The organism is Aeromonas popoffii, from assembly GCF_037818705.1.
Classification (GTDB): Bacteria; Pseudomonadota; Gammaproteobacteria; order Enterobacterales; family Aeromonadaceae; genus Aeromonas; species Aeromonas popoffii.
On record NZ_CP149129.1, the window covers coordinates 4281530 to 4337630 of the forward strand.

60 protein-coding genes (2 of these 60 cut by a window edge) are annotated in these 56101 nt (G+C 57.1%); 13 read left to right on the forward strand and 47 right to left on the reverse strand.

Annotated features, from left to right (window positions below):
- The 3 genes from WJM78_RS19850 to WJM78_RS19860 all read right to left on the reverse strand — a co-directional run.
- Positions 1-64: the 5' portion of a transglycosylase SLT domain-containing protein gene (locus WJM78_RS19850; RefSeq protein WP_339015937.1), read on the reverse strand. It extends 530 nt beyond the left edge of the window; the window shows 64 of its 594 coding nt (coding positions 1-64); it begins with the start codon at positions 62-64; its stop codon lies off the left edge, out of view.
- Positions 65-125: 61 nt separating this feature from the next.
- Complete coding sequence (glnB, locus tag WJM78_RS19855) at positions 126-464, reverse strand: nitrogen regulatory protein P-II (RefSeq protein WP_005308848.1); 339 nt, start codon at positions 462-464, stop codon at positions 126-128.
- Positions 465-473: 9 nt separating this feature from the next.
- Positions 474-2096, reverse strand: a complete 1623-nt coding sequence (locus tag WJM78_RS19860; RefSeq protein ID WP_339011280.1) for an NAD+ synthase — start codon at positions 2094-2096, stop codon at positions 474-476.
- Positions 2097-2217: 121 nt separating this feature from the next.
- Between WJM78_RS19860 and WJM78_RS19865 the strand changes: the two genes are divergently transcribed.
- Complete coding sequence (locus WJM78_RS19865; protein ID WP_339011283.1) at positions 2218-2739, forward strand: GspH/FimT family pseudopilin; 522 nt, start codon at positions 2218-2220, stop codon at positions 2737-2739.
- Between the two features lie 3 nt (positions 2740-2742).
- On the opposite strand, the gene WJM78_RS19870 is transcribed toward WJM78_RS19865, so the two are convergent.
- The 12 genes from WJM78_RS19870 to murJ form a co-directional block, all read right to left on the reverse strand.
- Complete coding sequence (locus WJM78_RS19870; RefSeq protein WP_339011286.1) at positions 2743-3021, reverse strand: TapY2 family type IVa secretion system protein; 279 nt, start codon at positions 3019-3021, stop codon at positions 2743-2745.
- Positions 3021-6623: a pilus assembly protein gene (locus tag WJM78_RS19875; RefSeq protein WP_339011288.1), complete on the reverse strand. Its 3603-nt coding sequence runs from the start codon at positions 6621-6623 to the stop codon at positions 3021-3023. The genes WJM78_RS19870 and WJM78_RS19875 overlap by 1 nt, the downstream gene beginning before the upstream one ends.
- A 12-nt stretch (positions 6624-6635) precedes the next feature.
- Positions 6636-7070, reverse strand: coding sequence for a pilus assembly PilX family protein (locus tag WJM78_RS19880; protein ID WP_084204706.1), 435 nt, complete (start codon positions 7068-7070; stop codon positions 6636-6638).
- Positions 7067-8059, reverse strand: coding sequence for a PilW family protein (locus WJM78_RS19885; RefSeq protein WP_339011291.1), 993 nt, complete (start codon positions 8057-8059; stop codon positions 7067-7069). The genes WJM78_RS19880 and WJM78_RS19885 overlap by 4 nt, the downstream gene beginning before the upstream one ends.
- Entirely contained in the window at positions 8056-8628 is a 573-nt protein-coding gene (gene pilV, locus WJM78_RS19890) for a type IV pilus modification protein PilV (protein WP_339011294.1), read from the reverse strand. The genes WJM78_RS19885 and pilV overlap by 4 nt, the downstream gene beginning before the upstream one ends.
- A 3-nt stretch (positions 8629-8631) precedes the next feature.
- A complete protein-coding gene (gene tppA, locus WJM78_RS19895; RefSeq protein ID WP_042038838.1) occupies positions 8632-9039 on the reverse strand; it encodes a type IVa pilus pseudopilin TppA in 408 nt (135 codons plus the stop codon).
- Positions 9040-9464: 425 nt separating this feature from the next.
- The gene (gene ispH / locus WJM78_RS19900; RefSeq protein WP_339011298.1) at positions 9465-10400 is read right to left on the reverse strand and encodes a 4-hydroxy-3-methylbut-2-enyl diphosphate reductase; all 936 of its coding nucleotides are present in this window, start codon (positions 10398-10400) and stop codon (positions 9465-9467) included.
- A 79-nt stretch (positions 10401-10479) separates the two neighbouring features.
- The gene (gene fkpB, locus WJM78_RS19905; RefSeq protein ID WP_058394943.1) at positions 10480-10932 is read right to left on the reverse strand and encodes an FKBP-type peptidyl-prolyl cis-trans isomerase; all 453 of its coding nucleotides are present in this window, start codon (positions 10930-10932) and stop codon (positions 10480-10482) included.
- Positions 10929-11429: a signal peptidase II gene (lspA, locus tag WJM78_RS19910; protein WP_058394942.1), complete on the reverse strand. Its 501-nt coding sequence runs from the start codon at positions 11427-11429 to the stop codon at positions 10929-10931. Before lspA ends, fkpB begins: the two co-directional genes overlap by 4 nt.
- Positions 11429-14290 carry an isoleucine--tRNA ligase gene (gene ileS, locus WJM78_RS19915; protein WP_339011304.1) on the reverse strand — a complete coding sequence of 954 codons (2862 nt, stop codon included), beginning with the start codon at positions 14288-14290 and terminating at the stop codon, positions 11429-11431. The genes lspA and ileS overlap by 1 nt, the downstream gene beginning before the upstream one ends.
- Positions 14290-15264: a bifunctional riboflavin kinase/FAD synthetase gene (gene ribF / locus WJM78_RS19920; protein ID WP_339015939.1), complete on the reverse strand. Its 975-nt coding sequence runs from the start codon at positions 15262-15264 to the stop codon at positions 14290-14292. The genes ileS and ribF overlap by 1 nt, the downstream gene beginning before the upstream one ends.
- Positions 15265-15435: 171 nt before the next feature.
- Positions 15436-16995 carry a murein biosynthesis integral membrane protein MurJ gene (gene murJ, locus WJM78_RS19925; RefSeq protein WP_287146917.1) on the reverse strand — a complete coding sequence of 520 codons (1560 nt, stop codon included), beginning with the start codon at positions 16993-16995 and terminating at the stop codon, positions 15436-15438.
- Positions 16996-17186: 191 nt separating this feature from the next.
- Between murJ and rpsT the strand changes: the two genes are divergently transcribed.
- Complete coding sequence (gene rpsT / locus WJM78_RS19930) at positions 17187-17450, forward strand: 30S ribosomal protein S20 (protein WP_005892298.1); 264 nt, start codon at positions 17187-17189, stop codon at positions 17448-17450.
- Between the two features lie 48 nt (positions 17451-17498).
- Here the strand turns inward: rpsT and WJM78_RS19935 are convergent, their stop codons facing one another.
- From WJM78_RS19935 to rppH, 8 genes are all read right to left on the reverse strand, one after another.
- Positions 17499-17801 (reverse strand): ArsR/SmtB family transcription factor, encoded by a 303-nt coding sequence (locus tag WJM78_RS19935; protein ID WP_042038827.1) that lies wholly within the window; start codon positions 17799-17801, stop codon positions 17499-17501.
- 49 nt (positions 17802-17850) lie between these two features.
- Complete coding sequence (gene nhaR / locus WJM78_RS19940; protein ID WP_212513412.1) at positions 17851-18783, reverse strand: transcriptional activator NhaR; 933 nt, start codon at positions 18781-18783, stop codon at positions 17851-17853.
- Positions 18770-19150, reverse strand: coding sequence for a hypothetical protein (locus WJM78_RS19945; RefSeq protein WP_339015941.1), 381 nt, complete (start codon positions 19148-19150; stop codon positions 18770-18772). The genes nhaR and WJM78_RS19945 overlap by 14 nt, the downstream gene beginning before the upstream one ends.
- Before the next feature lie 20 nt (positions 19151-19170).
- Positions 19171-20361 (reverse strand): Na+/H+ antiporter NhaA, encoded by a 1191-nt coding sequence (gene nhaA, locus WJM78_RS19950; RefSeq protein ID WP_042038819.1) that lies wholly within the window; start codon positions 20359-20361, stop codon positions 19171-19173.
- A gap of 226 nt (positions 20362-20587) precedes the next feature.
- Positions 20588-21382 carry a thymidylate synthase gene (thyA, locus tag WJM78_RS19955; protein WP_042038818.1) on the reverse strand — a complete coding sequence of 265 codons (795 nt, stop codon included), beginning with the start codon at positions 21380-21382 and terminating at the stop codon, positions 20588-20590.
- A 91-nt stretch (positions 21383-21473) separates the two neighbouring features.
- On the reverse strand, positions 21474-22301 hold the full coding sequence (lgt, locus tag WJM78_RS19960; RefSeq protein ID WP_275929531.1) for a prolipoprotein diacylglyceryl transferase: 828 nt from the start codon (positions 22299-22301) through the stop codon (positions 21474-21476).
- Between the two features lie 67 nt (positions 22302-22368).
- A complete protein-coding gene (gene ptsP, locus WJM78_RS19965; protein ID WP_042038816.1) occupies positions 22369-24648 on the reverse strand; it encodes a phosphoenolpyruvate--protein phosphotransferase in 2280 nt (759 codons plus the stop codon).
- Positions 24649-24661: 13 nt separating this feature from the next.
- Positions 24662-25189: an RNA pyrophosphohydrolase gene (rppH, locus tag WJM78_RS19970; protein WP_108536555.1), complete on the reverse strand. Its 528-nt coding sequence runs from the start codon at positions 25187-25189 to the stop codon at positions 24662-24664.
- A 370-nt stretch (positions 25190-25559) separates the two neighbouring features.
- Here rppH and WJM78_RS19975 point away from each other — a divergent pair, with 370 nt between their 5' ends.
- The 3 genes from WJM78_RS19975 to WJM78_RS19985 all read left to right on the forward strand — a co-directional run bounded on the left by WJM78_RS19975 (position 25560) and on the right by WJM78_RS19985 (position 27002).
- Entirely contained in the window at positions 25560-25808 is a 249-nt protein-coding gene (locus tag WJM78_RS19975; RefSeq protein ID WP_339011316.1) for a hypothetical protein, read from the forward strand.
- 113 nt (positions 25809-25921) lie between these two features.
- Positions 25922-26596: a DNA mismatch repair endonuclease MutH gene (gene mutH / locus WJM78_RS19980; protein WP_042038813.1), complete on the forward strand. Its 675-nt coding sequence runs from the start codon at positions 25922-25924 to the stop codon at positions 26594-26596.
- Between the two features lie 82 nt (positions 26597-26678).
- Positions 26679-27002 carry an isoamylase early set domain-containing protein gene (locus WJM78_RS19985; protein ID WP_042038811.1) on the forward strand — a complete coding sequence of 108 codons (324 nt, stop codon included), beginning with the start codon at positions 26679-26681 and terminating at the stop codon, positions 27000-27002.
- Between the two features lie 129 nt (positions 27003-27131).
- Here the strand turns inward: WJM78_RS19985 and rplS are convergent, their stop codons facing one another.
- From rplS to ffh, 5 genes are all read right to left on the reverse strand, one after another.
- Entirely contained in the window at positions 27132-27479 is a 348-nt protein-coding gene (gene rplS / locus WJM78_RS19990; RefSeq protein ID WP_005313505.1) for a 50S ribosomal protein L19, read from the reverse strand.
- A 32-nt stretch (positions 27480-27511) separates the two neighbouring features.
- A complete protein-coding gene (gene trmD, locus WJM78_RS19995; protein WP_005340400.1) occupies positions 27512-28261 on the reverse strand; it encodes a tRNA (guanosine(37)-N1)-methyltransferase TrmD in 750 nt (249 codons plus the stop codon).
- A 34-nt stretch (positions 28262-28295) separates the two neighbouring features.
- Entirely contained in the window at positions 28296-28817 is a 522-nt protein-coding gene (rimM, locus tag WJM78_RS20000; RefSeq protein WP_042038809.1) for a ribosome maturation factor RimM, read from the reverse strand.
- A gap of 24 nt (positions 28818-28841) precedes the next feature.
- Positions 28842-29090, reverse strand: a complete 249-nt coding sequence (rpsP, locus tag WJM78_RS20005; RefSeq protein ID WP_021141082.1) for a 30S ribosomal protein S16 — start codon at positions 29088-29090, stop codon at positions 28842-28844.
- 182 nt (positions 29091-29272) lie between these two features.
- Complete coding sequence (ffh, locus tag WJM78_RS20010; protein WP_042038808.1) at positions 29273-30649, reverse strand: signal recognition particle protein; 1377 nt, start codon at positions 30647-30649, stop codon at positions 29273-29275.
- 202 nt (positions 30650-30851) lie between these two features.
- Between ffh and WJM78_RS20015 the strand changes: the two genes are divergently transcribed.
- The gene (locus WJM78_RS20015) at positions 30852-31643 is read left to right on the forward strand and encodes a cytochrome C assembly family protein (RefSeq protein WP_042038807.1); all 792 of its coding nucleotides are present in this window, start codon (positions 30852-30854) and stop codon (positions 31641-31643) included.
- A gap of 43 nt (positions 31644-31686) precedes the next feature.
- Positions 31687-32967 carry an HlyC/CorC family transporter gene (locus WJM78_RS20020; RefSeq protein WP_108536166.1) on the forward strand — a complete coding sequence of 427 codons (1281 nt, stop codon included), beginning with the start codon at positions 31687-31689 and terminating at the stop codon, positions 32965-32967.
- Positions 32968-32997: 30 nt separating this feature from the next.
- On the opposite strand, the gene WJM78_RS20025 is transcribed toward WJM78_RS20020, so the two are convergent.
- Complete coding sequence (locus WJM78_RS20025) at positions 32998-33465, reverse strand: Rrf2 family transcriptional regulator (RefSeq protein ID WP_042038804.1); 468 nt, start codon at positions 33463-33465, stop codon at positions 32998-33000.
- A 111-nt stretch (positions 33466-33576) separates the two neighbouring features.
- Here WJM78_RS20025 and hmpA point away from each other — a divergent pair, with 111 nt between their 5' ends.
- The gene (gene hmpA, locus WJM78_RS20030) at positions 33577-34770 is read left to right on the forward strand and encodes an NO-inducible flavohemoprotein (protein WP_339011330.1); all 1194 of its coding nucleotides are present in this window, start codon (positions 33577-33579) and stop codon (positions 34768-34770) included.
- Positions 34771-34871: 101 nt separating this feature from the next.
- On the opposite strand, the gene WJM78_RS20035 is transcribed toward hmpA, so the two are convergent.
- From WJM78_RS20035 to WJM78_RS20060, 6 genes are all read right to left on the reverse strand, one after another.
- Positions 34872-35471, reverse strand: a complete 600-nt coding sequence (locus WJM78_RS20035) for a flagellar protein MotX (RefSeq protein WP_339015943.1) — start codon at positions 35469-35471, stop codon at positions 34872-34874.
- A gap of 611 nt (positions 35472-36082) precedes the next feature.
- On the reverse strand, positions 36083-37018 hold the full coding sequence (gene mdh, locus WJM78_RS20040; RefSeq protein ID WP_042038801.1) for a malate dehydrogenase: 936 nt from the start codon (positions 37016-37018) through the stop codon (positions 36083-36085).
- A gap of 221 nt (positions 37019-37239) precedes the next feature.
- Positions 37240-37902, reverse strand: a complete 663-nt coding sequence (gene artM / locus WJM78_RS20045; protein WP_339011331.1) for an arginine ABC transporter permease ArtM — start codon at positions 37900-37902, stop codon at positions 37240-37242.
- A 3-nt stretch (positions 37903-37905) separates the two neighbouring features.
- The gene (gene artQ, locus WJM78_RS20050; protein WP_042038799.1) at positions 37906-38556 is read right to left on the reverse strand and encodes an arginine ABC transporter permease ArtQ; all 651 of its coding nucleotides are present in this window, start codon (positions 38554-38556) and stop codon (positions 37906-37908) included.
- A gap of 3 nt (positions 38557-38559) precedes the next feature.
- The gene (locus WJM78_RS20055; RefSeq protein WP_042038798.1) at positions 38560-39297 is read right to left on the reverse strand and encodes a transporter substrate-binding domain-containing protein; all 738 of its coding nucleotides are present in this window, start codon (positions 39295-39297) and stop codon (positions 38560-38562) included.
- A gap of 25 nt (positions 39298-39322) precedes the next feature.
- Positions 39323-40063: an ATP-binding cassette domain-containing protein gene (locus WJM78_RS20060; RefSeq protein ID WP_339011336.1), complete on the reverse strand. Its 741-nt coding sequence runs from the start codon at positions 40061-40063 to the stop codon at positions 39323-39325.
- Between the two features lie 201 nt (positions 40064-40264).
- On the opposite strand from WJM78_RS20060, the gene argR reads away from it, so the two are divergent.
- Entirely contained in the window at positions 40265-40735 is a 471-nt protein-coding gene (gene argR, locus WJM78_RS20065) for a transcriptional regulator ArgR (RefSeq protein WP_005308670.1), read from the forward strand.
- Positions 40736-40823: 88 nt separating this feature from the next.
- On the opposite strand, the gene WJM78_RS20070 is transcribed toward argR, so the two are convergent.
- The 5 genes from WJM78_RS20070 to glnK form a co-directional block, all read right to left on the reverse strand.
- Complete coding sequence (locus WJM78_RS20070; protein ID WP_339011340.1) at positions 40824-41729, reverse strand: Dyp-type peroxidase; 906 nt, start codon at positions 41727-41729, stop codon at positions 40824-40826.
- Between the two features lie 102 nt (positions 41730-41831).
- Positions 41832-42866: an ABC transporter ATP-binding protein gene (locus tag WJM78_RS20075; RefSeq protein WP_339011344.1), complete on the reverse strand. Its 1035-nt coding sequence runs from the start codon at positions 42864-42866 to the stop codon at positions 41832-41834.
- Between the two features lie 74 nt (positions 42867-42940).
- Positions 42941-44566 carry an iron ABC transporter permease gene (locus WJM78_RS20080; protein WP_339011346.1) on the reverse strand — a complete coding sequence of 542 codons (1626 nt, stop codon included), beginning with the start codon at positions 44564-44566 and terminating at the stop codon, positions 42941-42943.
- 39 nt (positions 44567-44605) lie between these two features.
- Complete coding sequence (locus WJM78_RS20085; protein ID WP_042038792.1) at positions 44606-45613, reverse strand: Fe(3+) ABC transporter substrate-binding protein; 1008 nt, start codon at positions 45611-45613, stop codon at positions 44606-44608.
- Positions 45614-45864: 251 nt separating this feature from the next.
- On the reverse strand, positions 45865-46203 hold the full coding sequence (gene glnK, locus WJM78_RS20090; RefSeq protein WP_042038791.1) for a P-II family nitrogen regulator: 339 nt from the start codon (positions 46201-46203) through the stop codon (positions 45865-45867).
- Between the two features lie 201 nt (positions 46204-46404).
- On the opposite strand from glnK, the gene arfB reads away from it, so the two are divergent.
- Both arfB and WJM78_RS20100 read left to right on the forward strand, forming a co-directional pair.
- Positions 46405-46821 (forward strand): alternative ribosome rescue aminoacyl-tRNA hydrolase ArfB, encoded by a 417-nt coding sequence (arfB, locus tag WJM78_RS20095; RefSeq protein WP_042038790.1) that lies wholly within the window; start codon positions 46405-46407, stop codon positions 46819-46821.
- Between the two features lie 43 nt (positions 46822-46864).
- On the forward strand, positions 46865-47383 hold the full coding sequence (locus WJM78_RS20100) for a methylated-DNA--[protein]-cysteine S-methyltransferase (RefSeq protein WP_339011354.1): 519 nt from the start codon (positions 46865-46867) through the stop codon (positions 47381-47383).
- A gap of 443 nt (positions 47384-47826) precedes the next feature.
- Here the strand turns inward: WJM78_RS20100 and WJM78_RS20105 are convergent, their stop codons facing one another.
- From WJM78_RS20105 to WJM78_RS20135, 7 genes are all read right to left on the reverse strand, one after another.
- A complete protein-coding gene (locus WJM78_RS20105; RefSeq protein WP_287146591.1) occupies positions 47827-49023 on the reverse strand; it encodes a NupC/NupG family nucleoside CNT transporter in 1197 nt (398 codons plus the stop codon).
- Between the two features lie 182 nt (positions 49024-49205).
- Complete coding sequence (locus tag WJM78_RS20110; RefSeq protein ID WP_042038929.1) at positions 49206-50141, reverse strand: LysR family transcriptional regulator; 936 nt, start codon at positions 50139-50141, stop codon at positions 49206-49208.
- 82 nt (positions 50142-50223) lie between these two features.
- On the reverse strand, positions 50224-50757 hold the full coding sequence (locus WJM78_RS20115; RefSeq protein ID WP_212513418.1) for a glutathione peroxidase: 534 nt from the start codon (positions 50755-50757) through the stop codon (positions 50224-50226).
- A 67-nt stretch (positions 50758-50824) separates the two neighbouring features.
- Entirely contained in the window at positions 50825-51388 is a 564-nt protein-coding gene (locus WJM78_RS20120) for an NnrU family protein (RefSeq protein ID WP_339011361.1), read from the reverse strand.
- A 212-nt stretch (positions 51389-51600) separates the two neighbouring features.
- Positions 51601-52734 (reverse strand): glycerate kinase, encoded by a 1134-nt coding sequence (locus WJM78_RS20125; RefSeq protein WP_339011364.1) that lies wholly within the window; start codon positions 52732-52734, stop codon positions 51601-51603.
- A 9-nt stretch (positions 52735-52743) separates the two neighbouring features.
- Complete coding sequence (locus WJM78_RS20130; RefSeq protein ID WP_042038780.1) at positions 52744-54006, reverse strand: GntP family permease; 1263 nt, start codon at positions 54004-54006, stop codon at positions 52744-52746.
- A gap of 119 nt (positions 54007-54125) precedes the next feature.
- Positions 54126-55241, reverse strand: coding sequence for a sugar diacid recognition domain-containing protein (locus WJM78_RS20135; protein ID WP_042038778.1), 1116 nt, complete (start codon positions 55239-55241; stop codon positions 54126-54128).
- Between the two features lie 208 nt (positions 55242-55449).
- On the opposite strand from WJM78_RS20135, the gene WJM78_RS20140 reads away from it, so the two are divergent.
- On the forward strand, positions 55450-55824 hold the full coding sequence (locus WJM78_RS20140; protein ID WP_042038777.1) for a YacL family protein: 375 nt from the start codon (positions 55450-55452) through the stop codon (positions 55822-55824).
- Positions 55825-55874: 50 nt separating this feature from the next.
- A protein-coding gene (locus tag WJM78_RS20145; RefSeq protein ID WP_042038776.1) for a hypothetical protein crosses the window boundary here: on the forward strand, positions 55875-56101 show its 5' portion. 73 nt of this gene lie beyond the right edge of the window; the window shows 227 of its 300 coding nt (coding positions 1-227); the start codon lies at positions 55875-55877; its stop codon lies beyond the right edge, outside the window.

A 56101-nucleotide genomic window follows, 5' to 3' on the forward strand; every position in this document is an offset into this window, starting at 1 on the left:
CCGGCGGCCGGGTACTGCAGGCGGTCAGGCTAATCAACAGGCCAGCTGCCACGAAGAGGCGCATCCATGACATCTGAAGGCTTGTATCTTCGTTCTCTTGATCGTTACGAGGCACATGCATCACATCAAATCGCGTCTTCGTTCTCTTCGCCGGTACGAATACGAATGACCCGTTCAACCTCGCAGACGAAGATTTTGCCATCACCAATTTTGCCGGTGCGGGCTGTGTTCTGGATGGCTTCCAGACAGGCATCGAGATCCTCGTCCTGCACCACCAGCTCCACCTTCACTTTCGGCAGGAAGTCGACCATATATTCGGCGCCACGATAGAGTTCGGTGTGCCCCTTCTGGCGGCCGAAGCCTTTGACTTCGGATACTGTCATGCCGTTGATGCCGATCTCGGCCAGGGCCTCGCGCACATCGTCCAGCTTGAACGGTTTGATGATGGCTTCAATCTTCTTCATGGTGACTCCTTACCAGTTCTGTTTGCCAAACCCGGATGTGATGGGGTAACGGCGATCCTTACCAAAGTTGCGGGCCGTGATACGGGGCCCGACGGCGGCCTGACGGCGCTTGTATTCGTTGAGATCCACCAGCCGGATCACCTTGCGCACCACAGCCTCCTCGAAGCCTTCGGCCACCAGATCGGCGACCGACGCATCCTCTTCCACGTAACGCTTGAGGATGGCATCCAGGATGTCATAGGGGGGAAGGCTGTCTTGATCCACTTGGTCTGGCGCAAGTTCTGCCGAAGGGGGACGATCGATGACCCGCTGCGGGATCACATAATCGACCGAGTTGCGATATTCGCACAATTTGAAGACCAGCGTCTTGGGTACATCTTTCAGCACGTCGAAACCGCCCGCCATGTCACCGTACAGAGTGGCATAACCGACCGCCATTTCGCTCTTGTTGCCGGTAGTCAGCACGATACGACGACGCTTGTTGGAGAGCGCCATCAAGAGCACACCGCGGCAGCGCGCCTGCAGGTTCTCTTCGGTAGTATCGCGGGCAGTACCTTCAAACAGCGGCGCCAGCTGGGTCATAAAGCCTTCGAACATGGGCTCGATGGAGATGATGTTGAACTCCACCCCCATTCGCTCGGCCTGCTCTTTGGCATCTTCCACACTCATCTGGGCGGTGTAGCGAAACGGCATCATCACTGCCTGCACCTTGTCGGCCCCGATGGCGTCGGCCGCGATGGCCAGCGTCAAGGCGGAATCGATCCCGCCGGAGAGACCCAGCACTGCGCCCTGGAAGCCGTTCTTGGTGATGTAGTCACGCACCGCCAGCACCAGCGCCTGATAGGTCTCGGCCAAAGGATCGAGCGGGGCAGCCGGTTCACACTCTTTCACCGGTTCACCATTGGCAAAGCGCACCAGCGACAGCTCTTCGGCGAAGGGGGCCAACTTGTGGGTCAGCTCGCCCTGACCGTTGAACACCTTGGAGCAACCGTCGAAGATCAGCTCGTCCTGGCCACACACCTGATTGAGATACACCAGCGGCAAACCTGTCTGCTGACAGCGTGTCGTCATCAGCTCATGGCGGATCCAGGGTTTCTCCTGATCGTAGGGCGAGGCATTGATGGTGAGCAGCAGCTCGGCTCCCGCTGCCTTGGCGGCCAGCGCCGGGCCCGGTTGCCACAAGTCTTCACAGATGAGCAGCCCCAGCTTGTGACCACGGAACGGCACCACGCAGGTCTCAGTGGCAGCGGTGAAGTAGCGCTTCTCGTCAAACACACCGTAGTTGGGCAAGTCCTGCTTGAAGTAACGAGCAATCAGCTTGCCGTGCTCATAGAGGGAAGCTGCATTGTAAAGAGCCTCTCCTTCACGCCAGGGATGCCCCACCAAAATGGCGCAGTTTCCCTGCCATTCGGCAATACGAGCCAGTGCGGAATCGACCCGTATCATCAGATCGGCACGCAGCAGCAGATCTTCCGGTGGATAGCCGGTCAGGGCCAGCTCGGAGCAGACCAGCAGATCAGCGCCTTGCTGCTCGGCCTGAGCAGCCGCAGCGAGCACTTTGTCAGTGTTATCTTCGATGGCGCCTACCGTCAGATTCAACTGGGCAAGCATCAGAGAGAGGGCTTTTGCCATGGCAATGCATCTTAAAATCAAAAATGATGGGGAATGATAAAGAAAAGGGGGGCAATCTGCCAGTTCAAGTCAGGAGTTCTGTGTGACAGCAGGCCCCAGGGGGGATAAGCTGTAGAGATTCATGGAACGACATATTCAGGTTCATATGAAAAATAACGGATTTACCCTGTTAGAACTAATGATCACGATTTCATTACTGGTTATTCTTCTTGGGATAGGTATCCCCTCCCTCAAGAGCCTGCTCAGTGAGAATAGCCTGTCATTTCAATCACAAATGCTGTTAAAGCATATGAGATTTGCTCGCTCCCAAGCGATTGACAATCAGCAAACGGTAACCGCTTGTTTAGCCGATGCATCAAATAAATGTGTGCAAAATAATCCGGCCTACTATCTCGTCTTCATAGACAGTAATAATAACAATGAACTTAATTCAGGAGAAATATTACTATCAAGTAGCCAGCAGTTGGCTGACGGGATCACTGCGACAGCAAATAGAATTTCCACCACTTATAGTTTGGATGGCACGAGTATAGGCACTAATGCAACCCTTTCCTTATGTGAAACAGGACAATTCAAAATAAACCTTGTCACAGCCCAATCAGGTCGCAGCTCCAGCTCACCTCAAGCCACTGTATGCCCATGAACATCAACGAGGCTGAATTTTTTCTTGGTGTACAGCTGCATCCAAACTAAATGGACTACTTACAGCCACACATTCCAAGACCTCCTTCACCTTGCTTATCTTACCATTATATTCAAACCCTTTCTTTTTAAAATTCAGATAAATCTCGGATTGATTACTACCTTTCACTGGACTCTGCAACACCACCGTTTGCCCATTATCCAATTCTACATAACACTTTATATCTGCGGCCATGACAGAAAAGGATAAATGAAGTACGAACAATCCATATACAGCGTTCATTATTGTACTCCTTCATATATATATATTTTCTTGGGTGCCATGTCCATTTCAGCCTCATCAGCACCTTGAGAACATTCTCCCTCAGCAGTACAACGCTCAGGCTCACCGTTGCCTTCATCCTTCAGGATAACCTCTTCACCTGGAGCACCACCAATAATGCGAACTTTGGAATCATCACCAGCATGAACAACAAGGTCGTCTGCAACTTTATTGTTAACTTCTACATAACGGACTGGGGTTTCATTTCCATCTTGGTCAATAACGTACCTAAATGTAGTACCATAATGCATATCAATCATATATTGACGCATGGCCCCTATCGATTGGATTGTACACTCTTGAAATGACTGAACCTGAGGCAGGAATGAAGTAAAGTAAAGCTTTCCTTGCAATACAACTCCAGCACCCATCGATTTCTCCCCAGATTCATTTAACCAGTAAACCCATCCCTTTTTACTAGTTATTGCAGCTCTCATATTTAATATTTCTGAATCAGTGGCCTTCCCAACAAAAGGATCGTTGGTCACATCATAGAGATCAGAAACAACTAATGCAGTCGGGGTATTGGTTTTATAATTCTTGGCCACCACATTATAATCTCGCAGCATGAAGTAGGCATTCTGAACAGTAGACTCAGAGGATGGCCTGTTACGATCTCCACTACCAATCAGTACGGCATCAAATGGGCGTTCCTTATAAGTATATTGATCCTTCCCATTTACTATCGTTCGGGTCACTTCCTTGTTAAGGGTACGAACAATGACTGGTTGAGTAAAGAACCGGCGATCAGCCCCCTGCACAGAATCAGAGCCCAAGCTAGCAAACTTGAAAGCACTCCAGTCAGCCTTGTTGGCAGAAGGAAGATCTACCCGCCAGATATTACCACCAGTATCACCAGCATAAATTCTATCTGTTTTTCCATCACCATCACTATCCAACGTAGCAACAGTACCAGGCATGCTATCTGCCATCTCAGGCATGCTCAGATTAATTATGGAACCTGACGCAGGGGTTACACTGAAGATCAAAGCACCAGTATTGGCATTTACCATATAGATGCCTGCACCGGAGCCATCACTCACTCCCAAACCGATACTGCTTTTGTTAAGATCATAACCCCCAGCAAAGATCAGAACAGGATCAGTAATACCAGGAACAAAAGCGACTTCTGGTACCGACCAAGTCTGCCCTAACTGGCTAAAACCAGTCGTCTGACTATTGATACTCCACTTCAAAGCAGGCACATCTGGGTTTGATATATTAAATGCGTAGTAACTCTTCCCTCCCCCTCGCAACCCCATAAACAACCAAGCAAAGTCCCCCTCAGAAGACTTAATCACACCGTTATTATTTGCATCCTTAATTAATGCGACGGGTGAAGAATCAACTCCATAGATGTGGCTTGACGATTCCACATTTTTTCTAAGATCTTGCTGATTCCCCATGAATTCATATGGAATGATAGCCCAACTTTCATCAATACTAACTCCTGAATCTTTGAACATATGCAAGAAACCAGCATTGGTCCCCATAATAACCCTCAAGTCAGGGCTATCATTTAAATTACCAGAGGGTGGGCCATAGTTAATAACAAGTGGTCGGGAATGCAACGGATCCCCAAGAATAAAACGGCGAGTCGTAGTCGTTGTATCAAAATCCTCATCGTCAACATCAACCCCACGAGTCCAGTTAATCAAGGTATCTGCCTCCGTTGAGTCAGCCACTTTCAGATGAGTGTTCAATATAGAGGCACTACCTGCAATACTTTCCAGACTTGTTCGATTAAGAGTATCCAATCTTACTTGGGAACGATTGACAACATATAAATTTCTTGAGGGTTTATCTGCCAACATAGCTTGCGCCCCCCCTTTAACCACAACATTCCCATCACGTTCATTTGACCAATAGGTTTGCGCACTCTCAATTATTGAACCATCGGCTTTAATTGCGGGCAGATCATTGACGTCTACAACATATCCTTTATTTGAAAACATAAGCTTTTTGAGATTGCCTTTCCAACGCGGCCCTGAATCAGGCTCGAACATGGCATAGTAAATATTGTTCAGACTACGTGTGCGGTCAAAGTTATTGGTTGCAATAGCTGGAGAAACTAGCGATGTGTTAATCCGCAAAATCGCTAATAAAGATGACTTCAAAGCCTGAGTTAATGCAGTTGAATCTGTCGCTGGATAATAAGTTCCACCACCACGGCGGGCTGTCTCAGCCAACAGATTTCCAGCTCCGCTGACAGCATCATCACCAAATCCTACAGTAAAGGTAGTCACGGTTTGCACGCCTGGTGAACCACTATTAACATCCTTGTGTTTCATATACCCAGCAAGAGCAGCCAAATAGCTTTTACTCCCACTAGAACCATAACCAACTGTCGTACCATAAGCAGCTTTCTCGTCACTACTAAGAGTATTTATAAGACCTTGGACTAATGTATTTGCTGCTGTGTCTTGTGTAGGTTCACCATCAGTAATATAAATAACATATCCATTATTAGAGCACTTGTCATAAGGTGACTTATAGGTTCCTAGAGGATTTTCCGCTAACGTATCTCTTTCCGGTTTACGTGAACTATCATCGTCACCATAAAAAACGCTCTGACCACCAAATAAACGGTATGCTTCATATAATGTCTCACACAATGGGGTGTTTGTTTCAGCGCCAAGATTGTCTATTGTTGATAATAGGTTTTGCTCAGCTGTCACCCCTCCTCCCATATCTTCCTCATTACTCAGTATTCGTCTAACTACACGCCCACCGTTCTTGCCACCATTACTATCATTGAAGTTATATACAGCCAATCCAAAATCAACGCCTGGAGTTGATGAGATAATTCCCTTTACCGCATCCTTGGCAATTTTAAGGCGAGATTGAATACTATAACCTGTAGGGCCATAATACCAGCGAAGGTAGTTAGCAGAGTAAAGCGTCACACTAGTATTACTACCCGAAGCAGCATTGGCAACATTAGCTGTATAGTACCAAACACCTGAGTTATTAGCTGTTTTATTTATAGGGTAGCCTGTGGTAATACTGCCTACTGGTAAAGTTCCAGTAAATGGGTTTGCTGTATTTCTAACTGTAATATCCTGCTTGCAGTCAACCAAATAAATTTCATTTTCAACATAAGGGGAAACTGAAACCCAGGAGCCTTGCCGTGGCACCTTACTATTATTAAAACTTGAAAATAAATAACTCCAAACCTGAGATTGAAAATACCCTATATTGCTCAGTGGCGTTTTTGAAGAATCACAGGCATTTATTTTATCAGAGAATCGCTTTGTACTGGTAATAACGGGGACAGTACCATCAGTAGAGTAATATATGTATTTTTTAGTATTGGCGCTATCAGGGTCCAGGTTTAATGCAGCATAATTTGTCAGAGGATTATACTCTTCTTTCACTACCTCCATGGTTTGACTCATACTACCAGAATTATCAAAAATAATAAGTATCTTTGGCCTAAAATCACCCGCCTTTGAGAAGTCATAGATAAAAAGTTCAGTATCATCAGAGTAACTATTTGTTGCGATAGCCGGCATGACCGCTATCAGGCAAAAAAATAATGATGTACATATATATTTAAGCATATCCTATGCTCCTTATTCAGATTTGAGCAGTGGTTGCTCAACACCTGCAATCCAATTCAAAGGACGGGCATTTTTCCCATAATTAACCCCCGCCTGCATCTCTATATAACGACAGGAAGGGATAACATTCTGACTACTCGCATTAAATTTACGCTTGCATACTGTTTCTGCACGCCGCGTCATATTAACGGTTGTAGATATATTGTTGCCGTATACACTCAAGGCTGCACTGGCACCCATTGTGGAAATGCGAGTAGATAGACCATTCTGCTGCAAAGCATTCTCAATTATTCCTTCCACTTGATGCTCTGCTTGCTGAACGCTGGCAGAAGCCCCTGCCATTCTTAAATCAATACCACTAGATTGCATTACAACGACAGCAATCAGTGTTAATGGTACTAAAATAACCAGCGCTACAATCAATGCAATTCCATGGATTGCCTTCATTTTCCGCCTCCCGCGATCACCGCCGGATTACGGATAGCTACACTACTTTCCAAAAGTAATCGGCGAAAACCATCATTCCCCCCAGACACTGATACATTACCGACTTGATAAGTATTGTTATTCTTATATTTACTGGAAGCCTGTAGAGAACGAACCAAAATGGATACCCTGGCAGAAATAACACGCCCTTCATTCCATTCTTGTGCCGATACATTGGTAGTCCCAACATATTTATCAATCTGACCATCTTGTACAAGATCGGTGTCTACACCATACAAAACAACAATATATTCAATACCTTCTGCCATTGGACCTGTGATCAAAAAGGAACCGCCATTTGCAGTCAACATCCTCTTGCGTAGCTCTGGAATACCTGTTGTACCAAGTGCAAGGTAATAAATATAATGTTGATACTCCCATATTTGCCGAGTCGGCATCGCAACCTCCGTCGGAGCAACTTCATTTCCACGAAAGATATAGGCAGCTTGAGTCGTTGTGGCCATGTAAAATCGATTGGTATCAAAGCCACTCTCTAAGGGTGGGCCGATCAATCGTTTAATACTGATAACATCTGAGTTAGCGATCCGTGAGGCTGCGGTAATACATGAAAAGCCACTCATGTTTTTACTGGTATCAACCCGACCCACCCAAAGTGCACGAGTGACCGTCGCGGTAGAAGGAATACTTCCCTCCCCTCTCTCATCGATACAATCACTGGTAGTAGAAACAACGGCACCAGTGCTCAAACTGACACCGACATCTCTCTGCATCGGCATGCCAGTATAATCGCCCCAAAAACCAGCCCAACGCAGATCCTGAGTAATAAGACGCATCGCTAAACGACCATTTTCCTGTAGCTCACTCTGATCGAATACATCTTCTGTCGTTGCCCGAGAAACAACAAAAACACTTAAAACACCACCTAACAGAAAGATCCCAATAACCATGGCAATCAACCATTCAACGAGTGTAAATCCTCTGGCGTTCATAGTGTGGTCTCTAACATATAATAATGCCGAGACTGAATCATGGCATTACCAAAACCACACAAATTACGAATATTACTAGAGATGGCGGAAGTACCATCTGATAATGCCTCTCGACCGTTCCATGTTAATACAACTGTCATTGCGTTGTTATTACCACGAATAACACAACCCAAAGGGTCTTGAATTGAAGACGAGGATCCTGATACTCCAACACCCAATAATGACTGCTGCCAATTGAACATATCCAAGGTGAATAGGTCGCTTTGACTACAACTAGCCATGGTGCCATCCACATTGCCGCAATTGGGTTTATTAATGGCCGAGCCAGCACTTACCATCCAGGCCTGTGTACTCTGCAACTCCCAGACGGCACGATTGATCCTTGCTCGTTCGACGATATCAGTGGCTAGCCAACTGGCTATTGTTCTCTGTCGGGCCTCATAGCCAGAAAATTTCGAGGTCGTCTGCAAAGCGACCAAGCCCAGCAAGCCAAATGAGAGCACCACAGCCGCAATCATCACTTCCAGCAGGCTGAATCCGCTTCTGGGTGGGGCAGTATGTTGCATCATAAGCTAGTCCCAGCAATCACTGTTGGCACTGTTACTGATGTTCTGCGCACTTCGCGTACCATTTTGATCGATTGAAAACACCACGCAGTCACTATCAGCCTCTTGCGCACCGGATGCGGTTGCTGACAACCGGAAAGAGTTGCCAGCGGCAGACAGTTCCAGACGATAGTGGCCAGCATCCGAGCTTTCAGAAAGATTGAGGTCTGCAGCCGAGGAGGTGTATTGATTGAAATCCATAAAGTAGGTTTCCTGCCGGTTGGCAGCGTCCAGCAACATCTTTTTGGCATCAACACGGTGACTGGTCAGCAGGTACTGCTGATAAGAGGGGTAAGCGATGGTGCCAAGGATCGCAACTATGGCGACAACAATCATCAGCTCAATAAGAGAGAAGCCTCGAAAGAACCCAATCATATCCCATCCTTGGTGATTGACGGCTTTACAAGCTTAACGCCGAGCCTGTCACCACGACAAACTCGGCGTCAATATCATCATACTTTATTCTTAAGCCTTCCTGGCTGCACTCAAATAATTATAAGCTCGGGCGGCACGTCCAATACCACGCTCTCTTCACGACCCAGGAGCTAGACGACCACCTTGCCACCCAGCTCGCGCCGATGGGCAGTCACGTTTTGTACAAGCACCTCGGGTACAGATACACCAACAGTGATAGTACCGATCGCCTGCACACCTTCCAACCAGCCTCGATCATCGACGTATCGTCGATAAGACAGCCCGGCAGCAAGCCTGAAGCGGTGACGCGACAGAGCGCAATGAATGTAATGATAAGGAGAACGCTCTCCATGAAAAAATGCCAGCGCTAGGGCCGGCACTCTCTTCTAGAGGATCCGCAGCTCGGGCGGCACTTCAAACACCACATTCTCTTCACGACCCGGGTGCTCGACGACCATATTGCCACCCAGCTCGCGCAGGCGGGCGATGACGTGCTGCACCAGCACGTCCGGCGCCGAGGCGCCAGCCGTTACCCCGATACGCTCGACCCCCTCCAGCCAGCCGGTTTCGATCATGGAGGCATCGTCGATAAGATAGGCTTTGCTGCCTACCTTCTCGGCAAGCTCGCGCAACCGGTTAGAGTTGGAAGAGTTACGAGACCCCACCACCAGCATGGCATCCACCAGCCCCGCCATCTCCCGCACCGCATCCTGACGGTTCTGGGTGGCGTAGCAGATGTCGTCCTTGCGCGGCCCCTGGATCTTTGGGAACTGCTTGCGCAGCGCGTCGATCACATCCGAGGTCTCATCCACACTCAGGGTGGTCTGGGTGACAAAGCAGAGATCATCCGGATTCTTCACCTTGAGGCTGGCCACATCGTCAGGCGTTTCCACCAGATACATGCCACCTTCGCGGTTTTCGTACTGGCCCATGGTGCCGATCACCTCGGGGTGACCCGCGTGACCAATGAGTACGGCCTCGGAGCCCTTGCGGCTGGCACGATGGACTTCCATGTGTACCTTGGTCACCAGCGGACAGGTGGCATCGAACACCTTGAGGGCACGGGACTTGGCCATTTCGCGCACCGTCTTGGCCACGCCGTGGGCGGAGAAGATGACGATACTGTCGTCCGGCACCTCGTCCAGCTCCTCGACGAACACGGCCCCCGCCTCTTTCAGCTTGTTCACCACATAACGGTTGTGCACCACTTCATGGCGGACATAGATGGGAGCCCCGAACTTCTCAAGCGCGCTCTCGACAATGCTGATGGCGCGATCAACACCGGCACAAAAGCCACGAGGATTAGCCAGCAGTATATCCATCAGTACACCTCACTCATGCCTATGGCGCGATCGACATCAACACGACAGAAACCGCGAGGATTAGCGAGCAAAATATCCATCAGATCACCTTTTCCTCGTCATCAACGCCCAGGATCTCCACCTCGAAGGTGACGGTATGGCCGGCCAGGGGGTGGTTGAAATCGACCGTCACCGACATGCCTTCCACCGCCCGTATGATACCGGGCAGCTCGCTGCCATTGGGCTGGTCGAACAGAATGATGGTGCCGATCTTGGGCTCCACATCGGCGCCGAACTTGGCTCTGTCCAGATGGTAGATGTTGTCAGGATTGGAGAGACCAAACGCCTGCTCAGGGGTCAGCGTGAAGCTCTTGCTCTCCCCTGCGCACAGCCCCAGCAGACACTGCTCGAAGCTGGCTGTCAGGCTGCCATCGCCCATCCGCAGGCGTGCCGGTTTGCCTTGCAGCGCAGTGCTGTCAGCAACTGAACCATCTTCCAGCTTGATGGCAAAGTGAAACAGCACACTGCTGTCAGCGGCTATCTGCTGGCTCATGGCGCCTCCTTCTTCTTTTCGGAGCGGAAGCCTTCCAGCACTATCATGACTGCACCGATGAAGATGAAGCTGTCGGCCAGGTTGAACGCCGGCCAATGGGAACGCTGCCAGTAGAAATCGAGGAAATCGACCACATGGCCCAGTACCAGTCGATCAAACACGTTGCCGAGCGCCCCACCGATGATGAGCGAATAGGCGATACCGCTCCAGCGTTGGGTGACGGATTGCTTGCGCAACCAGTGGATCAGCAAACCACAGATGGCAAACGCCAGCACGGCGAAGAACCAACGCTGCCAGCCACCTTGATCGGCCAGGAAGCTGAATGCCGCCCCCTTGTTGTAAACGTGGACCAGATTGAAAAAGGGGGTGATCTCCACCCCCGGGTAGCCAAATGGCAGCATCTTGACCACGGCGAGCTTGCTCGCCTGGTCCAGTACGAATGCCAGCACCGCCAGCCACAGCCAACGCAGGCCTGTTTTATGTTGAGTCATGTTCATCAGGCAAATTGACGTGTTTCGCCGTCACCCTCAACGTTGGTGACGCAGCGGCCACAGATCTCTTCGTGACCGGCAATGGTGCCAACGTCTTCCACATGGTGCCAGCAGCGGTCGCACTTGGCGGCGGCGGACTGGGCCACGCTCAGCCAGAGGTCATCGCGCTCCGTCGTGACGGAACCTTCCGGCGCGCTGTCAGCAGTGACGACCTTGGCCTTGGAGGTGAGCAGCACGAAACGCAGCTCATCGGCCAGGGCATTCAGGCACTCGGCCAACTCCGGCTTGGCGAACAGGGTCAGTTCGGCCTGCAGGGAGCCGCCGATGCGCTTCTCGCCCCGGGCCGCTTCCAGCGCCTTGTTCACTTCCCCGCGCACTGTGAGGATCTCGGCCCAGAAGGCATCGTCCATCTGCTCGCCGGCATCCAGCCCGAACAGGCCGTCATACCACTCCTCGGTGAACACGAACTCGCTACGATCACCGGGCAGCAGGGCCCAGATTTCATCAGCGGTAAAGCTCATGATGGGCGCCATCCAGCGCACCATGGCCTGGGCGATATGATAGAGCGCAGTCTGGCAGGAACGACGAGCCAGGCTGTCTGCCTTGGCGGTGTACTGCCTGTCCTTGATGACGTCCAGATAGAATGAACCCATCTCGATGGAGCAGAACTGCATCAGCTTCTGGGTCACGCCGTGGAAGTTGTACTCTTCAAAGGCCGTCACTATCTCGGCTTGCGCTGCCTTGGCACGACCAACTGCCCAGCGATCTACCACCACCATGTCGGCGGCAGCCACCATGTCGGTTGCCGGATTGAAACCATTCAGGTTGGCCAGCAGGAAGCGGGCTGTGTTGCGAATGCGGCGATAAGCATCGGCAGAGCGCTTGAGGATCTCGTCGGAGACCGTCATCTCGCCGGTGTAATCGGTACTGGCGACCCACAGACGCAGTATGTCGGCACCCAGCTTGTTCATCACATCCTGCGGGCTGACCACGTTGCCGATGGACTTGGACATCTTGCGACCCTGACCATCCACGGTGAAGCCGTGAGTCAGCACCTGATTGTAGGGAGCCTTGTCTTTCATGGCCACGCCGATCATGAGCGACGACATGAACCAGCCGCGGTGCTGGTCGGAGCCTTCCAGATAGAGGTCAGCGGAGTGACCGTTGAACTCGGGACGAGCATCTACCACTGAGGAGTGGGTCGAGCCTGAGTCAAACCAGACGTCCAGGGTGTCAGGCACCTTGTCGTACATGTCGGCGTCGCTGCCCAGCAGCTCGGCCTTGTCCAGATCCCACCAGGCCTGGATGCCGGACTGCTCGACCCGCTTGGCGACTTCGTGCATCAGACGCACGGATTCCGGGTGAAGTTGCTGGGTCTCCTTGTGAACGAACAGGGAGATGGGCACACCCCAGGTACGCTGACGAGAGATGCACCAGTCAGGACGGTTCTCGACCATGGCCTGAATGCGGTTCTTGCCCCAGGCAGGTACCCAGCCGCTCTGTCCGTGCTGGGTGATCCCGTCTTTCTCAATGCGCTCTATCTCTTCCAGCGCGCGCTTGCGCAGACCCTTCTGCTCCATGCTGATGAACCACTGCGGGGTTGCACGGAAGATGATAGGGGTCTTGTGACGCCAGCAGTGCGGGTAGGAGTGGTTGAACACCATGTGGTGCAGCAAGGCGCCGCGCTCGGTCAACACCTCAACCACGGCCGCATTGGCCTTGAACACGTGCTGGCCGGCAAACAGTTCGGTATCCGGCAGGTAAACGCCGTTGCTGCCAACCGGATTGGCCACTTCCAGACCGTACTTCTGACCGACCACAAAGTCTTCCTGACCGTGGCCAGGGGCTGTGTGAACGGCGCCGGTACCGGCATCGAGGGTGACGTGATCACCCAGTACCACAGGCACATCGAAGCTGTAGAAGGGGTGGTTGAAGCGCAGCAGCTCGAGCGCGGCACCCTTGGTGTAACCCAGATTGTGGAACTTCTCGATACCGGCCCTGTCCATCACATCCTTGACCAGCTCGGCGGCCAGGATCAGGCGCTCGGGGTGCTCACCTTCGACTTGCACCAGGGCATAGTCCAGATCGGCGTGCATGGCGATGGCGCGGTTGGCCGGCAGAGTCCAGGGAGTCGTGGTCCAGATCACAGCAGAGATCGGGCCCTTGCCAAGGTGGCCTTCAGGGCAATCAAACTTGGCGGCCACGGTCGCCTCGTCAACGGCCTTGAAGCGCACGTCGATGGAGGGAGAGTTCTTGTCGTAGTACTCCACTTCCGCTTCTGCCAGCGCAGAACCGCAATCGGTACACCAGTGCACCGGCTTGGAGCCTTTGTGCAGGTGGCCATTTTCAACGATCTTGGCCATGGAACGGATGATGTTGGCTTCGGTGCCAAAGTCCATGGTCAGGTAGGGGTGTTCCCAGTCACCCAGCACACCCAGACGGATGAAGTCGGTCTTCTGCGCTTCGATCTGGGTTTTGGCATATTTGCGACACTCGGCGCGAAACTCGGCAGCGGAGACTTTCTCACCCGGCTTGCCGACCATGCCTTCCACTTTCAGCTCGATGGGCAGACCGTGGCAATCCCAACCCGGCACATAGGGGGAATCGAAACCAGAAAGGCCCTTGGACTTGATGATGATGTCTTTGAGGATCTTGTTGACCGAGTGACCGATGTGAATGTTGCCGTTCGCATAGGGGGGGCCATCATGCAGAATGAAAGAAGGCTTACCCGCTTTGGCGCGGCGAATAGCGCCGTAGAGATCCTGATCGTACCAACGTTTCAGCATGTTGGGTTCGCGCTTGGCCAGATCGCCACGCATCGGAAACTCGGTTTCCGGCAGATTCAGGGTGTGTTTATAGTCGCTCATCAGTCCTGGGTTCCCTTCTTTTCTAAAAGAGTGCTGGGTAAATTGAATTGTGGCAGCCCAAACCAGGCTCGGGCCGCCAGGGCATCTCGTTCGATCTGCTCTTTCAAGGCAGTGAAAGAGGCAAACTTCTGCTCTTCGCGCAGCTTGTGGCGAAGCAGCACCTTGACCTGCTGACCATATAGATCACCAGAAAAATCAAATAGATGTACTTCCAATCTGGCTTGTGTACCGCTCAAGGTCGGCCGTACACCCACATTGGCGACACCGGGGAAGGTCCTGCCGGAACATATCACTTCCACCGCAAACACGCCACCGACCGGGATCACCTGACGCTTGAGGGCCAGATTGGCGGTAGGAAAACCTATGGTGCGCCCCAGCTTGTCGCCGTGGGCCACCCGGCCGCTGATGGTATAGGGACGGCCAAGCATCAACTCCACCTCGGCCATGCGGCCCGCCTTGAGGGCCTCACGCACCAGGGTGCTGCTGACTCGCTGCCGTTCGAGCTGGAAGCTCTGGGTGCTGATCACCTCGAAGCCGAAGCGCTGCCCCGCCTCCTCTAGCAGGTGGAAGTCCCCTTCCCGCTCCTTGCCGAAGCGAAAATCGTCACCGACCACCAGATAGCGCACCCCGAGCTTCTCCACCAGCAACTGCTCGATGAAGGTCGAGGCGACTTGCTCGGCAAAACGGTGGCTGAAACGCACACAGAGCATCCGATCGATATGCAGCCCCAGCAGCGCTTCGTACTTCTCCCGCAACCGGCTCAGCCGGGCAGGGGCCTCGCTGCCTGCGAACAACTCCAGCGGCTGCGGTTCGAACAGCATGACGCAGGCGGGCAATCCCAGCTGGGCCGCTTTCTCCTTGAGACGTGCCAATACCGCATGGTGACCCTGATGAACTCCATCAAAGTTGCCAATGGTTAATACACATCCCCGGTGACGGGGCTTGAGATTGTGAATGCCGCGAATAAGCTCCATCAGTGCCTTGTGCGTTGCTGCCATGGAAATCGGCGGATTATATATCAGCCGGCAGGCAGGGTCAGCCCTCATGGCCCGATTTCAGGCATCCTGGCCAAATTCCCAATGCCGAGCGCCATCAGGACTATCCCGTACAAGGTTCACCCGCCCATTAAGACAGGGTCACCCCTGCTACTGACCCGATCTCAGGTGTCTTGGCCGAATGCCAAGCGCCAGCAGGATGACGCCATACACGGCCCCCCCCAGACAGAGCAACATGGTCAGCTGCACGCTAGCCTTGCCCATGCCCCAGGCGCCCCATTGAGCGAGATCCGGTGACATATAGCCAAGCAGCCCCCCCATCAGCACGGTGGCCACCAGCAGTTTGAGGCAGAAGATCCCGGTATTGCGGGATGGACGGTAGACCGATTGCTGATACAAGCCCTTGAACAGCAAGGCCGCATTCAAGGTGCCTGAACAAGCGGTCGACAGCGCCAACCCAACATAGCCGAGCGGAAAGATGAAAATGAGGTTACATACCATGTTGGCAACCATGGACATCACCCCGATCCGCACCGGGGTCCGGGTATCCTGGCGGGCGTAATAACCCGGCGCCAGTACCTTGATCAGCATCAGGGAGAGCAGGCCCGTCGTGGAGGCCAGCAGGCTGGCACTGGACATGCTCACCTCATGCATGCCGAACTCGCCGCGCATGAAGAGCACTCGCAGTATGGGCTCGCGCAACACGGCTATGCCCACCATGGCCGGCAGGCCGAGCAGCATCACCATGCGCACCCCCCAGTCCATGGTGCGGGAGAAGTCGGCCGGGTCTTCATCCACATGCTTCTTGGCCAGCGCAGGCAGGATCACGGTACTGATGGCCACCGCAAACAGGCCGAGGGGGAACTCCAGCAGGCGATCCGAGTAATAGAGATAGCTGATGGCGCCGGTGGCGAGGAAGGAGGCGAGCATGGTGTTGATCAGCAAGTTGATCTGGCTGACCGAGACGCCAAACAGCGCCGGGATCATCAGGGTGCGGATCTTGATCACCCCGGGATGATGCCAACCCCACTTGGGCCACACCAGCATGTTGATCTGGCGCAGGAAGGGATACTGGAACAGGAACTGCACCAGACCGCCCAGAAAGACACCGATGGCAAGAGCTATCTCTGGCCGCTCCATCAAGGGCGCGATCCACCAGGCCGCCGCTATCATGGTGAGGTTAAGAAACACCGGCGTGAAGGACGCGACGGCAAAGCGGCCAAAGGTGTTGAGTATGGCCCCCGCCATGGCGGTGAAGGTGATGAACCAGAGATAGGGGAAGGTGATTTTGAGCATCAGGCTGGCCAGCTCGAACTTTTCGGCTGCTGGCCCGCCATGTAACCAGTCCCAGAACCAGCCCCAGCCGAACAGGGCCGTCAGCACGCCCGAGCCCAGCACCCCGAGCAGGGTGACTATGGTGACTATGCCACCGAGCGTACCCGCCACGGCAGCCAGCAATTCGCGCACCTCGCGCTCATCACCCTTCTTCTTGTACTCCGTCATCACGGGAACAAAAGCCTGGTTGAAGGCCCCTTCGGCGAACAGCCGGCGCAGAAAATTGGGAATGCGGTTGGCAAAGAAGAAGACGTCTGCGGCCGCCCCGGCGCCGAGCAGATTGGCGATGACCACATCGCGAACCAAGCCCATCACACGGGACGCCAGCGTCATTACGGACACTATCATGCCGGATTTGATCAATTTCTTACTCAAGACGAAGCCTCTGGAACTGTCAGAATGGAAAGAATGCTGGTAGAATCGGCCGACAGTTTAACCGCCTCCCAACAGACACACCACCGGGGGGCGGTGTTTATTTGCACAAATCATTTGACAATATGTGGTTGAGAAGGCATATTTCCGGGCCTTTTCAATACACTCGCTAAGACAGTTTTAGGAGTTTTACCTTGGCTAATATCAAATCTGCTAAGAAGCGCGCGATTCAGTCAGAGAAACGTCGTCAACACAACGCCAGCCGTCGTTCAATGACCCGTACCTATCTGAAGAAAGTAATTGCTGCCATCGCTTCTGGCGACAAAGCTGCTGCTGTTGCCGCTTTTGCTACCGCTCAGCCGATCATGGATCGCATGGCTACCAAAGGCCTGATCCACAAGAACAAAGCTGCTCGTCACAAGAGCCGCCTGTCTGCCCAGATCAAAGCTATGGCTTAATCAGCTTCGGCTGCATAAAGCTAAAAAAACCGGCCTCAGTGCCGGTTTTTATTTATCTGCGCTGCAGTAAAGTTTGTGCAGCAGGGCAATCATTTCGCGTACCTCATGGCTGCGCAGCGAATAGTAGACCGTCTGGGCCTCTTTTCGCGTCTCCACCAACCCATCCCGCCGAAGCACGGCCAAGTGCTGTGACAGGGCTGACTGACTCAACCCGAGCACCTCGTTGAGTTCCCCCACCGACAGTTCCCGATCCTGCAGCTGACACAAAATAAACAATCGTCGTTCGTTGGCCAGTGCCTTGAGCAGTGCCACAGCCCGGCTCGCATTCGCCTCCATCTCTTCCAGTTGCATCTCATCCCCTCTCGTCCGAGGCAAGAATCATACTCTGTGACCCGTCGATTTAAAATGACAGGGTTGCCGGTTGAATCGTGGTGAAGTCCTCTTCCCCGGCAAACAGGAAAGAGAAATCGCTCTCGCACACCCGTTTTACCGCCGGATGCTGGATCATTCGCTCGGCAAAGATGACGTAATACTCCTCCATCAGATCCTGAGTCTCCCCGAGCAGCATCACCCCCTCCCCTTCCAGGATCTCCTCCCGATAGATGGTGGGGGCCATGAAGATGCCCTGGTTGAAGAAACCGAAGGCCTTCATCAGGGCCGCATCGTCGAACTCCCCAAGGATGCTGGGGGAGATTCCTTGCTGCTCGAACCACTGGGTCAGCTGGCGTCCCATGGCGGTACGGCGCCCCGGGATCAGCAGCTTTCGCTCCTCCAGACAGGCGGGAAAGGGTTTCTCGGGCAACGGCACCTTGCAGAAGAAGCTGACGCCACAACCGCCGAGCCGCTTGGATAACAGGCCCGCATGCTGGCCTGAGTCTACCGGGCAGTCGGAGAGGATCATGTCGAGCTTGTGCTCGCTCAGCTGTTCCAGCAGCAGCTCGTGGGTCGATTCGAAGCAGCGCAGGTGGATGGAGCCATCGTTGGGAATGACGGAGAGCAGTACCCGGCTGGCAAGGCGCTTGGAGAGCGCATCGGCGATGCCGACGTCAAACAGGATCTGGCTCTCCTTGCGGTAGTTGACGATATCCAGCATCTCGTAGGAGAGGCTGAACATCTTGTCGGCGTAGCGGAATACCAGCTGGCCCAGCTCGGTCGCTTCGAGAGAGCGCCCCTTGCGCTTGAGCAGCTTGCCACCGAGGCGCTGCTCCAGCAGTTTGATCTGGCCAGTGACTGTCTGCGGGGTCAAAAAGAGGGCTTCCGCCGCTTGAGTGACGGAGCCCTTTTTCTGAGTCATCCAAAAATAATAGAGATGGTTGTAATTAAGGTGTGACATCCGATGGGGTTCCCGCGGTACGCGGACTCCGATAGCAGCTGAGTTCAGCCGCCAGAATGTCATACATGTCGCTGATCGAGTCAACCTTGTTTGCGGTGAACTGCGTCTGCAGGCTGGCCTTGAGGCGCTCCTTGTCAGGCATCCGTTCGCCGCAGTAGCGCTTGTTGGACTGCTTGACCCGCTCACCGGCCCGGCTGCTCAGGGCCCGCTCGGCGAAGGTCTCACCGAATTGGGCCTTGGCCTGTTTGTCCCCCAGCATGACGGCGCTGTCGACCACGCCATTGAGGTAAGCAGAGCAGCTGCTTGATGCCGGAGCCTGCTGACAATCTTCCAGACTGGCCGCCCAGAGCCCCGGGCTCGCCAGCATAACCAACCATAACAGTCTTCTCATAACCCCTCCGTGTTTTGATCCGCCGCACGGTTGGGAAGCGACATCCGCAGGGCAAAATAACCGACCACTGCCGCCAGCGTAGATCCCACCAGGATCCCGAGGCGTGAATAGCTGCCGTAATCCAATCCGCCGTACTCGAACGCCAGCGATGCAATGAACATCGACATGGTAAAGCCAATGCCACACAGTATGCTGACCGCAAAAATCTGCTTGAAGTTGACCCCGGCCGGCAACTGGGCGATACCCAGCTTGACCGCCAGCCAACTGATGGTGAATACCCCAAGCGGCTTGCCCACGAACAGCCCCAGCATGATGCCAAGGGGCACAGGGCTCAGCAGGGACGGCAGGCTTATTCCGCCCAGTGGAACGCCCGCATTGGCAAAGGCGAACAGCGGCAGTATCAGGTAAGCACTCCAGGGATGCAGCGAGTGCTCCAAATGCTTGAGCGGCGAGGCATAACGCTTGCCATTGAGCGGTATCATGAAGCCCACGATGACGCCAGCCAGGGTCGCGTGGACACCGGACTTGAGTACCGCGACCCAGAGCACCAGACCCACCAGCATGTAGAGGCCGATCCTGTCCTCGCCACGCCGATTCATCCACAGCAGGGTCAGGATCGCCAGGATACTGACCACCAGCGCCGTCAGCGACAGCTGCTGGGTATAGAAGATCGCAATGATGATGATGACCCCGAGGTCATCCATGATGGCCAGCGCCAGCAGGAACACCTTGAGGCTGACCGGCACCCGCTTGCCCAGTAGCGCCATCACCCCGAGGGCGAAGGCGATATCGGTCGCGGCGGGGATAGCCCAACCAGCACGCGCCACTTCATCCGAGTAGTTGAAGAAGGTGTAGATGAGCGCGGGAGCCAACATGCCGCCGACCGCGGCTATGGCCGGGAAGGTCGCCTGCACCCGGGAGGAGAGCGCGCCTTCCAGCATCTCGCGCTTGACCTCAAGCCCGACCAGCAGGAAGAAGATTGCCATGAAACCGTCGTTGATCCAGAGCAGCAGCGGCTTGTTGATGTCGAGAGCGGCGATGCGCACCTGCACCGGCGTATCGAGGAATGCCTGATAGCCACCGGCCAGAACCGTGTTGGCCAATACCATCGCCACTATGGCTGCCATGATCAGAATTATTCCGGAGGCGGCCTCCAGCTTCAGAAACTTCTTTATTACGTCGTTCATGGTTAAATTATCCACAGAATTACTTTAGTTTAAGTCTATATCCCATAACAATTAATGGAAAATCGTTTCTTACTGCTGAATACCACGAGAAAACCGAAGGAAGAAACAGAAGATACCTGCTATAAGCAGGCTTCACTGTGCGCCGGCGCCCTTGATGACGCAATCAATAAAATGAATTTTCAGTTATTTTTATGCATAAAAAAGGCGCTTCAAGGCGCCTTTGACATTAGATAGCGACGGGCGCCTTGATGCCGGGATGGGGGTCGTACCCCAGGATCTCGAAATCCTCAAACCGGTAGTCGAAGAGGGAATCCGGTTTGCGCTTGATCGCCAGCTGCGGCAAGGACCGTGGCTCGCGGGAAAGCTGCAGCGCGGTCTGCTCCATGTGGTTGGAGTAGAGGTGCACATCACCACCAGTCCAGACGAAGTCACCCACCTCCAGGTTGCACTGCTGGGCCATCATATGGGTCAGCAGGGCGTAGCTGGCGATGTTGAACGGCAGGCCGAGGAACACATCACAGCTGCGCTGGTAGAGCTGGCAGGAGAGCTTGCCGTCTGCCACATAGAACTGGAAGAAGGCGTGGCAGGGTGCCAACGCCATTTTATCCAGCTCGCCCACGTTCCAGGCGGAGACGATGATACGGCGCGAATCCGGATTGTGCTTGATGTCATCCACTGCCCGCTGGATCTGATCGATGACGGTGCCATCGGCCGCCGGCCAGGAGCGCCACTGGGCGCCATAGACAGGCCCCAGATCGCCATTCTCGTCGGCCCACTCATCCCAGATACTGACGCCGTGCTCTTTCAGATAGGCAGTGTTGGTGTCGCCGTTGAGGAACCAGAGCAACTCGTGAATGATGGAACGCAGGTGGCATTTCTTGGTGGTGACCAGTGGAAAGCCGTCCGCCAGATTGAAGCGCATCTGATGGCCGAACAGGGAGACGGTACCGGTGCCGGTACGGTCTGACTTGGCGGTGCCCTCATCGAGGATCTTCTGCATCAGGTCGAGATAAGCTCTCATTACTTCGCCTCCTTCACGGCATTACCAAACATCTTCACGCTACCGCAGGCATTTTGGGGCAGGTTATTCTGCATAAGAACGAGGCAGGCTCTCATTGCTTTGCCTCCTTCACCCTATTACCAAATAACTGCGGGCGCTTGTAGGCGGCCCAAATCATCAGGGCACCGGCGATAATCATCGGGGTGGAGAGGATCTGGCCCATGCTGATCTCCTGGAAATAGAGACCCAGCTGGCTGTCCGGCTGACGCACAAACTCCACCAGGAAGCGGAACAGGCCGTAGAACAGCAAGAACATGCCTGAGATGGCACCACGGGGCGGGTTCTTGCGCCAAAACAGGTTGAGGATGATGAACAGCACCACCCCTTCCAGTGCGAACTGGTAGAGCTGGGAGGGATGGCGCGGCTCAGGGCCTGCCTCCGGGAAGATGATGGCCCAGGGCACATCGGTGACCCGACCCCACAACTCACCGTTGAGGAAGTTGCCGATCCGGCCAACACCGAGACCAAACGGAATGAGCGGAGCCACAAAGTCGGCCACGGTGAAGAAGTGGCGCTTGGTTTTGTGGGCAAACCAGATCATCGCGGTGATAACCCCGATCAGACCACCGTGGAACGACATGCCGCCGGTCCAGATCTTGAACAGGTAGAGGGGGTCAGCCAAGAACATGTCGACGTTGTAGAACAGCACGTAACCGACCCGACCACCCAGGATCACCCCGAGGAAGCCATAGAACAGCAGGTCAGAGACCTCGTTGCGGGTCCAGCCGCTGTTCTGTGCGTCTGCGCGACGCCCCGCCAGCCACATAGCAAAAGCGAAACCAAACAGGTACATGAGACCGTACCAGCGTACCGATAGTGGCCCCAAACTGAATGCGACAGGATCAACCTGCGAGAAAACCCAATATCCATCGTGCTGCATATGCGGCCCCAGTCATAAGAAAAGCCGCATTTTCCGATCATTCGTCAGCAGGGACAAGGCATGATTATCAATCAGTCTGTTTCGTTTTGTGACCGGCCCGCAGCAAGCCACCCAGACCGTGCTCTTCCAGGTAGCGGGCGAACAGGCCGCGCAGCACGTGAGGATTGTCGTGCTTGAGGCCGTCGGCCATCAGCGCGGTCAGCTCGCTCAGAGTCGATTGACGCAGCACGTACTTGATCCTGGCGATATTGTGGGTGTTCATACTGAAGCGGCGATAGCCCATGGCCAGCAGCAAAAGCACACCGACCGGATCGCCGGCCAGTTCGCCACAAACCGACACCGGCTTCTGGTAGCGATGGGAGGCATCAACCAGCTGTTGCAGGGCGCGGATCACCGCAGGATGGAAAGCGTCGTAGATGTTGGCGACGCGGGCATTGTTGCGGTCCACCGCCAGCAGGTATTGCGTCAGGTCATTGCTGCCCACCGACCAGAAGTCGATGAGCGGCGCCATCTCGGGCAGTATATAGAGGGCGGACGGCACCTCTATCATCACTCCCAGGCTGGGGTAGCGGATCACCGCATCGCGGCTGGCCGCCTCTTCCGACACTTCTCGCCAAGCCTGGTCCAGCAACCGACGGGAAGCCCTGATTTCGCTGACGCTGCTGATCATCGGCAGCATGATGGCCAGGTTGTCCAGCCCCTCGCTCGCTCGTAGCATGGCCTTGAGCTGGACCAGAAACAGTTCGGGGTGATCCAGAGTGAGCCGGATCCCCCGCCAGCCAAGGAAGGGATTTTCCTCGACGATGGGGAAATAGGGCAGCTGCTTGTCTCCCCCCACGTCCAGCGTGCGCATGCACACAGGACGATTGCGATAGGTTTCCAGAATGCCGCGATAGCGCGCCGTCTGCTCCCACTCGGAGGGGAAGCTGTCCTGCAGCATGAAGGGGATCTCGGTACGATAGAGCCCAACCCCGTCTGCCAGATGATTGAGGGAGATCTCGGTGTCGGCACTCAGGCCAGCGTTGAGCAGCAAGGAGACAGGGGTGCCATCGGCGGTTTCCGATGGCTGACTGTCGACGCTGCGCACCAGGGTATCGAGCGCCCGCTCCTCGTTGAGCAGTTGCCGATACTCGGTCAGGATCACCTGATTGGGCTCGATGAAGAGATCGCCGCTGTAGCCGTCGACCACCAGCATGCGACCGCCGATGTCGCCGAGCGGCAGATCCACCCCCATGATAGCCGCGACCCCCATGGCACGGGCTAAAATGGCGGCATGGGAATTAGTGCCGCCCTTGAGGGAGACCACCCCGGTCAGGAATTCCCTCGGCACCTCGGCAAGTATGGTGGCCGTCACCTCGTCGGCCACCAGCACCACGGGCTCGCCGACCGTGATATGTTCCGGTTCATTCTGCACCAGCCGGCTGATAAGCCGCTGGGCTATGTCCTTCACATCGGTGGAGCGCTCCTGCAGGTAGGGATCCTTCATCCCCTTGAACTGGTCGATCAGTCGGTCGCTGATGAGCTTGACCGCCGACACGGCCGTCCAGTGCTCCTTGCTCACCTTGTTGCGGATGGGCTTGATGTAACCGGGATCGTTGAGCAGATGCAGATAAATGTCGAAGATGGCAACCGAATCCTCGCCGTAGCTCTCGCGAAACCGCAGTGCCAGACTCTCCAGATCGTGGCGTACCTCTTCCACCGCTACGTTCAGCCGCTCCAGCTGCTTGGCGTGCTCCTCATCCTTGCGTGGGGTGATGGAGCTGAGCTCCTTGCGGGGGCGCCACACCCAGGCTTTGGCCATGGCAATACCGCTGGCCCCGGCGATACCGCGCAGCGGCTTGCTCCAGTCGGTCTTCTGCAACCACCCCTTGGCTTGCGCCTGGGCGATGCGGGCCGCCAGCTGAGCCGCCAGCGTGACCATGAAGGACTCCTCCCCCTCATCGAAAAGGCGACACTCCTTCTGTTGCACCACCAAAATGCCCACCACTTGGCGCTGATGCATGATGGGGGCGCCAAGGAAGGAGCGAAACGCTTCTTCGGCGACATCGGGCAGAAATTTGAAACTGGGATGGGAGGGGGCATCAGCCAAGTTGATCAGCTCTTCGCGCTGACCCACCAGACCGACTATACCCTGCTCAAATGGCAGGATCGCCTTGCCCACCGCCGACTCGGCCAGACCATCGGTCGCGGCCAGCCGGTAGCGGCGCATGTCCGGTTCAGAAACATAGACGGAACAGCAGTCCACCATCATAGCCAGCCGGGTCTGACTGACCAATGCCTGCAGGGCCAGCTCTAAGGTGTTGGCTTCGGCCATGCTTTCGACGATGCGTCTGAGTTCCGTCAGCAACTAGGTGTGCTCCTTAGCGAGAGCGGTTGCGCCGCCCATCTTTCCGATTAACTTGCACCACGGGCACTGGCATCGCCAGCGGAGCAAACTCTTTCATCACCCGTCGATAGACTTCTCGCTTGAAAGAGACAACCTGGCGTACCGGATACCAGAAGCTGACCCAACGCCAATCATCAAACTCGGGGTGACCATGACAACCGAACTGGATTCTGGACTCCCTGTCAGGATCCAGTTGTAGCAAGAACCATTTTTGTTTTTGGCCAATACAGACCGGTGAACTGTCCCAACGAACAAGGCGTTTGGGTAAGCGGTACTTCAGCCAGTTGCGACTGGTGGCCATGATGGTCACATCCTCGGGCTTGAGGCCTATCTCCTCATACAGCTCACGATACATGGCCTGCTCAGGCGTCTCACCGTCATCAACTCCCCCCTGCGGAAACTGCCAGGAGTGCTGCCCATAGCGCTTAGCCCACAATACTTGCCCGTCACGGTTACAGATCACGATTCCGACATTGGGACGAAACCCGTCGCCATCTATCACGTGATCACCTTATAAAGGCTGAATCTATAAGGAGATTGTTCCACATTCACCCCGTGGCAGCAAACAAGGACTGCAATCCCCCACTCATGAATAACTTTCAATTTCAAGCCGACTTATAAACAAATCCAAGGATCAAACCCCGCAAGTTGCCCACCCAGACTGTGTATAAGCCTGTGAGCAAGCGGGTATATACAGTAGTTTTGTTTATCTTCTCTACTCAAGGAACCAGCATGCGGTATGGTTTATAAAACTAAATATTCATTTAAATACAATGATTTATATTCATAGTGCTGGATCAAGATCCATGTCTTTCCCGGCCAAAGATCCGGGATCCTGATTGTGAACAAGTTCGTCTGCTCAAAGATCCACCATGGCTAATTTATCCACAGGAGTGGCACACTATCTGCCCTGCCATCGCAGCAAAAATCGCTGCCGTTTCACATTTTTTTGTAACAACACCCCCACTATCACCACTTTGAGCCAGTTATCCAAGATTTCTGTGGATAACTGTGTGCAACAGCATGAGCAAACCCTTGGACAACTATTTCAAGCCGGGATCCTGCGTGGAAAAGATCGGTACAATAAAGACAAATTCGTTAAAAATCATTATGATAACTAATAAGGTGCAAAATCCCCCCCCCAATGCAACCCCTCGGCAGGATCGGTTATAAAAACAGCGATCCTCACCAAGGAGCAGACTTGCTAGAATAATCCCCTTTGCAGGAGTCATTCATGCCCACCCAGCCCCAGTCCGAGCAGGAGTTATTGAGCCGAGCCCATGCCATGGCAGGCTTCACGCTGGCACAGCTGGCTGCCGATGCCGGCCTCGCCGTCCCCCGGGATCTGAGACGGGACAAAGGCTGGGTCGGCCAGCTGATCGAGTGGCAACTGGGTGCCAGCGCCGGCAGCAAGCCAGAGCAGGACTTCCCAGAACTTGGCATAGAGCTCAAGACGATCCCCATCGATCCTCAGGGCAAACCCCTGGAGACCACCTTCGTCTGCGTGGCGCCGCTGATCGGCGTCAGCGGCCAGCGCTGGGAGCAGTCAAACGTGCGCAACAAACTCTCGCGGGTGCTCTGGATCCCGGTTGAGGGAAGTCGCGATATCCCGATAGGCGAGCGCCGGGTCGGCATGCCGCTGATGTGGAGCCCGAATGAGGAGGAGGATCGGCTGCTGCGCCAGGACTGGGAGGAGTTGATGGACATGATAGTGCTGGGAGAGGTGGAGCAGATCAGCGCTCGCCACGGTCAGGTGATGCAACTGCGCCCAAAGGCCGCTAACAACAAGGCGCTGACCCGCGCCATCGGTCGTAATGGCCAGCCGATCCTGACCCTGCCACGGGGCTTTTACCTCAAGACAGGATTCACCCACGGCCTGCTGCAACGCCACTTTGCCTTGCCCGTTTGATCTGTTCTATCAACATCCTTGTCATAAAGTGATATAAAAATAGGCAGAACCCCTTTCTTCGCACCAATGACAAGGAGGCGTCATGCCGATCAACAAGCAATTCCTCAAGTCCCGTCCCGAGGTCAAGGTGACCTTCGCGGTGGAAAAAGTGGCTGCCGGTGAGGCAGAACAGGTACTGCTGCTGGGGGAATTTAGCCAGTGGCAACCCATAGAGCTCAAACGGATGAAGAGCGGAGAGTTTAGAACCACCCTCAACCTGCCCACCGATGGTCCCAGCCATTTCGAATACTGCTACCAGCTGGTGAAACCGAACGGAGAGACACTCTACGACAACGATTGGGAGGCGGACGACTATGTGCCGGGCCCCTTCGGACGTGACAACTCAGTGGTGCGTGTCAGTCAGTAGGCGACGACCAGAACACTGGCACATCTGGCCAGCCCCCGGATTGCGGACACAAAAAAGGCTCGCCATTGGCGAGCCTTTTCACTACCTGTCGAGCTATTTGCCGACATATCGACACCAATTCGAATCGAATTAGTTGAGCTTCTCTTTGATACGAGCAGCTTTGCCGGACAGGTTGCGCAGGTAGTACAGTTTGGCGCGGCGAACATCACCACGACGCTTCAGTTCTACACTGTGGATCAGCGGAGAGTGAGTCTGGAATACACGCTCAACACCTTCGCCGTTGGAGATCTTGCGAACGGTGAAAGCAGAGTGCAGACCGCGGTTACGCTTGGCAATAACGATGCCTTCGAAAGCCTGCAGACGCTCTTTGCCACCTTCTTTAACACGAACTTGAACACGTACAGTGTCGCCCTGGGCAAATGCTGGGATGTCGGTACGCAGTTGCTCTTGCTCAAGCTGCTGAATAATCTTGCTCATTGTCTTTCCTTACCTAGGATAAACTGAAAACTCTACTTAACGCTGTCACGCACTTCGCGGACATACTCGGCAAGAAGTGATTCTTGCTCGTCAGTCAGAGCTAGGTTGTTAATAAGTTCCGGCCTTCTTTGCCAGGTTCGTCCGAGCGACTGTTTGAGACGCCAGCGTCGAATCACTTCGTGATTGCCGCTTGTCAGCGCCTCTGGCACCGCCAATCCATCCAACACCTCCGGCCGAGTGTAGTGGGGATGATCCAGCAAGCCATCCGTGAAGGAGTCCTGCTCGGCACTGGCCTGATCACCCAAAACCCCCGGGACCAGACGCGAAACCGCATCGATCAGGGTCATGGCAGGCAACTCGCCACCACTTAACACGTAATCCCCGATAGACCACTCTTCGTCGACTTCGGTTTGTATCACGCGTTCATCGATACCTTCGTATCGACCGGCTACCAGAATCAGCTTCTGATTCGTCGCCAACTCGGTTACGCCCGCTTGAGTCAGCTTGCGTCCCTGAGGGGAGAGATAGATGACTTTCGCCCCGTCTCCCGCCGCTTGCTTGGCTGCATGAATCGCGTCACGCAGCGGCTGAACCATCATTAACATGCCAGGCCCACCACCATAAGGACGATCATCGACCGTACGGTGTTTGTCGTGGGTAAACTCCCGGGGGTTCCAGCACTCAATCTGCAGCAGGCCACTCTTGACGGCCCGACCCGTTACCCCGTGCTCGGTAATGGCTCGGAACATTTCAGGGAAGAGGCTAATGACCCCAATCCACATAAGAAACCTCCGGCACCCGTGTTAGCGCGGGAAACTAGAAACCAGGATCCCAATCAACTTCGATTGTTCGAGCAGTCAGATCAATATGCTTGATCACCTGCTCTTCCAGGAACGGAATCAACCGCTCCTTTGCGCCAAAGGCATCTTTTACATTGGCTTCAACCACCAACACATCGTTGGAGCCGGTTTCCATCAATTCGGTCACCTTGCCCAGGTCGTATCCCTTGGTGGTCGATACCGAGCAACCAATCAGGTCACGCCAGTAGAACTCACCTTCAGGCAACGCAGGCAACAGATCAGCGGGTACGCCAATCTCGACATTGGTCAATGCCAGGGCATCTTCACGCAGATCGATACCATCGATTTTGCAAATCAGACCCTTGTTGTGACGCTTCCAGGCCGAAACCTTGAGTTCACGCCACCCCCCGTTCTGATTGATCAGCCAGGGGTTGTAATCGAAAATCGCTTCGGCAACATCGGTGAAGGAGTTCACTTTAAGCCAGCCCTTGATGCCATAAACGGTACCCAGGGTGCCCAGAACTATAGGTTTTTCCACCTTAACTCCTTACCGTTGGGCTGATTAAGCAGCTTTGGCAGCGTCTTTGATCAGCTTGGCAACGCGGTCAGAAACAGCGGCACCAGTAGCAACCCAATGCTCGATACGAGCCAGGTCCAGGTTCAGCTTTTCGGCAGAACCAGAAGCAACCGGGTTGAAGAAACCAACGCGCTCGATGAAGCGACCGTCACGGGCGCAACGGCTGTCAGAAACTACTACCTGGTAAAACGGACGCTTTTTCGCGCCACCACGTTGTAAACGAATGGTTACCATATCGTCCTCATTAACATCTAATGAACAAGGCCCGCAAACACGCGGACCCTAGCTTAAAATAAGCCGCGTAATTCTACTTGGATTCGTAATAATTGCAACCAAGCCAGCCATTTTTTGCACAAGGCTCACAATGAAAAGGGCCCACCTCTGGTGAGCCCCTGGCCTGGCTGAAACGGTCGGGATCAGAAGGGGCCGCGACCGCCACCGAATCCTGGTGGCAACATGTTCTTCATCTGCCCCATCATCTTGCGCATGCCGCCCTTGCCGGACATCTTCTTCATCATGCGCTGCATCTCGGTGAACTGCTTGAGCAGCTTGTTCACGTCCTGCACCTGCATGCCGGAACCTGCGGCGATACGGCGCTTGCGGGAGCCCTTGATGAGGTCGGGATGGGCACGCTCCCTGGGCGTCATGGAGCTGATGATGGCCTCCATCCGCACGGTCAGCTTGTCATCCATCTGATCCTTGACGTTGTCCGGCAGACCGGACATACCGGGCAGCTTGTCGAGCATGCCCATCATGCCGCCCATATTGCGCATCTGGGCCAGTTGTTCGCGGAAGTCTTCCAGATCGAAGCCCTTGCCACTCTTGACCTTGTTGGCCAGCTTGGCGGCTTTTTCCTTGTCGACATTGCGCTCCACTTCCTCGATCAGCGACAGCACGTCGCCCATGCCGAGGATGCGGGAGGCGAGACGATCCGGGTGGAACGGCTCCAGCGCATCTGTCTTCTCGCCCATACCGATGAACTTGACCGGCTTACCGGTGATGTGGCGCACGGAGAGGGCTGCACCACCGCGAGCGTCGCCATCCGCCTTGGTGAGGATCACGCCGGTGAGCGGCAGCGCCTCGTTGAACGCCTTGGCGGTGTTGGCGGCATCCTGCCCCGTCATGGCGTCCACCACGAACAGGGTCTCGATCGGCTTGATGGTGGCGTGAAGATGGATGATCTCGTCCATCATGTCGCTGTCGACGTGCAGACGACCGGCGGTATCCACGATCACAACGTCATAGAACTTCTTGCGCGCCTGATCGATGGCGGCAGTGGCGATGTCGACCGGCTTCTGGCTAGCGTCGCTTGGAAAGAAATCGACGCCGATGTCGCTTGCCAGCGTCTCCAGCTGCTTGATCGCCGCGGGGCGATAGACGTCGGCACTGACGACCAGCACCTTCTTCTTGCTGCGCTCTTTGAGCAGCTTGGCCAGTTTACCTACGGTTGTGGTCTTACCGGCACCCTGCAGACCCGCCATCAGTATGATGGCCGGCGGTTGGGCGGCCAGGTTGAGCTGCTCGTTGGCTTCGCCCATCACCGAGACCAGTTCACCGTGTACTATCTTGATGAAGGCTTGGCCCGGACTCAGGGACTTGGCCACTTCCTGGCCAACCGCCCGCTCCTTGACGCGAGCCACGAAGTCCCGCACCACCGGCAGAGCGACGTCCGCCTCGAGCAGCGCCATGCGGACTTCGCGCAAGGTATCCTTGATGTTCTCTTCGGTCAGGCGACCGCGCCCACTGACATTGCGCAAGGTGCGCGAGAGTCGTTCAGTCAAATTCTCAAACATGACGGATTCCGGTTCTTGGCATAATAAATTGGGGGCATTATAACCCAGAGCAGACGCGAGGACGATTATTCACCGCACGGCAGCCATGGGGACCTTCTCTTTATATATGGGCAGATCGGCGGCTGCACAACTGGCGAGCACATCTTGTGCAAGGTATACTGCCTCTCTTATTCCCAACAGCCTGTTCAACAACGACCTGGTTATGATCGTGATCTCTGTTCTGGCCCTGGCGTTTTATCTGCTGGCCATCATCGCCTCGCTGCACCTGCTGCTCAGTGCCAAACCTGTGGGGCAAGTTCCCCTGTTTGCCTGTATCGGACTGGCCCTGATCGCGCACGGCGCCGCTGTGGCCGGCGAAGTGCTGGTGACCCATTCCGGCCAGAACCTGAGCATGCTCAACGTTGCATCTCTCGTGAGTCTCATCATCGGCTGCTTCATGACCTGCGTCACCCGCCGCTTCAACGGCTGGATCCTGCTGCCCGTGGTCTACAGTTTCTCCGCTCTGCTGCTGGCCGCCAGCGCCCTGATCCCGGGCCGCTATATCACCCATCTGGAGGCCCATCCCCAGCTGCTGCTGCACATAGGACTGGCACTGATGGCCTATTCGGTGCTGATGATCGCCTGTCTGTTCGCGCTACAGCTTGCCTGTCTGGACAGGCAGCTCAAATCCCGCAAGATCAGCCAGTTGCCAGCCATGCCGCCCTTGATGACGGTCGAAAAGCGGCTGTTCCAGCTCATCTCGGCGGGCCTGTTCCTGCTGACCCTCTCCATCGCCTCCGGCCTCTTCTTCCTGGAAGACATGTTCGCCCAAGGCAAATCCCACAAAGCGATCCTCTCGATCCTGGCCTGGTGCGTCTACATGCTGCTGCTGTGGGGTCATCACACCCGTGGCTGGCGCGGTCGCAAGGTCATCACCTTGAGCCTGATCGGCAGCTTCATCCTGACCCTGGCCTATTTCGGCAGCCGCTTCGTCAAAGAAGTCCTGCTGAGCTGATACCCACCCCCCTTTACTCATCCACCCCCCACAGGAGCCCTTCTTGGACAGCATATCAACGAGCACATTATTGATTGTTCTCGTTATTTTGATCCTCTTATCTGCTTTTTTCTCAAGTTCTGAAACCGGCATGATGTCGCTCAACCGCTACAAACTGCGGCATCTGGCTCAAACCAAGCACAAGGCTGCCCGTCGGGTAGAGAAGCTGCTGTCCCGCCCGGATCGCCTGCTGGGTCTGATCCTGATCGGCAACAACCTGGTCAACATCCTCGCCTCGGCCATCGCCACCATCGTCTGCATCAGACTGTTTGGCGCCTTCGGGGTAGCCATTGCCACCTTCGGCCTGACCCTGATAGTGCTGGTGTTTGGCGAGGTGACCCCCAAGACACTGGCGGCCATGTACCCGGAGAAGATCGCCTATCCCGCCTCCTGGGTCCTCAAGGGGCTGATGGTGCCACTCTACCCCTTTGTCTGGCTTATCAATGGCATCACCAGTGGCCTGCTCAAGCTGCTTCGGCTCCATCCCAGCAAGGATGACGCCCTCAACACCGAGGAGCTGCGCACCATAGTCAACGAGGCGGGCAGCCTGATCCCCCAGCGCCATCAGGAGATGCTGCTCAGCATTCTGGATCTGGACAAGATGACGGTGGAGCACATCATGGTGCCGCGCAGCGATATCTATGCCATCGACATCAACGATGACTGGAAGACCATACTGCGTCAGCTGGCCCACTGTGCCCACACCAAGATCCTGCTCTACCGCGACAACATCGACGATGTGGTGGGCTTCCTGCACGCCCGCGATGCACTGCGGCTGATGGCCAGGGATCAGTTCAACAAGTCGAGCCTGCTGCGGGAAGTGGACGAGATCTACTTCATCCCGGAAGGCACGCCGCTCAACGTACAACTGGCCAAATTCCAGCGCAACAAGGAGCGGATCGGCCTCATAGTGGATGAGTACGGGGATATTCAGGGGTTGATCACCCTGGATGACATACTGGAAGAAATAGTCGGCGACTTCACCACCTCCATGACACCGGCGCCCAGCGACGAGATCCACCCCCAGCCGGATGGCTCGTTTCTGGTGGAAGGCTCGGCCAGCATTCGTGAGCTGAACAAAGAGATGAGCTGGCGACTGCCCATCGACGGGCCCAGAACCCTGAACGGTGTCATCCTGGAATATCTGGAGGAGATCCCCCAGCCCAACATCAGCCTGCGGCTCGCCGGTTATCCCATCGAGATCCTGGAAGTGGAGAACAACATGGTCAAGATGGCGCGGATCATGCCGGACTTATACCGTAACGAGTCGAGGTTCGAAGATTGAAAAAAGGCTGCCGATGGCAGCCTTTTTATCTCACTCGCTCTCCTCATCCGGCTCCAGCACCAGGGTCGGGATCACGTCACCGAACACCTTCTGCAACTCCTCGCGATTGGCAAGCAGATCTTGCAGCGTGTAGCTGTCCATCACCGCCAAAAAGGCATTCATCGCCCCCTTCAGTGCATTCTTCAGCAAGCAGACAGAGACGATGTGGCAGACGGGTGAGTTGCAGTCGATGCCATCCAGATTGCCCTCCAACGCCCGGATCACCTGACCGATATTAACTGTCTCCGGCGCGCAGGCCATGCGGATCCCGCCATTCTTGCCGCGCTGGGATTGTAGATAGCCCAGCTTCACCAGTTGATTCACCACCTTGACCATATGGTTGCGGGAGACGCCATACAAGGCGGAGACCTTGGCCACGCTCGACAATTCACCCTGTGGCAAGGTCGCCAGATAGAGCAGAGCTCTCAATCCAAAATCGGTATAGCTAGTTAGTCTCATAGTGCCTGTGTCGCATAACGCGAAAAATTGATTATTGATTCAAATCAAATAAACATCTAGGATGCAGCTTATTAAGTGACATTTTAGATGTTCAATTAGTAAGGACCTCCTATGTTAGACCAAGCCACCATCGCCGTCATCAAAAGCACCATCCCTTTGCTCGAATCGGCGGGGCCAGCCCTCACCCAGCACTTCTACCAACGCATGTTCAGCCACAACCCTGAGCTGAAAGATATTTTCAACCTGGCGCACCAGCGAAGCGGCGGTCAACCGCTGGCGCTGTTCAACGCGGTGGCGGCTTACGCCAGGAATATCGACAACCTGGGAGCCCTGGCCGGAGCGGTAGAACGCATCGCCCACAAGCACACGGGTTTCCTGATCCAACCGGAACAATATCACATTGTAGGTAGTCATCTCTTGGCCACGCTCAAAGAATTAGGCGGAAGTGCGGTCACCGAGGAGGTGCTGGATGCCTGGGGCAAGGCTTACGGTGTGCTGGCCAGTATCTTCATCGGCCGGGAGAGCGAGATCTATCAGGAGAAGGCGAGCGAGATCGGTGGCTGGCAGGGTCCTCGCGCCTTCATCATCAAGGAGAAACGGGTCGAGAGCACACTCATCACCTCTTTCGTGCTGGCGCCCGTCGACGGCAAACCCGTGCTGCATTTCAAACCGGGCCAGTACCTCAGCATCAAGCTGGCCCACCCCGAGCTCGAATATCAGGAGATCCGCCAATACTCCCTCTCTGATGCGCCGAACGGTCACGATTACCGCATCAGCGTCAAGCGCGAGCCGCAGGGTCAGGTTTCCAACCTGCTGCACGACCATCTGCATACTGGCGATCAGGTAGATCTGATGCCGCCGACCGGCGACTTCTTCCTCCAGGCCAATGCCACCACCCCCGTGGTGCTGCTCTCCGCCGGTGTGGGCCTCACCCCCATGCTGAGCATGCTCAACCAGCTGCTGGCCACAGGCCATGCTGCCGACATCTGCTGGCTGCACGCCTGTGAACAGAGTTCCTTGCACGCCTTCAAGGAGGATATCCAGCGCAAGCACGAACAACACGACTTGCTACAGAGCCGGGTCTGGTATCGGGAGCCGGGGGCTCTGGATGAGCAAGGGAAGGACTACGACTTCCACGGCACCATGAACGTGAGTCAGGTGGCCGAGTTGCTGGCGCCGCAGGCCCACTACTATTTCTGTGGTCCGCTTGGCTTCATGCAGGCGATCAAGGCGCAGTTGAGCGCGATGGGCATTCCAGCCGATCAGCTGCACTACGAAGTTTTTGGCCCCCATCAGGATCTTTAAACGGGGCGGCCACGTATAAAGCAAGGAGGAGCCAGCCTGTCACGGCACGGCGGCTGGCACCTCCCGACCCACGGATGCAGATCCGTGGGTCGTTTTTTTGGTCAGTGCATCGCCTTGGCTCGGGCGATGGCGTTGGCCGGCATCCGGTTGCCCAGCCGGGTCAGCAGAGTGGCCGCCCTCTGGTGCTGGGCCTTGTCACCAATGACGGTGCTGTGCAGCCAGTGATAGGCCTCTTCATAATCCAGCGGGCTGCCCATCCCCTGCAGCAGCATCTCGACCCACTCGACCTGTGCCCGCTGAAACCCCAGTCTGGCGGCTTCACGCATCAGGGTCTCGGCCCTGACCAGATCTTTCTGCACCAGAGTGCCCTTCCAGTAGTAGCGGCCCAGCTGTTCCAGCGCCGGTGCCAGCCCCTGATTGGCCGCGTCCCACATGAATTTGACCCCAAGCTCGGCATTGGGCTTGATGCACACCCCCCAGGCCAACATGTCGCCCCACAGGAACTGATAGGCAGGCACCTTCATCACCTCGGCCCGCACCTCTATATCCTGAGTAAGCTGGCACCTGTCCTGCTTCACCTGTTGCAAGTGACGCCCCTGTGCAATCCAGTTGAGCAACTCATCCTGGCGGTAGAGGGGGACTGCCTGCAAATTGCGGCTGTCGATACCCAGACCGCCGCCACCCGATGGGGTGCTGGTCATGGGTCGGCTGGTCGGAGAGAGTCCGCTCTCCGCTGTGGCTGCGGGGGATGAGGTCGCGGGCGCAGATTCAGTCACAACGGCAGCGGGCTCCGCTGCAGGTGTCGACTCGGACGCCACAGGCAATGGCGCAGCAGCGGGGACTGCGTCAGATCCAGCAGGCTGGGCGGCGGCAGACACTGCGGGCGGGGCTGCAACCGCTGGCGACTCGGCGGCAGACACTGCGGGCGGAGCTGCAACCGCTGGCGACTCGGCGGCAGACACTGCGGGCGGAGCTGCAACCGCTGGCGACTCGGCGGCAGATACTGCGGGCAGGGATGCAACTGCTGGCGACTCGGCGGCAGACACTGCGGGCAGGGATGCTATCGCTTGCTCGGCCGCTGACACCACGCGGCTCGGTGTGGATGCGGCGGCGGATGCCTTAGGCTCCGCGCCCTGTACCTGGGTGGTCAGCAAACAGACAAGGCCGACAAGGGTAAGTGGTTTCATCATAAGGTTCTCCTGCTGCTCTCTGTTATCGGCAGCCGGCCCCATCCCCTTAGCCCGTCGCCATCTGCAGCTGTCACCCATAACAAAGGGGAGCCGAAGCTCCCCTTGTTTGTCAGCCATACGGCTTACTTGACGAAGTCGACACCCAGCTGGATATCGGCTTTCAGGGTGGCTAGCATGCCATCCATCGCCGCTTGCTCGAAGGCACTCAGCTTGCCGTAGTCCAGCACGGTTTCGACGCCGTTCTTGCCCAGCAGTATGGGTTGCGCGAAGAAGGCGGCGTGCTTGCCATCCCCTTCGACATAAGCACACTCGATGACATTGGCTTCGCCCTGCAGGCCCTTGATGAGAGACAGACCGAAACGGCAGGCCGCCTGGCCCATGGAGAGGGTGGCAGATCCGCCACCGGCCTTGGCTTCCACCACTTCGGTACCGGCGTTCTGGATACGCTTGGTCATGGCAGCCACTTCCTCGGCAGAGAAGCTGGCCCCTTCGATCTGGGACAACAGCGGCAGAATGGTCACGCCACTGTGGCCACCGATCACGTTGACACGCACCTTGTCGACGTTCAGACCCTTGGCCTCGGCCACGAAGGTCTCGGCACGGATCACGTCCAGGGTGGTGACACCGAACAGGCGGCGCTTGTCATAAACACCGGCTTTCTTCAGCACTTCAGCGGCGATGGCGACCGTGGTGTTGACCGGGTTGGTGATGATGCCGATCAGCGCTTTCGGGCAGGTAGCGGCACATTTTTCCACCAAATTCTTGACGATACCGGCATTGATATTGAACAGATCGGAACGATCCATGCCGGGCTTGCGCGCCACACCGGCGGAGATCAGCACCACATCGGCGCCGACCAGAGCCGGGCTCGGATCTTCACCGCAGAAACCTTTTACTTTCACGTCAGTCGGGATATGGCTCAGATCGACCGCCACGCCCGGAGTTACCGGGGCAATGTCATACAGGCTCAACTCGGAGCCAGCAGGAAGGCGATTTTTCAACAGCAGAGCGAGGGCTTGGCCTATGCCACCGGCGGCACCCAGAACGGCAACTTTCATGATCAACTCCATGTTTAAGCGTAGGTTTAAGGTTGTTTCTTGTTGTGGGCCCAACATTAATGGATCCCCCCCTAAAAAACAATCTGATAACAGTTGTAATCACGGGTTCTGTGAGCCAAGAAACAGGCGGCGAATAAAAATGGGGGAAAATGCAGAAAATCAGAGGGAAAGCACAGATTTCCTGCACTTCCCCCGACCATAAATAGGTAGATATACCGAACTCAGGCCTGGAATGCCAGGGCTCGCCGTTCACACCAGCGGAACCCAATTGTTAACAATCCGTTCATGGTCAGATAGAGGGCACCGGCCACAGTGAACACCGCCAGGGTGTCATAAGTCTGGGCGTTGAGACGCTGGGCCAGACCCATCACATCCATGATGGTAATGGTGCTGGCGAGCGAACTCCCCTTGAGCACCAGGATCACCTCGTTGGAATAGGCAGGTACCAGCCGCCGGGCGGCGTGGCGTACCTTCATCCACAAGGTCTGCCCGGCCGAGAAACCGAGCGCGCGGCACGCCTCCACCTCGCCGGATGGAATGGCATCCAGTGCCCCCTTGAACAGCCGGGTAGAATAAGCCGCCGTGTTAAAGCCAAGGGCCAACACAGCGCAGAACCAGGGCTGCTTGAGCAGCGGCCAGAGCGGCCCGGACTTGAGCCACTCGAACTGGCCCGGCCCGTAGTAGATGAGGAAAATCTGGATGAGCAGCGGCGTGCCGGTGAAGATCAGCACCCACAGCTGTACCAGCTGGGTCGCCACCGGAATGCGCAACTCAAGCACCCAGGTCATCAGGAGCGCCAGCGCAATCCCCAGCAGCAGACTGAACAGAGTCAGCTCCAGCGTAGTAACCAAACCGCCCAGCAGGGTGATGAAATACTCTTGCATCAGTTAGCCTCCGTAGCGGCGGGTGTAGCGGGCAGCCAGACTCAAGCCATATTCACTCACCAGACTGATCGCCAGATAGATGAGGGCAGCAGCGGCATACCAGGTGAACGGCTCATAGGTGCTGGCCGAGGCCATCTGCGCCTGACGCATCATCTCGTTCACCCCGATAAGGGAGACCAGCGCCGTATCCTTGAGCAGCACCAGCCACTGATTGCCAAGGCCCGGCAGGGCGTGACGCCACGCCTGCGGCAGCACGATGCGAAAGAAGATGTGACTCTTGCCAAAGCCGAGCGCCAGCGCCGCCAGCCGTTGCCCGGCAGGCACGGCATTGAGCGCTGCCCGCAGGGTCTGGGTCGCATAGCTGGCAAACAACAGGGAGAGCGCCAGCACACCGCAGGCGAACGGGCTGAACTCCACGTACTCACCCGTGATGAGGAACAGCAGCTGCGTCGAGCCGAAGTAGATGAACAGCACCACCAGCAGCTCGGGCAGGCCACGGATCAGCGTGGTGAGTGTGGCCACCGGCCACACCAGCGCGCGCTGCTTGCTGAGCTCGGCGGCACTGAACGCCAGTGCCAATACCATGCCCCCGACCAGTGATGCCAAGGCCAGCCCGAGGGTCATCCAGGCGGCATCCAACAACAGGCTCAACATGGCTTACTGCGCGAAGTATTTGTCGAAGATTTTCTGATAGGTGCCGTTGGCCTTGATCTCGGCCAGCCCCTTGTTCAGCTGAGTCAGCAGCTCCTGGTTGCCTTTGGCGACCGCGATGCCAAAGCCGGTACCGAAGTACTTGGCATCGGTCACCGGCGTACCCACCACGGCATACTCCTTGTGCTGCTTGAGCCAGTCGGCAGCGACCGCGGTATCCGCAAAGACGCCGTCGGTACGGCCGTTCATCATATCGAGGAAGGCGCTCTGGTAGCTGGCATAAGGCACGGTCAGCAGACCCTTGCTCACCCAGTTATCCACCAGATAGGACTGGTGAGAGGTGCCGTTCTGTACGCCGACAGTCTTGTCCACCAGCTCTTCCGGTCCCTTGAAGGCGCCCTTCTTGGCCACAAAGACGGCGGAGTTCTCGTAATAGATGTCGGAGAAGTCGACCTGGGCAGAGCGCTCCGGGGTCACGTCCATGGCGGCGATAGCGGCATCATAGCGACGAAATTTGAGGCTGGGGATCAGGCTGTCAAAGGCCTGGTTGTGGAAGCTGCATTCCAGCTTGGCCTGGGCGCAGATCGCGCGGGCCAGATCGATGTCAAAACCCTGGAACTCGTTCTTGTCATCAAGGTATTCGAACGGAGCATAAGTTGCCTCGGTGGCGAACTTGATCTCCTTGGCCAGCACTGAGGTGCTCAACAGGCCCATGGCAGCAACCAGCAATAGACTTTTTTTCATGACAGCTTCCTTATCGATTTGAATATCAATGCATCAAGAACTCGGCAAACCGGCTGGTTTGCGGAGAGTTGAAAATGGCGGCGGAGCCGGATTCAATGATCCGTCCCTTCTCCAGATAGATCACCTGACTGGCCACCTTGCGGGCGAACTCCACCTCGTGGGTCACCACGACCTGGGTGATGCCGGTCTGGCCCAGATTGCGGATGATCTCCGCCACCTCTTTGGTGATCTCGGGATCGAGGGCCGCCGTCGGCTCGTCAAACAGCAGCACCTGCGGATCCATCATCAGGGTACGGGCGATGGCCACCCGCTGCTGCTGACCGCCGGACAGCCGGGCAGGCCAGGCATCGCGCTTGTCCGCCAGTTGCAGCTGGGACAGCAGATAGGCGCCCTTCTCGATGGCAGCCGCCTTGCTCATGCCGAGCAACTTGACGGGGGCCTCGATCAGGTTCTCCATCACGGTCAGATGTGGCCACAGATTGTACTGCTGGAATACCATGCCCACCTTGCGGCGCAGCGCCTGTGTCTGACGGTTGAATTCGGCGGCAGAGAGGCTGGACGGGAAAGAAAATTCACTTTCACCTATGCGCAATACACCGGCATCCGGCGTATCCAGCAGGTTCATCATGCGCAGCAGCGAACTCTTGCCGGCACCGCTTGGGCCCAGCAGCACCAAGGTTTCACCGGGAGCAGTCCGAAAGCTGACATCTTGCAGTACCGGCACCTTGTGCCAGGATTTTTCGATACCGATTAATTCAATACCCATACAGCCCAATTGAATAAGTTTTCAAAATTTCGTCCCGATTTTAGCCCCAAGATGGGTGGATGCAAGCTAATTTTGAATCAATATGCAGAACAAGCGCCGCTTCCTTGCAAAATTAGGCACATGAATGCAAAATGGACTCGCTGTTCATATCTGCCGCCTGAGCGTGACAGGCCGCCATACCTCCTCATTCGTGAGTCCAAGATGAAGCATAACGACAAGCAAGAAAAACTGGCCAAGGCCTTTAAAGCCTTGCTGAAAGAAGAACGATTTGGCTCCCAGGCAGAGATAGTGACTGCCCTGCAAGAGATGGGCTTCGAGAACATCAACCAGTCCAAGGTATCACGCATGCTGAGCCGCTTCGGCGCCGTTCGCACCCGCAATGCCAAGATGGAGATGGTCTACTGCCTGCCGGTGGAACTGGGCGTGCCCACCACCTCCAGCCCGCTCAAAAACCTGGTACTGGACGTCGACCACAACGGCGCCCTGGTGGTGATCCACACCAGCCCGGGTGCAGCCCAGCTCATCGCTCGCCTGCTCGACTCCCTCGGCAAGGCGGAAGGGATCCTCGGCACCATCGCCGGTGATGACACCATCTTCATCACCCCGACCAGCGACACCGACATCGAAGAGCTCTACCTCTCCGCCCTCGAGCTGTTCGAACAGACCCCTTAATCAGGCTCGTCCGTCCCGCTGTGGTGACGCCCCCTGAACGAAAAATCCCGGCCAAGGCCGGGATTTTTGTTGGTGACGTCAACCGCGCTTATTTGCCCCTGGAAACCAGATAATCCTCGGAAGGCGCAAAGAAGGCGGCCCCGGTCACGGCCCTGGTGAAACGCAGCAGATGGTCGAAGTGACTGCCCTCCCCCTTGTACATGCTGGCCAGCATGGCGTTGAAGTGCAGCGGCGTGCTGCAGCAGGAGATGAAGTAGAGCCCCTGCTCGGTCATGGTGCCCCAGGGCATGCTCTGGCGCAGTATCTCCATGGACTCACCCTTGGGGGTCTTGAGATTGACTCGCTTGATGTGGGCAGTCAGCGGCTTGTCGGCCGACTCATACTCTATGTTGTCGGCCTTGGTGCGACCTATGATGTCTTCCTGCTCCTTCAGAGCCAGCGCCTCCCAGTCGCTCATGGCATGCACCCAGCGCTGGACGTGGATATAGGAACCACCGGCAAATTCGCCGCCGCCCAGCAGCGCCACGTCGGCCCTGTGCTCATCCTGCGGGTTTTCGGTGCCATCGACGAAGCCGGTCAGGTCCCGGCAATCCAGATTGCGGAAACCGCGCACCTCTTCGGCCAGTACCACCAGCCCCGCCAGCAAGGCCATCACGCGCTGACCGGCGTGGTGCAGCACATCCACCCGATCGGCGCGCAACTGCACGAAGAGATCAAACGGGGTATTCGGCGCCTGCTGACCGTTGGCGGATTGCGCCATGAAGCCACGGAACTGGGGCGGACGGGCGGCAGGGTAGAGACCATCCCAGGCATCGGCACCGACGGCGACCAGACCGCTGAAACCGGCATCGGGAAAATCGGCGGCAAGCGCCGCCCACAGGGCGGGCAAGCTGGCCAGACGGGCCACCAGTTCGGCGCCGTCGCCGGTGCGATTGAACATCAGATAGAGGGCGTGCAGATTCGGCTCTGCACAGATCCCGGCTTGGGCTTTCATATCTCTCTCCCCTGAACAGGCATTAGCGATGTTGGCATTGCGTTGCGCGATTATAAACCAGAGTGAATCCAGTTCCTTGATTTCACAACGATATCAGCTCTGTCACGGCAATGGATCAAACAGCACGAGCGCATGCGGGGCAAGGTTGACCCGTGCCCGCATCCCGCCAAGCGGCTCGCCAATGCTGGCCTCGAGCCGCTGGCCGCCACACTCGAACAACACCCGGCAGTGATGACCGAGAAACTGCTGCTCCAGCACCACCAGCTCACCGCCGTCGACGGCCTCCAGCAACAGTTGCTGGGGTCTGAGCATCAATTGCAGCAACTCGCCCACGGCGCGGCCGTGAGGCTCGGTGCCGCACACCACCCCCAGCGAAGTCTGCACGCAGTGGCTGTCTACCACCTCGGCGGCCAGGTAGTTGACCCCGCCAAGAAACTCCGCCACGAAGCGGTTCTGCGGGCGGCGATAGAGCTGCTCCGGCTGACCCACCTGCTCTATATGACCGGCACGGAACAGCGCCAGCCGGTCGGCGAAGGCGAACGCCTCCTCCTTGCTGTGACTGACGAAGATGGCGCCAATCCCCTGCTGCTTGAGCAGGGCGCGGATCTCGAGAATAAGCTTCATCCGCACCTGGGTATCTATGTTGGAGAAGGGCTCGTCCAACAGCATCAGCCTGGGCTTGCACACCAGAGCGCGGGCGATGGCGACCCTCTGCTGCTGACCGCCGGAGAGCTCATGCGGATAACGCGCCCCCAGCCCCTGCAGATTGACCCGCGTCAGCGCCTCATCCACCTGCTGCTGGCGAATGCGGCGATCGAGTCGGGTCAGGCCGAAGCCGACGTTCTCGGCCACCGTCAGGTGGGGAAAGAGGGCGTAATCCTGAAAGATCATGCCGATGTTGCGCGCCTCTGGGGGTTCGCTGGCATCCGGCCCGTCGAGCAGGGTATCGCCGAGGCGAATAGTGCCCTCTGCCAGCGGCAGCAGACCGGCGATGGCCTTGAGCAGTGTGGTCTTGCCACAACCGCTAGCGCCCAGCAGACAGACGATCTCGTTGTCGGCCACTATCAGCGAGAGCTGTTCCAGCACATTGCGGCCGTTGTAACGGCAACTGACATTTTCAACCTGCAAGCAAGACACGGCTGACTTCCTCATATTCTTTTGGTTCAGACCGACCTGCGGCCGGACAACATTGCAGAGATTCATCTGCCCGATCAGTGACCCGGACTATCCAGACTGCGGTTGACCCAGATGAGCGGCAGCAAGCCCACCAACACGATGACGATGGCGCCAAGCGCCCCCCGCTCCAGCATCTCGTCCGACACGAATTGATAGACGTGGGTCGCCAGGGTGTCGAAGTTGAAGGGCCGCAGCAGCAGGGCGGCGGGCAGCTCCTTCATGGATTCGATAAACACCAGCATGGCGCCGGCAAACAGGCCTCGCCGTACCAGCGGTAGATGAACCCGGCGCAGCATGCCGCCATCCCCTTGCCCCAGGGAACGAGCCGCCATGTCGAGGCTGGGGGAGATCTTGCCCATGCTGGTCTCCACCGAGCCGATGGCGATGGCCACGAAGCGGACCAGATAGCCGAACACGATGGCGGTGATGGTGCCGGTCAACAGCAGGCCGGGGCCCTGGCGGCCAAGCCACTCGGCCAGATCATTGATGGCAAAATCGAGGGCCGTCAGCGGCACCAGCACGCCGATGGCCAGCACGGTACCCGGCATGGCGTACCCCATGGCAGAGATGCGCAGGGGCAGCAGACTCTTGAGCCCGCCATCGAGGCGACGGAAGAAACCGAGCAGCAGGGCGATGCCCATGGCAAGCAGGGCGGTCAGCGTCGAGATGAGCAGACTGTTGCCGGCGAAGCGGACAAACTCCGTCGTCCAGGAGAGTTCGAAATAGCGCACCCCGTAATCGAGCAGGATGACGAATGGCAGACCGAAACCGGCCAGCACCAATCCCCAGCACCAGAGCCCGGCCGCTGCGCGACTCACCCCCTTGAGCGGGTAGCGTAGAGGCTGCTCATGGCCCATGGATTTCTGGAACACCTGCTGCCGACGGCGAGAGCGGCGCTCCAACGCGATCAAGAGCACCACCGCCAGCAGCATCAGGCAGGAGAGTTTGGCGGCAGTGGCCAGGCTGCCGTAGCCGAGCCAGGTGTCGTAGACCGCCGTGGTCAGGGTATTGATGGCAAAGAAGTGGACGGTAGCAAAGTCGGCCAAGGTCTCCATCGCCACCAGCGACACGGCCACCATGATGGCGGGGCGCGCCAGCGGCAGGCTGAGGCGACGAAAGCTCTGCCAGGGCGTACAGCCAAGCAGACGGCTGGAGTGGATCAGGCTGACCGACTGCTCCAGAAAGGAGGCGCGGGCCAGCAGATAAACGTAGGGGAACAACACCAGCGCCAGCACCCAGGCGGCGCCCCCCAGGGAGCGAATGGCCGGGAACCAGTAATCGGCCGGACTGTTCCAGCCAAAGAGTGCGCGCAATCCGGCCTGTAGCGGGCCAGAGTAGTCAAGCAGGTCTGTGTAGACGTAGGCCACTATGTAGGAGGGCATGGCCATGGGCAACATCAGCGCCCACTGCAGTGCTCGGCGCCCCGGCACCTGACACATGGCGACCAGCCAGGCGGTGGGTACGCCAAACAGCAGGCTGAGCAGCACAACACCCGCCACCAGCGCCAGCGTATTGGCCAGATAATCGAGCAGCACCGTATCGACGAGGTGACGAAACAGGTCTCCATCTGCCGAGAAGGCAGAGAAGATCAGGGCGAGCACCGGCAAACCCAGCAGCAGGGCGGTGGCCCAGCTGCCGGCAATCCATCCACAATTTTTCATGAGACCACAGAAGTTGATGGGGCCCTTGGCCCCATCTGATTACAAGTCGAATTTCACTTCATCCAGCAGCTGCAAGGCGTCCTTGCGGTGCTTGGCATAATCGCTGACCGGTAGCGCGTCAGACTTGAAACTGCCCCAGGCCTTGACCATGGCGGACGGCTCGACCCCGGCCTTGACCGGATACTCGGCATTCACGTCCGCATACATGTGCTGGGCCGTGTCGCCAGCCAGAAACTCCATCAGCTTGCGCGCTTCATCTTTGTTCTTGGCGTGCTTGGTCATGGCCACGCCGCTCACGTTGACGTGAGCGCCACGGTCAGCCTGGTTCGGGAAGTTGATATAGACCGCATCGGCCCAGGACTTCTGCGCCGGATCTTTCAGCATGGCGCCCAGGTAGTAGCTGTTGCCGAGCGACAGGTCACAGATGCCATCTTTGATCGCCTTGACCTGATCCCGGTCGTTGCCCTGCGGCTTGCGCGCCAGGTTGGCCTTGACCGCTTCCAGCCAGGTTTTGGTCTCGGCCATGCCGTGATGGGCGATCATGGAAGAAACCAGCGCCACATTGTACTCGTGCTTGCCGCTGCGGGTACAAATTTTCCCTTTGAATTCAGGCTTGGCCAGATCTTCGTAGCTGATGGTGTCCAGCTTGCCGAGGCGATCCTTGCTCGAATAGATGGCACGCACCCGGGTGGTCAGGGCGAACCAGCGGTTCTCCGGGTCACGATAGATAGCGGGAATATTCTCCTGCAGGATCTTGCTGTCTACCGGCTGCACCAACCCCTTGTCCACCAGATCGGTCAGCCGGCTGATATCAACAGTCAGCATGAGATCGGCCGGGGAAAGCTTGCCTTCCCGCTCCAGACGCTCGTTCAGCCCCTCTTTGGCGAACACCACGTTGACCTTGATGCCTGACTCCTTCTCGAACTGCTGGATGATGGGCTTGATCAGCTCATCCTGCCGGTTGGAGTAGACATTCACTTCCCCTGCCGCCAACGCTCCCTGAGCAGCCAGGGTCGAGAAAGCCAGTGCCAACATCTTCATTTTCATCATCCATTCCTTGAGTTGCTATATCGAGTGATAACCATTGCTGTTTGTATTTTGCATTGGCCTCGACAGCGGGATCAAGAAAACATCGAGTGCGGGATCACATATTTAAACGCCTTGCAAACAAAAGGGCCGGATAGAATCCTATCCAGCCCCACCATGGAGTCCATCCGCGACTTCACATCGGCAATCTGTCCGGCCTAGTCAACCCTCAAAAGAGTCCTCTTGCTCAAACCGGCATCACGCGCGAGAGTTCAGAGTGCCTCGTCGTCGCTCTCGCCGGTGCGAATGCGCACCGCCTGTAGCAAGTCGTAGACGAAGATCTTGCCGTCACCAATCTTGCCGGTGTAGGCCGCCTTGCAGATCGCCTCTATCACCCCTTCGACGTTGTCATCGACCGTCGCTATTTCCAGCTTTACCTTGGGTAAGAAGTCGACCTGGTACTCGGCTCCCCGGTATAATTCGGTGTGCCCCTTCTGACGACCAAACCCTTTGACCTCGGACACGGTCAGGCCCTCGATCCCCAGGTTGGCGACCGCTTCGCGCACATCGTCCAACTTGAACGGTTTGATTATCGCAGTAATCAGCTTCATCTGGTTGCTCCCAATCCATGGTATGTCATGAATTGGGAGTCAATTCTCGTGCCAAGTCTTTTTATTGTTAAATTTCAAAAGGATAGTTTTTTATTCTGGGATAGGCACCCCACAATATCACCCAGGGAGCGCATCTCGCCCCATAATGAGGCACCAAGCTGAACCAGCCTCTCCCGATGCACCAAACAAGAGCACAGCAGTATGTTAGTCATCTCCAACAGCGTGACCCTGCCCTGGCATGAGCTGCAGTTTCAAGCCATGCGAGCTCAGGGCGCCGGCGGCCAGCACGTCAACAAGACCGACTCCGCCGTCTGGTTGCGCTTCGATTACCGCAGCTCCCCCAGCCTGCCGGATCTCTACAAGGAGGGACTCGACAAGCTGAGCGACAGCCGGGTACACGACGGTTTTATCCAGATCCGCGTCGAGACCCATCGTAGCCAGGACATGAACCGCAAAGAGGCCATGAGCCGCCTGGTGGAGCTGCTTAAAAAAGCCGCCTGGCGTCCCAAGGCCCGTCATGCCACCAAGCCGACCCGCAGCTCCCAGCGCAAACGAGTCGACGCCAAGAAGCGCAAGGGCGACATCAAGTCGGCCCGCGGCAAACCCGTGCTGGAGTAATGCTGCCAGCCTTACGACTTGCCTACGCCAAGGATGAGAGAAGATGAGATACAGTTTTTGCGACAGCGCCCACGGTCCCCTGCTCATCGCCATCGATCGGGATGGACTGCGCCATGTGGAGTTCATGCAGGGTGAACGCCCCATCATGCCAGCCCCGCAGTGGCGCCAGGATGATCTGGCGCTGGCGCCCTACGTCGAGCAGTTTGCCGCCTATTTCGCTGGCCACCTGCAGCGCTTCGATCTGCCGCTCGCCGCCAAGGGAACCCCCTTCCAGCAATCGGTATGGCGCGCCCTGTGCGACATTCCCTACGGCGAGACCGTCAGCTATCTCGAAATAGCCCAGTCCATCGGCAATCACAAGGCGGTACGCGCAGTGGGGGCCGCCAATGGCCGCAATCCCCTCAGCATCATAGTGCCCTGTCACAGAGTGATTGGGCGCAGCGGCCAGCTGACCGGTTATGCCGGCGGCATACCCATCAAACGCTGGTTGTTGGCTCTGGAACAACAGAACGGCCATGCATGCAGGCTGACCCCTGATGGGATGACAGCGGCATCCCTGTAAAACACTGGTTGCTGGCTCTGCAACAACAGAACATCAACTCATTCAGGCTGACCCCTGATGGGATGGCAGCGGCATCCCTGTAAAACACTGGTTGCTGGCTCTGCAACAACAGAACATCAACTCATTCAGGCTGACCCCTGATGGGATGGCGGCAGCACTCCAATAACACACGGGCTTGAGGCACTGGATTGGTCCCGTTTCGCGTTTAACAAAATGAACACAGCATGAAGAATCGCCTCAGAAGGGCTTCAGACAGGGTCAGGCATCATGGCTTCACACTTGGATGGCATGGCTCATCCCTCATTCAAGTGGCACCCATGTGACGCTTCCAATCTGTTTTTTCCCCGCGCCTCCTCTGAGGCGCTTTTTTTTTGCCCGAACGCGGCCAACAAAAAAGCCCGCCGAAGCGGGCTCTGACCGTAAGGTGCTAGCGTCGAGGTGAATCAGAGGGCGAGGAACAGCCCCGCCAGCGAGGCACTCATCAGGTTTGCCAGCACACCTGCCAATATGGCGCGCATGCCATAACGGGCGATGAAGGATTTGCGCTCCGGCACCATGGCGCCCAGACCACCGATCAGGATCGCCATGGAGGAGATATTGGCAAAACCGCACAGGGCGAAGGTAACGATGGCCCTGCTCGATTCGTTCAGAGTCTGATCCTGCACCAGGGCGATGAAGGCGACGAATTCGTTGATGACTATCTTGGTCCCGATCAGGGCACCGGCCGCCTGGGCCTGATCCCAGGGCACGCCGATCAGCCAGGAGACGGGGGCAAACAGCCAGCCCAGGATGATCTGGAAGCTCAGATCCAGCCCCACCAGACCGCCAGCCCAACCCAACAGGCCGTTGAGCATAGCAATCACCCCGACGAAGGCCAACAGGGTCGCACCGACCGCGACCGCGATGTTAAGGCCAGCCATGGCGCCATCGGCCGCCGCTTCGATGACATTGGTCGCACGCGGGATCTCCACGTCCTGATGGTGATCCACCTCGCCGATTCCGGGCGGTACCAGGATCTTGGCCATGGCCAGACCAGCGGGCGCCGACATGAAGGCCGCCGCGATCAGGTATTTCAGCTCGACCCCGATACTGGCGTAGCCCACCAGGGTGCCGCCAGCCACGGAGGCGAGACCGCAGCTCATCACGGCGAAGAACTGGGAGTCAGACATCTTGGAGAGGTAGGGTTTAACCACCAACGGCGCTTCCACCATGCCGACGAAGATGTTGGCGGTGGCGGAGAGGCTCTCGGCGCGGCCAGTGCCCAGTAGCTTCTGCAGACCCCCGCCCAGCAGGGCGATGACCCGCGGCATCAAGCCTATGTGATAGAGGATGGCGATCACCGCCGAGAAGAAGATGATGACCGGCAACACGTTGAACGCAAAGATGAAGCCCAGCTTGAACTTGGCCAGGTCCCCGAACAGGAAGGCGATCCCCTCCTGGCCGTAACCTATCACGCTGCTGACGCTCTCGCTGACCCCGTTCAGCACGTGCTGACCGGCAGGCAACCAGAGCACCAGACCGGCAAAGAGGACTTGCAGGCAGAGGGCAAGGCCGACTGTTCGCAACGGGATACGACGACGATTATCAGAGCAGATCACGGCCAGCGCCAAGATACTCAGTATGCCGAGCAGGGCTATCATAGGGACTCCATCAGGTGGGGAAAAAGATGGGCGCGGATTCTGCGCTCCATGCTCCGCCACTGCAAGCCCGCTTGGTTACAGCCCTGTTAGCAAAAACGTTTGCACGATACCGGTTGCGCCAACCCGCTGATTTGGTTCAATTTTGGTATCACACGAAAGCCAGCGTTCTTATATAGAAACGATCATTCCTCTATGCCAGACAATTTGCCGCCGAGCCAGGGGGCGAGTCGCTGCTCCCAATAGGGATTGGGACCGAAGCTCTCCTTGAGGAAATCGATGAACAGCCGGATTTTGGGATCCAGATGTTCGCGCCTGGCGTAGACGGCGTGCACCGCCATCTTCTGGTTCGGCCGCCACTGGGGCAGCAGGGGGATCAACTGACCGGACTGCAACTCCTGGTCCAGCAAGTAATTGGCGACATAGGCGATACCGAGTCCGGCCAGGGCTGCATCCCGTACCGCCTCCGCCAGATCCACCCGGTAGTTGCCGGCCACCTGCACCGTCTGGCGCTCCTTGCCCTGGCGAAACGACCACTCGTGGTAGCGCCGCTCCCGACTCTGGTAGGTGATGCAGTTGTGCTGGGCCAGCTCCTTGGGGTGCAGCGGGGTACCGTGGCTCAGCAGATAGTCCGGCGAGGCCACCAGCACGAAGTGGATATCCGCCAGCCGCTGCCCCACCAGCGCTTCGGGCTTGTCTTCATAGGTGGTGATCCAGAGATCCAGCCCCTCATCCACCAGGTTGGTTCTGTGATCGAACAGGGAGACTTCCAGCTCCAGCTCGGGGTAGCGATCCTGAAACGCCTTGAGGCGCGGGATCACGTGCAACCGGCCAAAGGACTGACCGACTCCCAGATGCAGGACGCCACTCACCTTGCCGCGGCGCTCCGCCACCATGGAGTCCGCCTCCAGCGCCACCGCCACTAACGCGCGGCAGTGACGGGCATACTCCTGACCGAGTTCGGTCAGGGAGAAGCGGCGAGTCGTGCGCTGCACCAGCTGGGCACCGAGTTCGGTCTCAAGCTGGGCCAGCTGCTTGCTGATGTGGGATTTGGAGACGCCGAGCCGCCGCGCGGCCGCCGAGATGCCCTGTTCACGAACCAGGGCATCGAAGATCACCATTTGGGGCAGACGTTGCAGCACGGGATTACCAGATAGGAAAGCGGGCCTCCATTATTCCAGAGCCGCCCGCAGCGGGGTAGGCCTAAAGCCCGAGTGCCCGTTTGACCTCTTTTTGCAGGGGATCGTCGGCCGGATTCTGGTTCGCACCATAGCTCGCGATCAGCTTGCCATCACGCCCTATCAGGTACTTGTGAAAGTTCCAGCCCGGCGCCTCGCCCGCAGCCGCGGCCAGCCCCTTGTAGAGCGGGCTGGCATCGTCACCGCGTACCGCCAACCGGTTGAACATAGGGAAGGTCACCCCGTAGTCACGGCGGCAAACAGCAGCGGTTTTGTCCTCATCCCCCGACTCCTGCCAGAAGTCGTTTGACGGAAAACCCAGCACGATCAGTCCCTTATCCTTGTAGGTCTGGTAAAGCGTCTCCAGATCCCCAAACTGCCCGCGATAGCCGCAATAAGACGCTGTGTTGACCACCAGCACCACCTTGCCTTCGGTCAGCTGACACAGGTTGTGGCGCTGGGTGTTGTTGAGCTCCCGCATCTCCACATTGAAGTAGTCGGGACAGGCAGCAGACACAGCCCCCACACCAAGCAGTAATAACAAAGTGAACCATTTCATCGGGCAACTCCTTTTGAACAGATGAGCGTCATACGCACAGGTGGCGCAGCCGGTTCATCCCCATCATTTAGCGCAAGGGTATGCCGGTCAGCCAGCCATGACCCCAGAAGATCAAGACAGCCGTGACCGCAAGTCCAGCTCCCACGCTGATACCAGTACCCACCCAGTTCGCTGCGGGACGGGGATAGCGCTGCCAGTCCCGCACCGAAATCCAGATGATGCTGATCAGCGCCCACAGACCGATACCGCCGAACAGCACCAGAGAGCGGGCCTCGCTGTTGACCGTCAGATGGGCGCAAGCCCAGAGCAGGGTGCCGAGCAGTTGGGGATGCACCAGCCAACGCCGCAGGTGATTGGGCCCCTGGCCGGAGAAGAACAGGATCAGCGCGACTGGCATGGCGCCCATCATCAGGGTCGGGCCCCAAGTGGGCAGCAAGTAGAGCGGCATGGGGCTGGACGAACGCCAGCCAGCAAGAATAAAGCCAATGGCGACAAATAGCAGCAGCGAGAAGAGCCCCTTATAACGGTTCTCCCCCAGCCGGTCGCACAGGCGGTCCCTGTGGGCAGCGGCGAAGCAGGGGTAGAGGTGGATAAGGGTAAACAGCAGTACCCCCAGGGTCAGCAAGATCATGGGTGGCTCCTTGTACTATGGGAGATCACTATGCCGCAAAGTGCGCAACCGGAACACAGAAACCGCAGAAAAGTAGCGGGGATACAGCAGGATAATGAAAAAAGCCGATCGACAGATCGGCAAGGTGTTTCGGGCAGACCGGCAGCAGGTGCTGGTCATTACCGCTACACGGGGCAGGGTTTGGCCGGCGCCAGGCACCGGCCAGAACAGGATTAGCGTCGCATCATATAGAGCGCGGCCACGTTGCGGGCCGTGAGCTGCAGGTTGGTGGTGGCGGTGGCCAGCGCTTCCGGCAGCGACATGGCGCGGTTGACCACGGCGAACACTGCGTCCAGTCCGTGCTCATGCACGACACCGTAATCGTCGGTGAGACAGCCCGAAATACCTATCACCGGCTTGCCAAACTGCTTGGCACAGCGTGCGACACCAATTGGCGTCTTGCCATAAATAGTCTGACTGTCGATGCGCCCTTCGCCGGTGATGACGAGATCCGCATCAGCCAGCGCCTCGGCCAGTTTCAGCGCCCCTATGACGATCTGGATGCCTGGCTTGAGCTCGGCACCGAGCAGGCCCACCAGGGCCGCGCCCATGCCGCCAGCGGCGCCGGCCCCCGGAATATCCTTCACCTGTTTGCCGAGCGCCTGTTCGATACAGTCGGCATAGCGGGCAAGGTTGGCATCGAGCTGCGCCACCATGTCGGGGTTGGCCCCCTTCTGCGGGCCAAACACGGCGGAGGCGCCTTTCGGGCCGCACAGTGGATTGTCCACATCGCAAGCCACCTCTATGGTGATCCTGCTCAGACGGGAGTCCAGGCCACTCAGGTCGATGGTCGCCAGCTCGGCCAAACCAGCACCACCCAGCGCAATAGAAGTGCCATCCGCTTTCAGCAACTTGCCACCGAGCGCCTGGATCATGCCGGCACCGCCGTCATTGGTGGCGCTGCCGCCGATACCGAGAATAAGGTGCTTCACCCCCATCTCCAGCGCAGCCAGGATCAGCTCGCCAGTGCCGAAGCTGGAGGTGAGCAGCGGATTGCGCAGTTCCGGCGCGACCAGATGCAGCCCTGAAGCGGCGGCCATCTCGATGACGGCACGCTCGCCATCCCCCAGCAGGCCGACGAAGCCCTGCACCTTGTTACCGAGCGGCGCAGTCACCTCGACCGGCAGGATACGACCACCGGTGGCATCCACCAGGGATTGCACTGTCCCCTCGCCGCCATCGGCCATGGGCAACTTGATGTAGGTGGCATCTGGCAACACCTGCTTGAAACCCGCCTCGATGGCATCAGCCACCGCCATGGCGCTCAGGCTCTCCTTGAATGAATCCGGTGCGATAACAATTTTCATATCAGTTCCTTAGGCGAGGCCAAACACGCCAAACATCAGGGTGGAGACGGCTGCGATGGTCAGACCGACGGCAGTTTCGTAGGGGATGAGTTTCAGACGCTCCCCCACGCCCATGTGGACGCTGCCACCCGTGGCATGGAAGAAGGAGCCGTGGGGCATGTGGTCAAACACGGTGGAACCCGCATGGATCATGGCGGCCCCCGCCAGACTGCTGATGCCGAGCTCAATCAGGGTGGCGCTGAACACGTTGGAGGCTACCACTGTCCCGGCCGTGGTCGAAGCGGTCGCCAGCGACATCAAAGCGCCCGAGATGGGGGCCAGCAGGTAGGAGGGCAGACCGGAGGCGGTCAGGCCGCTGATCAGCACATCCTTCAGACCCGAGTTGGCAATGATGCCCGCCAGGGTACCGGTTCCCAGCAGCATGATGGCTACCGGCGCCATGCGGGAAAGGCCCGAGACCGCAAATTGATTCACCTTGCTGAACTTGCCCATCATCAGGGCGCCGACCAGGCCGCCGAGGGGCAGGGCGATGAGCGGATCCACCACGATACCGGCCAACGGGCGCAGGGCCAGCAGCAGGATGGCGACCAACGGTGCACTGATGGCCGCAGCAAAGCCGGGCAGCTTGGTACCGGCAAAGCTCACCACCTCATCGGCAGCGACCTTGCTGCCTTTATTGTTGAGGCGCTTGGCAAGCCAGTAAGCCATCGCCAGACCGAGCAGGCCCGGGATGATGCCCGCCGCCATGACGGACGTGAGAGGCAGATGGAAGGCGTCGGCGGCTGCAATGGCGTTCGGGTTGGGGGACATCACGTTGCCCGCCTTGCCACCACCGACCATGGCCAGCAAGATAGCCGCCTTGGAGAGGTCGGCACGGCGTGCAATCGCCAGCGCAATGGGGGCAACCGTGATAACCGCCACATCCACGAACACACCGACCGCAGTCAGGATCAGGGTCGCGAGAGCCAGTGCCAGCAGGGCGCGGGTCTCGCCCAGCTTCTTGACGATGGTCTCGGCTATGGTGGTAGCCGCGCCCGATTCGATCAGCACGCCCGCCAGCACACCGGCCGCCAGGATCCGCATCACGGCCGTGGTGATCCCCTGGGCGCCACCTATCATCAGGGCGACGGTCTGGGTCAGATCGGCACCGCCGATCAGGCCACCGGCCAGGGCGCCGACTATCATGCCGTAAGCGGGCGGAACCTTCTTCAGAATGAGGAAGATGGCGATGGAGAGCGCGGCGAGAGCGCCGAGCGCGGATACAGGGATCATGACGGGCACCTTGAGTGGGAGTGAATGGTGGCCATTATGGTGATCCGGGATCGGAATGCTTTGGTTTAAAAGCTAAATAACATCTCTTGAAAAAGATTATTTTTGTTCATTACAACAAATCAGTTATCGAGATTGAGCCCGAGGTAGAGCAAAAACTTGTCATCTAACTTATTGAAATTCAAACCAGTTATTTGCTCAATCCGGGTCAGCCGGTAGCGCAGGGTATTGGGGTGGATGAACAGTGCTTCGGCACAGGGATGCAGATCACAATCCAGCAAGAAATATTGGCGCAGTGTTTTTTGCAGCGCTCCCTTTGTGTCCTCCTGCGCCAGCTTGAGCAGGGGCGCGCGCAGCTGATCCGCCTGCCAAGAGTCCGCCAGACTGCCGAGCAGCACAGGCAGCCGGTAATCCTCAAAGAAGTAGACCTGCTTGCGCGGCGCCTGCCGCATGCCCCGGCGCAACGTGTCCCGCGCCGTCTGATAGGAGCGTGCCAGCCCGTCTATGCCGCCGAAGTAATCACCCACCCCGATGCGCACCTTGAAGTGGGGAATGCGGGCCAGCAACTGCTTGATGCGACTGCGCTCCTGCTCAGATTGCCAGACGCCGTCGCTTAGTTGGGCCGGTTTGAGCACCACTATCTCGTCCAGACCATTGATGGCCACCAAGTTGTCCCGCTCCGGATTTTCCAGCAGATGCACCAGCTCCCGCAGGCGGGCGGGATCTGCCTCCTCCAGCGCCAGCACGGCCACCACCCGAGGCTGGGCCAGATCCAGCTCGAGGAAACGGGCCGCCTGTTGCAGCTGATCGACTCGCCCCTCGCCGCGGATGAGCTGCAGCACCAGCTCCTCCTTGTGACGTTTGTCCCACTGCAACTGCTCGGTGAGCGCCGCCTGCTCCAGAATAAGCTCGGCCGTCATACGCACCAGCTCGGCGTAAGCACGAACGATGTCCGGATCACCCGAGATGCCGATGACCCCGAGCAGCTCCCCCTGATAGGCAATGGGCAGGTTGATGCCGGGACGCACCCCTTTGAGTTGCCGGGCGGTCGCCTCGCTGATCTCCACCACCCGGTTCTCGGTCAGTGCCAATACGGCCCCCTCGTGGCGCTGATGAAGGCGCTCGGGGTTGCCGGAGGCGATGATCAAACCGTGTTCATCCATCACGTTGACCGAGAACGACAGTATCTTCATCGCCCTGCTCACTATCTGACGGGCCAGGGTATCGTTTAGCTGCATAACATCTCCGGACAACAAGCTGGCATGACGCCTGGGGGCCCACCATCGCACGGGCCGACGCGCAAAGATCCCACATCATCAAGACAAGCGCAGGGGGGATCGCTAGAATAGGCCACTTTACGCTATATGTGCCCCACCATGGATCATGGATCTGGCGTTATGCCGCTGTGTGGCGTGGTGGCTTCATCTTTCCGATATGGGCTCCACTATGGACTATGAATTTCGCCGCGACCCGTTCGGTGGCTATCGCGCCCGGTTCTCCATGGGCCATGAGGCCATTGGTCAGTGGTTGATCGATGAAGTTGGCAAGGATGAGGAGAAGCTCGACGAACTCTTCTCCATCATCGACCAGCTGTCGAATCGCACCCGCACAGAATACCTGCTGCACGGCGGTGACTATTCACTGCTGCTCACCCATGAGGAGGCCGAAGTGAAGGCCAACGTCCTCAATATCGAGCTGGATGAGGATCTCGACGATCTCGCCTACTACGATGATGAGCAGCTGGCCATGTGCGGACTGGAAGACTTTGCCCAGGTGCTCGGCTCCTGGCGCGCCTTTATCCGCAACGAGGATATGGGCTGAATACCCACATTTCGGGCGAGCATGCCCCTTGCAACCCAACAGGATTGACTATGTCTATTTATGATTTTGACGGCGAACAACCAGAACAGCCGGAAGACGAACAGGACCAGACCAAACACGCCGTGCCTGCCAAGAAGAAAGGCAAGCAGGTGATGAACACTCAGGTCAACCTGAGCCCGCGCGATGCCAGCCGTCTGAACGGCCTGCATGTCGAAGCCATCACTACCCTGGACGACGTCAGCCTGCCGAAGAACGTCATCTTCAAGGCTGGCCTCAT

What these genes read in the sequence shown, in the direction of transcription:
- glnB (WP_005308848.1), bottom strand. Translation starts at nt 464, where the DNA reads ATGAAGAAGATTGAAGCCATCATCAAACCGTTCAAGCTGGACGATGTG.
- WJM78_RS19860 (WP_339011280.1), bottom strand. Translation starts at nt 2,096, where the DNA reads ATGGCAAAAGCCCTCTCTCTGATGCTTGCCCAGTTGAATCTGACGGTA.
- WJM78_RS19865 (WP_339011283.1), top strand. Translation starts at nt 2,218, where the DNA reads ATGGAACGACATATTCAGGTTCATATGAAAAATAACGGATTTACCCTG.
- WJM78_RS19870 (WP_339011286.1), bottom strand. Translation starts at nt 3,021, where the DNA reads ATGAACGCTGTATATGGATTGTTCGTACTTCATTTATCCTTTTCTGTC.
- WJM78_RS19875 (WP_339011288.1), bottom strand. Translation starts at nt 6,623, where the DNA reads ATGCTTAAATATATATGTACATCATTATTTTTTTGCCTGATAGCGGTC.
- WJM78_RS19880 (WP_084204706.1), bottom strand. Translation starts at nt 7,070, where the DNA reads ATGAAGGCAATCCATGGAATTGCATTGATTGTAGCGCTGGTTATTTTA.
- WJM78_RS19885 (WP_339011291.1), bottom strand. Translation starts at nt 8,059, where the DNA reads ATGAACGCCAGAGGATTTACACTCGTTGAATGGTTGATTGCCATGGTT.
- pilV (WP_339011294.1), bottom strand. Translation starts at nt 8,628, where the DNA reads ATGATGCAACATACTGCCCCACCCAGAAGCGGATTCAGCCTGCTGGAA.
- tppA (WP_042038838.1), bottom strand. Translation starts at nt 9,039, where the DNA reads ATGATTGGGTTCTTTCGAGGCTTCTCTCTTATTGAGCTGATGATTGTT.
- ispH (WP_339011298.1), bottom strand. Translation starts at nt 10,400, where the DNA reads ATGGATATACTGCTGGCTAATCCTCGTGGCTTTTGTGCCGGTGTTGAT.
- fkpB (WP_058394943.1), bottom strand. Translation starts at nt 10,932, where the DNA reads ATGAGCCAGCAGATAGCCGCTGACAGCAGTGTGCTGTTTCACTTTGCC.
- lspA (WP_058394942.1), bottom strand. Translation starts at nt 11,429, where the DNA reads ATGAACATGACTCAACATAAAACAGGCCTGCGTTGGCTGTGGCTGGCG.
- ileS (WP_339011304.1), bottom strand. Translation starts at nt 14,290, where the DNA reads ATGAGCGACTATAAACACACCCTGAATCTGCCGGAAACCGAGTTTCCG.
- ribF (WP_339015939.1), bottom strand. Translation starts at nt 15,264, where the DNA reads ATGGAGCTTATTCGCGGCATTCACAATCTCAAGCCCCGTCACCGGGGA.
- WJM78_RS19935 (WP_042038827.1), bottom strand. Translation starts at nt 17,801, where the DNA reads ATGCAACTGGAAGAGATGGAGGCGAATGCGAGCCGGGCTGTGGCACTG.
- nhaR (WP_212513412.1), bottom strand. Translation starts at nt 18,783, where the DNA reads ATGTCACACCTTAATTACAACCATCTCTATTATTTTTGGATGACTCAG.
- WJM78_RS19945 (WP_339015941.1), bottom strand. Translation starts at nt 19,150, where the DNA reads ATGCTGGCGAGCCCGGGGCTCTGGGCGGCCAGTCTGGAAGATTGTCAG.
- nhaA (WP_042038819.1), bottom strand. Translation starts at nt 20,361, where the DNA reads ATGAACGACGTAATAAAGAAGTTTCTGAAGCTGGAGGCCGCCTCCGGA.
- thyA (WP_042038818.1), bottom strand. Translation starts at nt 21,382, where the DNA reads ATGAGAGCTTATCTCGACCTGATGCAGAAGATCCTCGATGAGGGCACC.
- lgt (WP_275929531.1), bottom strand. Translation starts at nt 22,301, where the DNA reads ATGCAGCACGATGGATATTGGGTTTTCTCGCAGGTTGATCCTGTCGCA.
- WJM78_RS19975 (WP_339011316.1), top strand. Translation starts at nt 25,560, where the DNA reads ATGGCTAATTTATCCACAGGAGTGGCACACTATCTGCCCTGCCATCGC.
- mutH (WP_042038813.1), top strand. Translation starts at nt 25,922, where the DNA reads ATGCCCACCCAGCCCCAGTCCGAGCAGGAGTTATTGAGCCGAGCCCAT.
- WJM78_RS19985 (WP_042038811.1), top strand. Translation starts at nt 26,679, where the DNA reads ATGCCGATCAACAAGCAATTCCTCAAGTCCCGTCCCGAGGTCAAGGTG.
- rplS (WP_005313505.1), bottom strand. Translation starts at nt 27,479, where the DNA reads ATGAGCAAGATTATTCAGCAGCTTGAGCAAGAGCAACTGCGTACCGAC.
- trmD (WP_005340400.1), bottom strand. Translation starts at nt 28,261, where the DNA reads ATGTGGATTGGGGTCATTAGCCTCTTCCCTGAAATGTTCCGAGCCATT.
- rpsP (WP_021141082.1), bottom strand. Translation starts at nt 29,090, where the DNA reads ATGGTAACCATTCGTTTACAACGTGGTGGCGCGAAAAAGCGTCCGTTT.
- ffh (WP_042038808.1), bottom strand. Translation starts at nt 30,649, where the DNA reads ATGTTTGAGAATTTGACTGAACGACTCTCGCGCACCTTGCGCAATGTC.
- WJM78_RS20015 (WP_042038807.1), top strand. Translation starts at nt 30,852, where the DNA reads ATGATCGTGATCTCTGTTCTGGCCCTGGCGTTTTATCTGCTGGCCATC.
- WJM78_RS20025 (WP_042038804.1), bottom strand. Translation starts at nt 33,465, where the DNA reads ATGAGACTAACTAGCTATACCGATTTTGGATTGAGAGCTCTGCTCTAT.
- hmpA (WP_339011330.1), top strand. Translation starts at nt 33,577, where the DNA reads ATGTTAGACCAAGCCACCATCGCCGTCATCAAAAGCACCATCCCTTTG.
- WJM78_RS20035 (WP_339015943.1), bottom strand. Translation starts at nt 35,471, where the DNA reads ATGACCAGCACCCCATCGGGTGGCGGCGGTCTGGGTATCGACAGCCGC.
- mdh (WP_042038801.1), bottom strand. Translation starts at nt 37,018, where the DNA reads ATGAAAGTTGCCGTTCTGGGTGCCGCCGGTGGCATAGGCCAAGCCCTC.
- artM (WP_339011331.1), bottom strand. Translation starts at nt 37,902, where the DNA reads ATGCAAGAGTATTTCATCACCCTGCTGGGCGGTTTGGTTACTACGCTG.
- artQ (WP_042038799.1), bottom strand. Translation starts at nt 38,556, where the DNA reads ATGTTGAGCCTGTTGTTGGATGCCGCCTGGATGACCCTCGGGCTGGCC.
- WJM78_RS20055 (WP_042038798.1), bottom strand. Translation starts at nt 39,297, where the DNA reads ATGAAAAAAAGTCTATTGCTGGTTGCTGCCATGGGCCTGTTGAGCACC.
- WJM78_RS20060 (WP_339011336.1), bottom strand. Translation starts at nt 40,063, where the DNA reads ATGGGTATTGAATTAATCGGTATCGAAAAATCCTGGCACAAGGTGCCG.
- argR (WP_005308670.1), top strand. Translation starts at nt 40,265, where the DNA reads ATGAAGCATAACGACAAGCAAGAAAAACTGGCCAAGGCCTTTAAAGCC.
- WJM78_RS20070 (WP_339011340.1), bottom strand. Translation starts at nt 41,729, where the DNA reads ATGAAAGCCCAAGCCGGGATCTGTGCAGAGCCGAATCTGCACGCCCTC.
- WJM78_RS20080 (WP_339011346.1), bottom strand. Translation starts at nt 44,566, where the DNA reads ATGAAAAATTGTGGATGGATTGCCGGCAGCTGGGCCACCGCCCTGCTG.
- WJM78_RS20085 (WP_042038792.1), bottom strand. Translation starts at nt 45,613, where the DNA reads ATGAAAATGAAGATGTTGGCACTGGCTTTCTCGACCCTGGCTGCTCAG.
- glnK (WP_042038791.1), bottom strand. Translation starts at nt 46,203, where the DNA reads ATGAAGCTGATTACTGCGATAATCAAACCGTTCAAGTTGGACGATGTG.
- arfB (WP_042038790.1), top strand. Translation starts at nt 46,405, where the DNA reads ATGTTAGTCATCTCCAACAGCGTGACCCTGCCCTGGCATGAGCTGCAG.
- WJM78_RS20100 (WP_339011354.1), top strand. Translation starts at nt 46,865, where the DNA reads ATGAGATACAGTTTTTGCGACAGCGCCCACGGTCCCCTGCTCATCGCC.
- WJM78_RS20105 (WP_287146591.1), bottom strand. Translation starts at nt 49,023, where the DNA reads ATGATAGCCCTGCTCGGCATACTGAGTATCTTGGCGCTGGCCGTGATC.
- WJM78_RS20110 (WP_042038929.1), bottom strand. Translation starts at nt 50,141, where the DNA reads ATGGTGATCTTCGATGCCCTGGTTCGTGAACAGGGCATCTCGGCGGCC.
- WJM78_RS20115 (WP_212513418.1), bottom strand. Translation starts at nt 50,757, where the DNA reads ATGAAATGGTTCACTTTGTTATTACTGCTTGGTGTGGGGGCTGTGTCT.
- WJM78_RS20120 (WP_339011361.1), bottom strand. Translation starts at nt 51,388, where the DNA reads ATGATCTTGCTGACCCTGGGGGTACTGCTGTTTACCCTTATCCACCTC.
- WJM78_RS20125 (WP_339011364.1), bottom strand. Translation starts at nt 52,734, where the DNA reads ATGAAAATTGTTATCGCACCGGATTCATTCAAGGAGAGCCTGAGCGCC.
- WJM78_RS20130 (WP_042038780.1), bottom strand. Translation starts at nt 54,006, where the DNA reads ATGATCCCTGTATCCGCGCTCGGCGCTCTCGCCGCGCTCTCCATCGCC.
- WJM78_RS20135 (WP_042038778.1), bottom strand. Translation starts at nt 55,241, where the DNA reads ATGCAGCTAAACGATACCCTGGCCCGTCAGATAGTGAGCAGGGCGATG.
- WJM78_RS20140 (WP_042038777.1), top strand. Translation starts at nt 55,450, where the DNA reads ATGGACTATGAATTTCGCCGCGACCCGTTCGGTGGCTATCGCGCCCGG.